Source organism: Staphylococcus gallinarum, assembly GCF_029774255.1.
Lineage (GTDB): Bacteria > Bacillota > Bacilli > Staphylococcales > Staphylococcaceae > Staphylococcus > Staphylococcus gallinarum.
The window spans coordinates 1,672,470-1,730,140 of record NZ_CP069082.1; the positions used below are offsets into that span (position 1 = coordinate 1,672,470).

General features: G+C 33.5%; 45 protein-coding genes, 2 pseudogenes and 1 riboswitch (1 of these 48 only partly in view). Of the genes and pseudogenes, 5 read left to right on the plus strand and 42 right to left on the minus strand.

Annotation, left to right across the window (positions count from 1 at the left end; all coding sequences use genetic code 11):
- Nucleotides 1-3: 3 nt before the first annotated feature.
- The 9 genes and pseudogenes from JN168_RS07860 to rbfA form a co-directional block, all read right to left on the minus strand.
- On the minus strand, nucleotides 4-717 hold the full coding sequence (locus tag JN168_RS07860) for a GntR family transcriptional regulator (protein WP_042738833.1): 714 nt from the start codon (nucleotides 715-717) through the stop codon (nucleotides 4-6).
- 2 nt (nucleotides 718-719) lie between these two features.
- Nucleotides 720-2,174, minus strand: a pseudogene (locus JN168_RS14010) (DNA translocase FtsK); the annotation flags it as partial.
- 105 nt (nucleotides 2,175-2,279) lie between these two features.
- Nucleotides 2,280-3,149, minus strand: a pseudogene (locus JN168_RS14015) (DNA translocase FtsK 4TM domain-containing protein); the annotation flags it as partial.
- Nucleotides 3,150-3,451: 302 nt separating this feature from the next.
- A complete protein-coding gene (gene rnjB, locus JN168_RS07870; protein WP_279525748.1) occupies nucleotides 3,452-5,125 on the minus strand; it encodes a ribonuclease J2 in 1,674 nt (557 codons plus the stop codon).
- A gap of 319 nt (nucleotides 5,126-5,444) precedes the next feature.
- Entirely contained in the window at nucleotides 5,445-7,550 is a 2,106-nt protein-coding gene (pnp, locus tag JN168_RS07875; RefSeq protein ID WP_229367153.1) for a polyribonucleotide nucleotidyltransferase, read from the minus strand.
- 151 nt (nucleotides 7,551-7,701) lie between these two features.
- Nucleotides 7,702-7,971, minus strand: a complete 270-nt coding sequence (gene rpsO / locus JN168_RS07880) for a 30S ribosomal protein S15 (RefSeq protein WP_042738837.1) — start codon at nucleotides 7,969-7,971, stop codon at nucleotides 7,702-7,704.
- 104 nt (nucleotides 7,972-8,075) lie between these two features.
- A complete protein-coding gene (locus JN168_RS07885) occupies nucleotides 8,076-9,047 on the minus strand; it encodes a bifunctional riboflavin kinase/FAD synthetase (protein WP_107512627.1) in 972 nt (323 codons plus the stop codon).
- 12 nt (nucleotides 9,048-9,059) lie between these two features.
- Nucleotides 9,060-9,977 (minus strand): tRNA pseudouridine(55) synthase TruB, encoded by a 918-nt coding sequence (gene truB, locus JN168_RS07890; protein WP_042738839.1) that lies wholly within the window; start codon nucleotides 9,975-9,977, stop codon nucleotides 9,060-9,062.
- A 123-nt stretch (nucleotides 9,978-10,100) separates the two neighbouring features.
- The gene (gene rbfA, locus JN168_RS07895) at nucleotides 10,101-10,448 is read right to left on the minus strand and encodes a 30S ribosome-binding factor RbfA (RefSeq protein ID WP_042738840.1); all 348 of its coding nucleotides are present in this window, start codon (nucleotides 10,446-10,448) and stop codon (nucleotides 10,101-10,103) included.
- Nucleotides 10,449-10,892: 444 nt separating this feature from the next.
- On the opposite strand from rbfA, the gene JN168_RS07900 reads away from it, so the two are divergent.
- Complete coding sequence (locus JN168_RS07900) at nucleotides 10,893-11,762, plus strand: HTH domain-containing protein (protein WP_042738841.1); 870 nt, start codon at nucleotides 10,893-10,895, stop codon at nucleotides 11,760-11,762.
- Nucleotides 11,763-11,875: 113 nt separating this feature from the next.
- Here the strand turns inward: JN168_RS07900 and JN168_RS07905 are convergent, their stop codons facing one another.
- From JN168_RS07905 to ylqF, 26 genes are all read right to left on the minus strand, one after another.
- Nucleotides 11,876-12,868 carry a hypothetical protein gene (locus tag JN168_RS07905; protein WP_042738842.1) on the minus strand — a complete coding sequence of 331 codons (993 nt, stop codon included), beginning with the start codon at nucleotides 12,866-12,868 and terminating at the stop codon, nucleotides 11,876-11,878.
- Nucleotides 12,869-13,859: 991 nt separating this feature from the next.
- Nucleotides 13,860-15,926 (minus strand): translation initiation factor IF-2, encoded by a 2,067-nt coding sequence (gene infB / locus JN168_RS07910; protein WP_042738843.1) that lies wholly within the window; start codon nucleotides 15,924-15,926, stop codon nucleotides 13,860-13,862.
- A gap of 4 nt (nucleotides 15,927-15,930) precedes the next feature.
- Nucleotides 15,931-16,248 (minus strand): L7Ae/L30e/S12e/Gadd45 family ribosomal protein, encoded by a 318-nt coding sequence (locus tag JN168_RS07915; protein ID WP_042738844.1) that lies wholly within the window; start codon nucleotides 16,246-16,248, stop codon nucleotides 15,931-15,933.
- A complete protein-coding gene (gene rnpM / locus JN168_RS07920; RefSeq protein WP_042738845.1) occupies nucleotides 16,245-16,529 on the minus strand; it encodes an RNase P modulator RnpM in 285 nt (94 codons plus the stop codon). Before rnpM ends, JN168_RS07915 begins: the two co-directional genes overlap by 4 nt.
- A gap of 20 nt (nucleotides 16,530-16,549) precedes the next feature.
- Nucleotides 16,550-17,719 carry a transcription termination factor NusA gene (gene nusA, locus JN168_RS07925; RefSeq protein ID WP_107512724.1) on the minus strand — a complete coding sequence of 390 codons (1,170 nt, stop codon included), beginning with the start codon at nucleotides 17,717-17,719 and terminating at the stop codon, nucleotides 16,550-16,552.
- Nucleotides 17,720-17,739: 20 nt separating this feature from the next.
- The gene (rimP, locus tag JN168_RS07930) at nucleotides 17,740-18,207 is read right to left on the minus strand and encodes a ribosome maturation factor RimP (protein WP_042738847.1); all 468 of its coding nucleotides are present in this window, start codon (nucleotides 18,205-18,207) and stop codon (nucleotides 17,740-17,742) included.
- A gap of 254 nt (nucleotides 18,208-18,461) precedes the next feature.
- Nucleotides 18,462-22,778, minus strand: a complete 4,317-nt coding sequence (locus JN168_RS07935) for a PolC-type DNA polymerase III (RefSeq protein WP_042738848.1) — start codon at nucleotides 22,776-22,778, stop codon at nucleotides 18,462-18,464.
- A gap of 439 nt (nucleotides 22,779-23,217) precedes the next feature.
- Nucleotides 23,218-24,918 carry a proline--tRNA ligase gene (locus tag JN168_RS07940; RefSeq protein WP_232138692.1) on the minus strand — a complete coding sequence of 567 codons (1,701 nt, stop codon included), beginning with the start codon at nucleotides 24,916-24,918 and terminating at the stop codon, nucleotides 23,218-23,220.
- Between the two features lie 28 nt (nucleotides 24,919-24,946).
- The gene (gene rseP / locus JN168_RS07945) at nucleotides 24,947-26,233 is read right to left on the minus strand and encodes an RIP metalloprotease RseP (protein ID WP_042738850.1); all 1,287 of its coding nucleotides are present in this window, start codon (nucleotides 26,231-26,233) and stop codon (nucleotides 24,947-24,949) included.
- A gap of 305 nt (nucleotides 26,234-26,538) precedes the next feature.
- On the minus strand, nucleotides 26,539-27,321 hold the full coding sequence (locus JN168_RS07950; RefSeq protein WP_279525749.1) for a phosphatidate cytidylyltransferase: 783 nt from the start codon (nucleotides 27,319-27,321) through the stop codon (nucleotides 26,539-26,541).
- A 9-nt stretch (nucleotides 27,322-27,330) separates the two neighbouring features.
- On the minus strand, nucleotides 27,331-28,104 hold the full coding sequence (locus tag JN168_RS07955; protein ID WP_042738852.1) for an undecaprenyl pyrophosphate synthase: 774 nt from the start codon (nucleotides 28,102-28,104) through the stop codon (nucleotides 27,331-27,333).
- 225 nt (nucleotides 28,105-28,329) lie between these two features.
- Nucleotides 28,330-28,884 carry a ribosome recycling factor gene (gene frr / locus JN168_RS07960; protein ID WP_042738853.1) on the minus strand — a complete coding sequence of 185 codons (555 nt, stop codon included), beginning with the start codon at nucleotides 28,882-28,884 and terminating at the stop codon, nucleotides 28,330-28,332.
- A 16-nt stretch (nucleotides 28,885-28,900) separates the two neighbouring features.
- The gene (gene pyrH / locus JN168_RS07965; protein WP_042738854.1) at nucleotides 28,901-29,623 is read right to left on the minus strand and encodes a UMP kinase; all 723 of its coding nucleotides are present in this window, start codon (nucleotides 29,621-29,623) and stop codon (nucleotides 28,901-28,903) included.
- Nucleotides 29,624-29,756: 133 nt separating this feature from the next.
- Complete coding sequence (gene tsf, locus JN168_RS07970) at nucleotides 29,757-30,635, minus strand: translation elongation factor Ts (RefSeq protein WP_042738855.1); 879 nt, start codon at nucleotides 30,633-30,635, stop codon at nucleotides 29,757-29,759.
- 92 nt (nucleotides 30,636-30,727) lie between these two features.
- Entirely contained in the window at nucleotides 30,728-31,516 is a 789-nt protein-coding gene (gene rpsB / locus JN168_RS07975; protein WP_042738856.1) for a 30S ribosomal protein S2, read from the minus strand.
- Between the two features lie 274 nt (nucleotides 31,517-31,790).
- Nucleotides 31,791-32,564, minus strand: coding sequence for a GTP-sensing pleiotropic transcriptional regulator CodY (codY, locus tag JN168_RS07980; protein ID WP_042738857.1), 774 nt, complete (start codon nucleotides 32,562-32,564; stop codon nucleotides 31,791-31,793).
- 24 nt (nucleotides 32,565-32,588) lie between these two features.
- Complete coding sequence (hslU, locus tag JN168_RS07985) at nucleotides 32,589-33,992, minus strand: ATP-dependent protease ATPase subunit HslU (RefSeq protein WP_042738858.1); 1,404 nt, start codon at nucleotides 33,990-33,992, stop codon at nucleotides 32,589-32,591.
- Between the two features lie 146 nt (nucleotides 33,993-34,138).
- Entirely contained in the window at nucleotides 34,139-34,681 is a 543-nt protein-coding gene (hslV, locus tag JN168_RS07990) for an ATP-dependent protease subunit HslV (protein ID WP_042738859.1), read from the minus strand.
- 3 nt (nucleotides 34,682-34,684) lie between these two features.
- Nucleotides 34,685-35,575, minus strand: coding sequence for a tyrosine recombinase XerC (gene xerC, locus JN168_RS07995; RefSeq protein ID WP_279525750.1), 891 nt, complete (start codon nucleotides 35,573-35,575; stop codon nucleotides 34,685-34,687).
- A gap of 117 nt (nucleotides 35,576-35,692) precedes the next feature.
- Nucleotides 35,693-37,000 (minus strand): FADH(2)-oxidizing methylenetetrahydrofolate--tRNA-(uracil(54)-C(5))-methyltransferase TrmFO, encoded by a 1,308-nt coding sequence (gene trmFO, locus JN168_RS08000; RefSeq protein WP_107513135.1) that lies wholly within the window; start codon nucleotides 36,998-37,000, stop codon nucleotides 35,693-35,695.
- Nucleotides 37,001-37,161: 161 nt separating this feature from the next.
- Complete coding sequence (gene topA, locus JN168_RS08005) at nucleotides 37,162-39,228, minus strand: type I DNA topoisomerase (RefSeq protein ID WP_042738862.1); 2,067 nt, start codon at nucleotides 39,226-39,228, stop codon at nucleotides 37,162-37,164.
- Nucleotides 39,229-39,424: 196 nt separating this feature from the next.
- Nucleotides 39,425-40,297 carry a DNA-processing protein DprA gene (dprA, locus tag JN168_RS08010; RefSeq protein ID WP_042738863.1) on the minus strand — a complete coding sequence of 291 codons (873 nt, stop codon included), beginning with the start codon at nucleotides 40,295-40,297 and terminating at the stop codon, nucleotides 39,425-39,427.
- A gap of 277 nt (nucleotides 40,298-40,574) precedes the next feature.
- The gene (gene sucD / locus JN168_RS08015; protein ID WP_042738864.1) at nucleotides 40,575-41,480 is read right to left on the minus strand and encodes a succinate--CoA ligase subunit alpha; all 906 of its coding nucleotides are present in this window, start codon (nucleotides 41,478-41,480) and stop codon (nucleotides 40,575-40,577) included.
- 21 nt (nucleotides 41,481-41,501) lie between these two features.
- The gene (gene sucC, locus JN168_RS08020) at nucleotides 41,502-42,668 is read right to left on the minus strand and encodes an ADP-forming succinate--CoA ligase subunit beta (protein ID WP_042738865.1); all 1,167 of its coding nucleotides are present in this window, start codon (nucleotides 42,666-42,668) and stop codon (nucleotides 41,502-41,504) included.
- Nucleotides 42,669-42,775: 107 nt separating this feature from the next.
- Nucleotides 42,776-43,549, minus strand: coding sequence for a ribonuclease HII (locus tag JN168_RS08025; protein WP_042738866.1), 774 nt, complete (start codon nucleotides 43,547-43,549; stop codon nucleotides 42,776-42,778).
- Between the two features lie 6 nt (nucleotides 43,550-43,555).
- Nucleotides 43,556-44,416, minus strand: coding sequence for a ribosome biogenesis GTPase YlqF (gene ylqF / locus JN168_RS08030; protein WP_229367150.1), 861 nt, complete (start codon nucleotides 44,414-44,416; stop codon nucleotides 43,556-43,558).
- A 369-nt stretch (nucleotides 44,417-44,785) separates the two neighbouring features.
- On the opposite strand from ylqF, the gene JN168_RS08035 reads away from it, so the two are divergent.
- Complete coding sequence (locus JN168_RS08035) at nucleotides 44,786-47,356, plus strand: YfhO family protein (protein ID WP_229367149.1); 2,571 nt, start codon at nucleotides 44,786-44,788, stop codon at nucleotides 47,354-47,356.
- 44 nt (nucleotides 47,357-47,400) lie between these two features.
- Complete coding sequence (locus JN168_RS08040; RefSeq protein ID WP_229367148.1) at nucleotides 47,401-50,016, plus strand: YfhO family protein; 2,616 nt, start codon at nucleotides 47,401-47,403, stop codon at nucleotides 50,014-50,016.
- Between the two features lie 317 nt (nucleotides 50,017-50,333).
- Here the strand turns inward: JN168_RS08040 and rplS are convergent, their stop codons facing one another.
- The 4 genes from rplS to rpsP all read right to left on the minus strand — a co-directional run bounded on the left by rplS (nucleotide 50,334) and on the right by rpsP (nucleotide 52,690).
- Complete coding sequence (gene rplS, locus JN168_RS08045) at nucleotides 50,334-50,684, minus strand: 50S ribosomal protein L19 (RefSeq protein WP_042738870.1); 351 nt, start codon at nucleotides 50,682-50,684, stop codon at nucleotides 50,334-50,336.
- A 103-nt stretch (nucleotides 50,685-50,787) separates the two neighbouring features.
- Nucleotides 50,788-51,525: a tRNA (guanosine(37)-N1)-methyltransferase TrmD gene (gene trmD / locus JN168_RS08050; protein WP_042738871.1), complete on the minus strand. Its 738-nt coding sequence runs from the start codon at nucleotides 51,523-51,525 to the stop codon at nucleotides 50,788-50,790.
- The gene (gene rimM / locus JN168_RS08055) at nucleotides 51,525-52,031 is read right to left on the minus strand and encodes a ribosome maturation factor RimM (protein WP_042738872.1); all 507 of its coding nucleotides are present in this window, start codon (nucleotides 52,029-52,031) and stop codon (nucleotides 51,525-51,527) included. The genes trmD and rimM overlap by 1 nt, the downstream gene beginning before the upstream one ends.
- Nucleotides 52,032-52,423: 392 nt before the next feature.
- Nucleotides 52,424-52,690, minus strand: coding sequence for a 30S ribosomal protein S16 (rpsP, locus tag JN168_RS08060; RefSeq protein ID WP_042738873.1), 267 nt, complete (start codon nucleotides 52,688-52,690; stop codon nucleotides 52,424-52,426).
- 219 nt (nucleotides 52,691-52,909) lie between these two features.
- Nucleotides 52,910-53,011: riboswitch (TPP riboswitch) on the plus strand.
- Between the two features lie 109 nt (nucleotides 53,012-53,120).
- Between rpsP and JN168_RS08065 the strand changes: the two genes are divergently transcribed.
- Both JN168_RS08065 and JN168_RS08070 read left to right on the plus strand, forming a co-directional pair.
- Nucleotides 53,121-53,873: a 3-oxoacyl-ACP reductase gene (locus JN168_RS08065; protein WP_229367147.1), complete on the plus strand. Its 753-nt coding sequence runs from the start codon at nucleotides 53,121-53,123 to the stop codon at nucleotides 53,871-53,873.
- 22 nt (nucleotides 53,874-53,895) lie between these two features.
- Nucleotides 53,896-55,197, plus strand: a complete 1,302-nt coding sequence (locus tag JN168_RS08070) for an LLM class flavin-dependent oxidoreductase (protein ID WP_279525751.1) — start codon at nucleotides 53,896-53,898, stop codon at nucleotides 55,195-55,197.
- A gap of 373 nt (nucleotides 55,198-55,570) precedes the next feature.
- On the opposite strand, the gene ffh is transcribed toward JN168_RS08070, so the two are convergent.
- The 3 genes in view from ffh to ftsY are tightly spaced (at most 38 nt apart) and all read right to left on the minus strand, a layout consistent with a single transcriptional unit that may run on beyond the window.
- Nucleotides 55,571-56,938: a signal recognition particle protein gene (ffh, locus tag JN168_RS08075; RefSeq protein WP_042738876.1), complete on the minus strand. Its 1,368-nt coding sequence runs from the start codon at nucleotides 56,936-56,938 to the stop codon at nucleotides 55,571-55,573.
- A gap of 38 nt (nucleotides 56,939-56,976) precedes the next feature.
- On the minus strand, nucleotides 56,977-57,312 hold the full coding sequence (locus tag JN168_RS08080) for a putative DNA-binding protein (protein ID WP_042738877.1): 336 nt from the start codon (nucleotides 57,310-57,312) through the stop codon (nucleotides 56,977-56,979).
- A protein-coding gene (gene ftsY / locus JN168_RS08085; protein ID WP_042738878.1) for a signal recognition particle-docking protein FtsY crosses the window boundary here: on the minus strand, nucleotides 57,299-57,671 show its final stretch. It continues 878 nt past the right edge of the window; the window shows 373 of its 1,251 coding nt (coding positions 879-1,251); its start codon lies beyond the right edge, outside the window — the gene reads right to left on this strand; its stop codon occupies nucleotides 57,299-57,301. The genes JN168_RS08080 and ftsY overlap by 14 nt, the downstream gene beginning before the upstream one ends.

The following is a 57,671-nucleotide window of genomic DNA, read 5'->3' on the forward strand; positions in this document are numbered from 1 at the left end:
TTATTATAATCTATTTCTAACCGTTTTGAATTTAACTAAACTACTTTTGAAATAATTAAAAGAATAAAATATTGGTTTTTCATCTTGATCATAGTGCACGAGCTTTAATAACATTAAACCTTCATGTGGTGATGCATCTAATACATCCGAAATATGCGGTTCATAACTTATCGACTCTATTTCTGTTTCAGCATATGCTATCTTTGTCGATGAATTGAGTTCGATGGCTTCTAATAATGACTCATTACTATTTTGATATTGAGCACAAGTTAGTAGTCGTGTCGGTACCTTGTCTAAACAGTAAACAACTGGTTGTTTATCTGCCGTTCGAATACGTTCGATGATTGTGACATAATCTTTTTCAGGTAAATTTAAAGTTGTCGCATCTAACGAAGTTGAAGGCTTTTCATCAAAACTAATGAATTCTGTTCCAGGTTCATAACCCTTTGCTCGAATCATTTTACTGATACTAACTAACTCACCTAATGGATAAAGGAATGGGTGCTGTGATTTAACACTCGCACCTTCCTCTAAATTATTTGATAACACTTGTTCAGTAATGAGTTCATCAATAGCATCATAAACATCGTCTGTTTTCACATTTAGCTTTCTTGCTATAGCAAGGTGACTTGGTAACTGCTCACCATATTGAAAATCACCTGATTTAATTTGCTGTATTAACCATTCTTTGACTTTATAAACTGAAGTAAGTTCCATATTTACACCTCATCACTATCTAAATCCACAAGAATTTGTCTAGGTTTACTACCTTTTTGTGGTCCGATTACTTGATTACGCTCTAAATCATCCATCAATCTAGAAGCTCTGTTATATCCGATTCTAAACTGTCTCTGTAGTAACGATGTACTTGCCTTTTGTTGTTCTAAAACGAATAAATATGCTTCATCGTAAAGTGCATCCTCACTCTTCATATCAGCTTTATCCACTGGCGCATCAGGTTCCATTTCTTTAACATAATTCGCCTTTTGTTGTTCTACAACATAGTTAACGACTTCTTGTACTTCTTGATCACTTAAGAAAGCACCTTGTACACGTGTTCTAGTTGACCCACCATTGGCTACATATAACATATCCCCTTTTCCGAGAAGTTTGTCAGCACCGCCACTATCAATAATCGTTCTTGAATCGGTTTGTGAGCTCACTGCAAATGCAATTCGAGTTGGTATATTATTCTTGATTAACCCTGTGATGACATCAACCGAAGGACGTTGAGTCGCAATAATTAGATGTATACCAGCAGCACGGGCCATCTGTGTGATACGTTGAATTGCATTTTCCACTTCTTTACCTGCTACCATCATTAAATCCGCTAATTCATCTACTATAACGACAATATATGGCAACTCTGACTGCTTTTCATCTAATTCATTATTCTGTTTACGAATCATTTCATTATAGCCTTCAATATTTCTTGTTGAACTGTGCTGGAATAAATCGTAACGACGTTCCATTTCAGCCACAACCTTTTCTAATGCTTGAGATGCCTTATGAGGATTAGTAACTACTGGAATTAATAGATGTGGTATGCCATTATATACATTTAATTCTACCATTTTTGGATCAATTAACATAAGTTTTACTTCGTGGGGTTTCGCGTTAAGTAAGATACTTGTAATAATGCCATTGATACATACTGATTTACCACTACCTGTCGAACCTGCAACTAATAAATGTGGCATTTTATTTAATTCAACTGTTATCGGACTTCCAGAAATATCTCTTCCTAATCCAACTTCCAATTTGTTTTTGGCAGGGAATTTTTCATCTAATACTTCTTTTAGAGATACAAGTGAAATCTTATCATTAGGAACCTCAATACCCACAGCAGAACGTCCAGGTATAGGTGCTTCAATGCGTACATCCTTTGCTGCTAATGCAAGGGCAATATCATTATGCAAATTAACGATTTTACTTACCTTTACACCTTGAGCTGGCTGAATTTCGTATTGTGTTACTGCTGGTCCAATCTTGATTTGAGTGACTCTGGCATCAACTCCAAAGTTTTTCAATGTTGTTTCTAGTAATTGGCCTTTTTTCTGTACTTCCGCTTTTGAAGTTGATTGTTGCTTTGCAGGTTGATTCAACAATGTTAATGGTGGTATTTTATATGCTTCATTTTCTACTTCTCCTGCTTCAGAAATCGAACCGCTATTGTCCGAAGTATTATCATGGTCACTTTCATGATCCGAATGAACATCTTCATGTGATTGATTTTCTGAGTTCTGTACTCCTGATTGATCACTTTGATTATTATCTTGATCAAATACACGTTTTGAGCGTTTCTTCGTTCTGCTCAATGTACTTGTTTCATCACTTTCACTATGACCATAGATTGGAATATCTGCTTGATTCGATGCTGACTCTGAATCTTGTACTTCAGGGAAGTTACTTACGTCTTTCATTGGTTCTTCTAATTCCAACTGTTTTTCTTGCTCAGCTTTTCTTTCTGCTTTCACTCTAGCTTTTGCGTCTTTTTTAATTTTATTTTGTTTTCTTTTTTCATGCATATTGGCAGATGCGTCTTTACTTTTACTTTTCAATTGTTCAAACATCATTTTAGAAACATCTCTGTGCTTTTGCTTTAACAATAAAATAATACTTGAAGCAATAAGTAATAATGTAATGATTATCACGCCGACTATTGAAATTAATGGGTTAAATAATGCTAATAAATAATGACCAATTAACCCTCCCCCAAAATTAGGGAAATGTGTATGTTCATATGATTTATATACAAACGATAATACTGGCTCTCGTTGCGCCTTAGTGTGATTTGTAAAATAAAAAATGATGTGCATTAAGAATAGCAAGGCGAATTGTAACACTACAGCGCCTACTGTTCTTCTAGTTTTAGGTAATGCTTTATAATATGTCATATACACCGTAGCAATTAATACTAATATATAAGTAAGAAATCGACTAGTTCCAAATAAATAATTAAAGAAACTGTCTATCATCGTTCCTACAATACCTAATTGAAAGGCTCCTAATCCTACTAATATAAAGATTGCAATAGCTAAAATATATCTTAACGGACTATCTGTCTGTTTCTTTTTCTGGCGACTTTTATTATTTCTAGTATTTGTTGATTTTTTCTTAGTTGTCGTTCTCTTTTTCGTTTGTGCCAAATTTCACACCTTCTTTTCAACTCTAATTTCGTCTATTTATGTAAGTTTGAATATGATATGTATTACTTTAAAACTCATACATATCTAACAGTACCTTTTCTCCATTCTATAACTCAAAACATTAACTTATTACATCAATATGATAACACAAAAGAGGCAAAGACTTATTCCGCTTCTGCTAGCTTTAAAGGTTGCGTCGTATTAATCATGGATTCATATCAAATCACAACTAATGACAGCAATCGACTTTTAAAATGTTAACCTAAGCGTTTGTCTTAACCTCTTTGTTTTGTTCAATTCTATTAAATTTCAGAAATAACTGGAATAATCATTGGACGACGTTTTGTATTTTCGAATAACAGTTTACTAATTTGGTCTCTCATGTTTTGTTTGATATCAGACCATTCTATTCTTTTCTCTTGTAAACCTAATTCTACAATCTCTCTTACTTTTTCTTCAGCTTCATTCAATAGCGCTTCGCTTTCTCGCACATAAACAAAGCCTCGAGATTGGATTTCAGGACCAGCTGCAATTCGTCTATTCTTAGGATCAAGTGTTACTACAGCGATAAAGATACCATCTTCAGCTAAGAGATGACGGTCACGTAACACGATATTACCTACATCACCGACACCAATTCCGTCAATCAATACATTACCAGAATTGACTTTTTCATTTAGAATCATTTCTTCACCATTGAAGTTAACAACATCGCCTTTTTCAACTAAGAAAATCTTTTCAGGTTGAACGCCTGCCTCATTAGCTAATTTAGCATGTGCAATTTGCATTTTAAACTCGCCATTAACTGGTAAGAAATACTCTGGTTTCATAATGTTAATCATCATTTTTAATTCTTCCATACATCCATGACTTGATGCATGTATCTTTTTATTATTTGGAATAATTTCTGCACCAGCTCGCACTAATTCATTAAGTGTATTTCCTACAATAACTTCCATATTTGCAGATGCCGTAATTGCCAAGAACACTGAATCTCCTGGTTCAATATTCATTATTTTATGCTTCTTCAATGCCATTTGATTTAATGCTTCCACAGGTTCACCTTGCATACCAGTAGCAATTATAATCACTTCGTTTTTAGGGTAGTTTTCAACTTCATTAATAGGTATTAATAAGTCTTTAGGTATATCGAAATAACCCATTTTACGTGCAATATTAAATGAACTTTCTAGAGAACGTCCCAAGAAAGAAACCTTTCTATTTAATTTGCTTGCAATGTTCAACACTTGTTGAATTCTAATAAAGTTTGATGCATAACACGAAACAATTAAACGCCCTTTAACTTTAGTAAATGCATCATACATATGAGATTCAATTACATTTTCAGGCGTATTATAACCTGGCTTCTCAGCTTCAGTAGAATCACTAATCAATGCAAATACACCTGATTCTCCAATTCCCGTCATTTTCTTTAAGTCTGGTGCATAATGTCCGTGTAAACTTTGGTCGAATTTAAATTCACCCGTATAAACAATTGCACCGTATGATGTATGAATACAAACGCCTAAACTATCTGGGATACTGTGTGTCGTGTTGAAAAACGTTATGTTTACACCTTTGAAACGCATGATAGATTCATTGTTTACAGTGTAATATCTAACTTTCTTGTTGACATTTCTTGCCTTCATATTCTCTTTGACTAAGCCGATCGTTAACTTCGAACCGTATACAGGTGCATCAACTTGTTCAAGCACATATGTAACTGCACCAATCGCATGCTCATGTCCATGTGTTAAGAAGATCCCTTTCAACTTGTCTTTATTTTCAATTACGTATTGAATGTCAGGAATTACTATATCTACGCCCAGCATTTCATCCTCTGGGAACATCAATCCTGCATCTAACATAAACATCTCATCGTCTACTTCAACGATATACATATTTTTCGCTATTTCTCCGACTCCGCCAAGAGGAATAATACGAATGTTATTATTATTTTTCTTTATTAAACTCAAAATGTTACCTCCTATTTGAATATCCCCGACCATATATAAACTCATAATTTATTATAAGTTAAAACAAGCTTGATGTACACTATTAAAGTAAGGTTTACATGCTTTAACACTAACTAGAATATATCAACTGATATCATTTTGAGTAACGTGTACCTACAGATTTTATGACATAGTACAATTTAATTAGACATGTTGTGATGTCATTCTTTCGCTAAAAAAAAAGAAACCAGCTTTATTGATTAGAAACTTAATCAAACGGATTTCCCGTCAACTATATTCCTAATCACAACTAGTTTCAAAATCATGCTAATATTTAAGCTTAAGATTCTTCTGATAACAATGCTTTATGTGAAGCATTGACACGACCTTGCTTATCAATTTCTGTTACTTTAATTTTAAATGTGTCTCCAACTTTCAAGACATCTTCCACTTTATCGATACGTTCATTCGCAATTTGAGAAATATGAACTAATGCATCTTTACCAGGGAACAATTCTACAAACGCACCATATTTTTCAATACGCTTAACTTTGCCGTCATAGACTTGGCCAACTTCAGCTTCACGTGTAATATCTTCAATAATACTACGTGCTTTGTCGATTGCTTCCTTATCTACAGCACCGATGACGATTGAGCCATCTTGTTCAATATCAAGTTTTACTCCTGTTGCATCGATGATTTCATTGATCTTCTTACCACCAGGACCGATGACATCTCTGATTTTTTCTGGCTTAATTTGCATTGTAACCACTTTAGGTGCATACATGCTTAACTCATTGCGTGGTGTGTCAATAGTTTGTAGCATATGATCCAAGATTGCTAAGCGACCTTCTTTTGCTTGTGCCAATGCTTCTTGAATAATTTCTTTAGTTAAACCATCAATTTTAATGTCCATTTGAATAGCCGTAATACCTTCAGCAGTTCCTGCAACTTTAAAGTCCATATCGCCTAAAGCATCTTCCATACCTTGGATATCTGTCAAAATAGTATAACTATCTTCACGAGTTACAAGTCCCATAGCAATACCAGCTACCGGCGCTTTGATTGGTACACCAGCATCCATTAATGCAAGCGTTGACCCACAAATTGAAGCTTGTGAAGAAGAACCATTTGATTCTAACACTTCACTTACCACACGTACTGTATATGGGAAATCTTGTGTATCAGGTATAATGTGACTTAATGCACGTTCACCTAATGCGCCGTGACCAATTTCACGACGTCCTGGAGAACGAACAGGACCTGTTTCACCAACTGAATAGTTAGGGAAGTTATAGTGGTGCATAAAGCGTTTTTGTTCTTCTTCTCCTAAACCATCAAGTATTTGATATTCACTTAATGAACCTAATGTAACGACAGATAACGCTTGAGTTTGACCTCTTGTAAATAGACCTGAACCGTGCGTTCTTGGCAATAAACCAACCTCTGAATCAAGCGGTCTAATTTCATCCGTTTTACGACCATCTGGACGAATTTTTTCGTCAGCAATCAAACGTCTTACTTCTTCTTTTACAAGATCATTCAAAATACTGTATACTTCTTTAATTAATGTTTCATTCTCTGGATCTGCTTCATCGATAAATTCACTTGCAACTTTTTCTTTCAATGCATCTAAATTGATGTCACGTTGCTGCTTATCAAAAGTTAACACAGTATCCTTCAATCCGTTAGCCTCAGTTAATTGTTTTACTTGTTCGATGAGTGATTCATCTTTTTCAACAGGTACAAATGTTTTCTTTTCAGGTTGAATATGATTAACGATTTCTTGTTGGAAATCAACTAGACGTTGGATCTCCTTGTGACCAAAGAAGATTGCTTCTAACATTTCTTCTTCAGTTATTTCGCTCGCGCCCGCTTCAACCATGTTTACTGCATCTTTATGACCAGCAACTTCTAAATCTAATCTAGAGATTTCCTTTTGTTCAACTGTTGGATTAATAATGTATTCTCCATCAATATAGCCTACGTTGACACCTGCGATAGGTCCTTGGAAAGGAATGTCAGATACACTTAATGCCATTGATGAACCTATCATTGCAGCCATTTCAGGTGAACAATCTGGATCCGCACTTAATACAGTATTCATAATTTGCACATCATATTTATAACCTTTCGGAAATAATGGACGTATCGGTCTATCGATCAAACGTGCTGTTAGTGTAGCTTCATCACTTGGACGACCCTCACGTTTCTTAAATCCACCTGGTATTTTACCTGCTGCATACATTTTTTCTTCATAATTTACCATAAGTGGGAAGAAGTCACCATCACGTGGTTCCTTTGATGCTACTGCTGTAGAAAGTACTACAGTATCGCCATAACGAACAAGCACTGCGCCATTCGCTTGTTTGGCAAGTTGTCCTGTTTCAATCGTTAAAGAACGATTAGCCCACTCAGTCTTGAAAACTTTTTTCTCTTGAGACATTACGAATCTCCTCTCATATTTCTAATAAGTCTATCATATCATTTCTACTATAAATTTAATATTAGTATCTTATTTTAGATTATCATTATATTAATTATAAAAAAGGGAAAGGACCTTTAAGGTTCTTTCCCTATCAATAAACGTCAAAAGATTAACGACGGATACCTAATGATTTAATTAATTCACGGTAACGTTGAATATCTTTGTTACGTAAATAGTTAAGTAAGTGTCTACGACGACCTACCATTTTTAATAAACCACGACGTGAATGGTGGTCTTTTTTGTGTGTACGTAAGTGATCGTTTAATGCACTAATTTCCGCAGTTAATACAGCGATTTGAACTTCTGGTGAGCCAGTGTCAGCTTCGTGTGTGCGGTATTCTTTAATTAATTCATTTTTTCTTTCTTGTGAAATTGCCATTGTCAATTTCCTCCTTTTATTGTTATACGCCTCAATCCGAGCTAATCGTCGGAGTTTCGAACTAGCCAAGATAAAGGTGCTTTAATGTGCTCTACACATTAGACTTAAATATTATATGATATATCGTCTCCAAAATCAACCGCTAATAAGTATTTCGCTTTTTCTTTATCTTTGTTCATCTGTTCCACAAGAGGATCGATACCATCAAATTTGATCTCAGGGCGTAAAAAATGATGCCAAAATACAGTTACTCTTTCTCCGTATATATCATCGTTGAAATCAAAGATGTTAACTTCAATAACCACTTGTGCTACAGATGGATCATGAAATGTAGGTTTAACGCCTACATTGGCTACACCACGATATACTTTATGATCCGACCCAATTTCCATGCTTACTGCATAGACACCATTTTTAGGCAAGACGTAATCATCACTCGGTTGAACATTAGCAGTAGGGAACCCAATTGTTCTACCACGCTTTTCACCTTGTACGACTGTCCCTTTAATTCGAAAACGATAGCCTAATTCTTCATTTGCTTTTTGTAAATCACCGGATTTTAAAGCCTTGCGAATTGCTGTTGTGGAAATTTTCTCAGATTCAATTTCTTGTTTACTCACAGTGGTTGTATTAAATTCTGACATTTCATCTAAAATTAACATATTCCCTTTTCCAAATTTACCAAAAGTAAAATCAAATCCGGCAACAACTTCTTTAACATGATTTTTGATAATATAATCTTCTATAAAGGATTCGGCAGTAACATCTGCGAATTTTGATGAAAAATTAATTACGATACAGTAATCAATACCAAATGTTTCAAGAATTTCAACTTTATCTTGAATTGGTGTTAAATAATCTGTACGTTTTAACTCTGGATTAAGTACAACTGATGGATGAGGGTCAAATGTCATTACAGCCTTTTTCAAATTTTTCTCTTCAGCTATTTGTGATAATGTATCGAAGACCTTTGCATGTCCCTTATGCATGCCATCAAAAAAGCCAAAAGCCATTGCAACATCTTCTTGTATATATTGTTTTTCTTGAATTGGATGTGCTACTTCAATCACTTTCATGTCTATTCTCCTTTAGTTAAAGACCTTTTTAGGTTTTATTTCATCTTGCTTTTCAGGATGTGGTTCATAAATTGCTAATACCTTTTTATCAGTCGCATTAATCATTGCAACCTGATTCGCTATTTCTACATCAAACAGTCGCTTATTAAATTTTTGACCATTCAAAATCTTCTGTTGCATAGTAGCTTCAGTAATAACAATTTGCTGTAAACCTTTTAACCCATATTCTATAGGAAATAATTTATCTTGTAACGTCTCTTGCTCAACTAATTGAGCAATTTCATGCAATTTATAACTATCTTTTAATGCAAAGCCACCACTATCAACTCTAGTCAATTGAGACATATGTGCTGGTATATTGACTTCCTTTCCAATATCAGTCGCAAGCGTTCTAATATATGTACCTTTCCCACAAGTCACAAAGATATCAAATTGACATCCACCTTGGTCAAAGGTCAAATCCGAAGTACGCTGTATATCCTTAATATTCACTGTACGTTCTGGTCTTTCAACTTCAATATTTTTACGGGCATATTCGTATAACTTCTTACCATTAACTTTGACAGAAGAATACATAGGTGGGATTTGCTTAATTTCACCATGAAATCGCTGTAATACGTCATCTATTATACTTGTATTAATATCAGAAGTTGTAACCTCAGCAACCGCTAATGTTTCACCTGTTTGATCTTCTGTTGTTGTACTTTTACCAAGATACACTGTTGCTTGATATGATTTTCCCATATCCATAATATAGTCACTGACCTTTGTCGCATTGCCGATACATACTGGTAATACCCCAGCTACTTCCGGGTCTAATGTTCCAGTATGACCTACTTTTTTTGTTTTTAATATTTTCCTTAATTTAAATACGACATCGTGACTTGTTAAACCACGCTCTTTATAAACAGGTAAAATACCGTTATACATTTATTTCGCCACCTTCAATATTACATAATACAATCATCATATATTCTAACATGTAACAGCTTTTTGTAGAGCATAAAAAAACTGAAACAAAATTACATTTCAATTTTGCTTCAGTAGTATTTACTATTTATCTTTTTTATGCAAGTCTTGAATCATTCTCTCTATTTTATTACCATAATCAATCGACTCATCGTATTCAAAGTTTAACTCTGGAACAATTCGTAATCGCATTCGTGATCCTAATTCAGATTTTATAAAGCCTTTAGCTTTTTCTAGTCCTTTGAATGTATCGTCGATTTCACGTTTGCTACCAAGCACCGTAAGATATACAGTTGCAATAGATAAATCATTTGTTAATTGCACATCAGTTATAGTTAAAAACCCAATTCTTGGATCTTTGACTTTGTTGTTAGCAATATCCATTATCTCTTGTTTCATTTGCTCTCCAACACGTTCTGCTCTCATATTCATATTCATTTCACCTCACAACGGTTTGTTTATTTTGTAATTGGCGTCATCCTTACTTAGCGATTATATGATAGTTTATTTCATAACGTCAAACAAATATTATCACTTTATAAATTCAGATTGACAAATAACACATATCAATTTAAGTTGCGCGGAATTATAAAGTGCGAAATTATTTTAACAGTTAGGCATGATTTTTATTCCTAACTGTTAATTTTTGAAACGAATATGAAATAAAATGTTATTTGTTACATTTTATATTGCCTGAACGTTTAGTTTTTATGCCTAAGTGTTTATTTTATATCACTTTTTGTTACAGAGTAGCTTGCCTTTTACATAATAAATTTATAATAAAAAAGTGTTACGCATTATATATAACAAATGGTATAATGTAAAACTAATGAACATTTTAAATGCTTATTACAAAAATTATTAGGAGCGTGCAATTTGGAAAAACCTGAACGTTTATTATATATCTACACACGTTTTTTAAATGGCAAAACATTAAATAAAGAAGCGCTAGCAGAGGCATTAAATGTTAATTTACGTACCATCCAACGAGATATCAGTGATTTAAATCACTTTATATATGAAGATGCTGAATGGCAAGGTTTAGGTGGTACGATTATTTATGATAAAAACATCGAACAACACCGTTTAAAAATTGATAAATATAAATTTGAAAGTAATCGATTATTAAATCTAGTGTTTAGAATGAAAACATTGACACCTATCATTCATGAAGATACCTATAACCTAATTAGAGGATTAAATGCCAACATTAATATGGCTGAAAAAATGCTTTCTAATAAATTATTAAATCAATTTAAACTCAACAAAGTAAAAGTTGAATCTCAACTCATTTTCAAAATTCAAATTGCTATTGAAAACTATGAATTTATTTCTTTATCAATCAATAATCAACAGCAAATAAAGGTCATACCCATTTATACACGCTATTATGATAGACATCATTGGTTTACTTATTATTATCACGGAGAAATCACCTGTGTGAATTTAGCTAATGTTAGAGACGTTACTCCTTTAAATGATCAATTCCATTTAGATATTATTAATAAAATAGAACCTGTCAAACTGCACTTTAGTACTTCTATTTGGAATGAGATACATAAACAATTTATAGTGGCACATACACAAAATGTTGAAAATGGCGTCATTGCTAACATTATAATTTCACAACAAGAATGTTTACAACTTGCTTATAAATATGCCAGTGAAATAACTATTTTAAAACCTCAAATTTATGTTGATGCCTTCAAAACTAAATTAAAACAGCTATTCAATAAATACCATTAATTTTCAAGCAATCTGTCCTAATTAACATTCTGACCACTTTTTTATTTTTTTAACAAAAATGAAACCCCTAAGCGTTAGCATTTTCATCCAACATTAGGGGTATATACTTCAAGTTATTGTTGTTGTAGTGTGCGTTGTAAATTGCGAATACGTTTATTAAAATCTGACGCCCCACCTTCACGTGCTTCTTTTTGTTGTCTATTCCATCTATAGTATTCAGGCTTGGTGAGTTCTTCTTTTTTACGTAAGCGCAATTTATGCTCTTTATAGCTTAATAGATTACCTGTCGTTATTCTTCTATTTTGTTTAGATGCCAAAACAAATAAGTTTTCCTTGATATAAGTACAAAGTTTTTCATCAGTAAAGTTTTTGAAAATAGAAATAAATAATTCTTCTTCACTGCAAATATATATTCTCTCTTTACTATCCTCTATCATTTTCAACAGCAAATTAAAATTTTCCCTTTGAGACGGTAATATATGGTTTAATGTTAAAAAATCACGTGGTATACCTGCACTATGGCCAGCTTGATAAGGAAAGAAATTCAATACCATGACTCTGTTCGGGTCAATATTAAATTGCTTCAACATAGACGAATTACTGTATAGAAATTTTACAAACCATCTATGCTTATCAATATAAGGTAGGAATAGTTTTTCATTATTGAACGTTAACTTACCTTGGATATCTAAGACAATACGCTTTCTATATTCTATAGCCGTATCATCAGAAAGATTAGTATTATAACTATTAAAATCTTTTTCAGGATGCTTTTTTAATATAACGATATCTGCTTTCTCAGGATTGCCGAAAAATGGTCTGGCCATCGCCGGATTAATTAAATTTTCATTCGAAATTACTTTTCTTCTATCTTTATTAATTGAAATTATACCATTTGCAAAGTCTATCATCTTTTTGAACCTTGGTATTTCAGCAAAATCTTCACCGAAATGCTGCTTTAAATATAATAAATCTTGTGGATGTATGAAGGCTGTTCGATCATTATTTTCGATAATTTGATTTAACGTATGGTCATCATACACGGCATCATATTGTTCTAAATATTGTTGCCAAAATTCATTGATTTCATTTAAATATCTGCTCATATGGTATAACCTCCTCTTAATAGTATTATAAATAAGTAACTGGACAGTAAGTGTCCGTCTTATAAAAAAAAGTAAATTTTCTATATATAAATTAACTAATCTTTGCCTATTAATACGAAAACGATTAATATTTTATCATATCTTTATTTTTCAATCATCTCTAACTATAATTTTCCTAATCAATATAGTTTATAAATATTCATTATATATATACTTACTTTGCTATAAAAATGGTCTGGTTTATTATTAATATTATTTAGAAAACTTCATATGCATCTCCAGTAACAATGCCGAAATATGATGTGCTAAAAATAATGTGACTTGTATTTTGATTAATTAATATAGGAAGTATAAATGAGTAATATTAATAAAGTGATTCAATATTGTTAAAGATAGAAACTTTTGAAGAATAATACAGATAATAAAATAAATTTAAGAATGATTAAAGAAATTTAAAATGCAGATTCTTTGAAGGTTAACTTATTTGAGATAGAAAAATCGTCTTCCGTAAAACTAATGATTAAATCATTTATTTTTATTCATAGTAATTTTATAAGTGTATTATACCTTTTGTGATATCCATGAAAGGTATAGCTCATATTATTAATTAATAGTTATTACATGAATTCCGAAATAAAAACCGTTAATAAATAAATGATTTTATAATTTTTACTAAATAAATTTTATAATAAATATAATTATATCATCTAGTTATATCTTTAGTACAGTAAAGTGAGTTTTGCAGCTAGAAAAAGATCATTTGACAATGGTAATGGTATCGCCCTTTTATTGCTTAATTTATTGCACTCGTATTGTTGGCGAGACTCCTGAGGGAACAGGACATGCTGAAGACTACAGGCTGAAGCTGGCCCCTAGGAACGCGAGCCAACAATACGATTATAAAACAAAAAAAGTAGTAATCCATTTCTCTTAAATGGATTACTACTTATCTATTTAATCATATATTTTTATAAATCTAAAAATCACTCAATTATCTTTTAATTTCAACCATTTCAAAGGCCTCGATAATATCGCCTTCTTTAAGGTCATTATACTTTTCAATTGTAATACCACATTCGTAACCTTGTGCAACTTCTTTTGCGTCATCTTTAAAACGTTTCAATGTATCCAATTCACCTTCAAATTGTACGATACCGTCTCTAATCACGCGCACACCAGCATTACGAGTTATTTTACCATCTATAACATAACTACCTGCGATAGTACCAACTTTAGACACTTTAAATGTTTGTCTAACTTCTGCTTGTCCGATAACTTGTTCTTCGTATTCAGGATCAAGCATACCTTTCATAGCTGATTCAATTTCTTCGATAACGTTATAAATAACACGGTGTAAACGCATATCTACACCTTCTGCTTCTGCCGCACGTTTTGCACCAGTATCAGGTCTCACATTAAAACCAATGATAATACCATTTGATGCATTAGCCAATGTTACATCTGATTCATTGATTGCACCAACTGCAGTGTGAATTATACGTACATTTACACCTTCAACATCAATCTTCATTAATGACGCTGCCAATGCTTCAACAGAACCTTGAACATCACCTTTAATAATCACATTTAAGTCTTTCATTTCACCTTGTTTCATTTGTTCAAACAAGTTATCTAATGAAACGCTTTTACTCTCTTGACGTTGTTGTAACACATTAGATTCGTGACGTGCTTCGCCTATTCTACGTGCTTGTTTTTCATCTTTAAATACAACGAATCTATCCCCAGCTTGAGGAACATCGTTGATACCAGTAATTTCAACAGGTGTAGATGGACCAGCAGTCTTAATGCGTTGACCTAAGTCATTAACCATTGCACGAATTCTACCATACGTATTACCTACAACGACTGGATCACCAACGTTTAGTGTACCGTTTTGTACTAATAATGACGCAGCTGGACCTCTAGATTTATCTAATTCAGCTTCAATAACTGTACCCACAGCACGTTGACTAGGATTTGCTTTTAATTCTTGTACTTCAGAAGTCAAGACAATCATTTCTAATAAATCATCGATACCTTCTCCACTTAAAGCAGAAAGTGGTACAAAGATTGTATCGCCACCCCAGTCTTCTGGAATTAAACCATATTCAGTTAATTCTTGCATAACGCGGTCTGGGTTTGAAGTTGGTTTGTCAATCTTATTCACAGCTACGATTGTTGGTACATCTGCTTCTTTAGCATGATTAATGGCTTCGATTGTTTGTGGCATAACACCATCATCTGCTGCAACAACTAAGATAGTAATATCTGTAACTTGTGCTCCACGCGCACGCATAGTTGTAAATGCTGCGTGACCAGGTGTGTCTAAGAATGTAATCTTCTTACCGTCATTGACGATTTGATAAGCACCGATATGTTGTGTAATTCCACCTGCTTCACCAGCAGTTACTTTTGTATTTCTTATAGAATCTAATAATGTTGTTTTACCGTGGTCTACGTGACCCATAATAGTGACAACAGCTGGTCTTTCTACTGCTTGTTCATCTTCAGATGGATCATCGAAGTATACAGATAAATCCTCTTCATCTATCACAACTTCTTTTTCAATTTCAACGCCATAATCATCAACGATTAATTCTAATGTTTCATCGTCTAATGATTGGTTGATATTTGCCATGATCCCCAATAAGAATAACTTTTTAATGATACCTGATGAATCAACATTTAATTTGTCTGCTAATTCACCAACTGTAATTCCATCTTGATAAGTAATTTTTGAAGGAGTTTCTTTAGGTTCTTCTTGTTTTGGTTGTTTCTTGTTATTTTTGTTGTTACCTTTATTATTCTTGTTGTTGCCTTTATTATTTTTCTTGTTGTTATTTTTAGGTGCTGGTTTTTGATTTGATTTTGGTTGTGATTTCTTTGAATCAGTTGATTGGCTTGCTTTGAATTTTTTATCTAATTCTTTAATTTGATCAGCTTCCAAAGCTTGCATATGATTTGAAACCTCAACGTTCATTTTCTTTAATTCATCTATAATGTCTTTACTTTTTATATTTAACTCTTTTGCATATTCGTAAATTCTTTGTTTACTCATATAGTCACTCCTTACTATATTCATCTATCATTGACAATAATTTCTTAGCAAAACCTTGATCGGTAATTCCTATGTTGACTCTTTCTGATTTTCCTAATGCTTGTCCTAGTTCAACTCGTGAAGCAAAAATGCGCATAGGCACACGATTGCTGTCGCATTTATTCTTAATCACCTTTGTAGTGTTTTCAGAAGCATCTGATGCGACAATCACGAATTTTAATTTGTTCTTTTTCAAGTCATTTAAAATAACTGATTCACCTGTTTTAACTTTTCCAGCACGCATTGCTAAGCCTAAAAAATTTATTATTTGGTCTTTGTTCATTTAGGAATCTCTTCGCGATATATAAGACGTATAATTTCTTTATAAACTGGATCTAAAGTTTCTGCATCGGCTTTGAAATATTTTTCTAGGATACCTTTTTCTTGTGCTTGTTCAACTGATTTAACATCTTTAGATACATATGCACCGCGACCCTGTTTCTTGCCAGTTGCATCAGCAAATATTTCGCCTTCTTTGTTAATTACTACACGAATCATGTCATTTTTAGGAAACATCTCATTCGAAAGTATACATTTACGCATTGGAATTTTTTTCTTTTTCATAAAGCGATCACTCCAATTAATTATTCAGCGTCTTTATCTGTTTCTGAATTTTCTGGTGCTTCAGTTATTTCAGAAATTGATTCTTCCAATTCAATGTCTTCTGTATCCTCAACTGGTTGTGCTTTTGTTTCAGCTACTGGATAAACACCTGCTTCTCTAGCATCTGATTCTGATTTAATATCGATCTTCCAACCTGTTAATTTTGCAGCTAATCTAGCATTTTGACCACGTTTACCAATTGCTAATGATAATTGGTAATCAGGTACAACAACAACAGTTGATTGATTTTCTTCATCAACGATAACTTGTAATACTTGTGAAGGACTTAAAGCATTTTTCACGAATACTTTCGGGTCTTCATCCCATTGAACGATGTCAATTTTTTCTCCACCAAGTTCTTCTACAACCGCTTCAACACGAGCACCCTTTGAACCCACACATGCGCCAACTGCATCGATGTCTGGATTATCAGAATGCACACTAATTTTAGAACGGTCGCCTGCTTCACGTGCAACTGATTTGACAATAACTGTGCCATCGAAGATTTCTGGTACTTCTTGTTCAAACAAACGTTTTAACAAACCTGGATGACTTCGTGATACATAAATTTGTGGCCCTTTCGTTGTTTGTTCCACTTTATTAACATAAACACGAATTCTTTCATTTGGAATATAACTTTCATTAGGGCTTCTTTCAGCTTCAGATAACACAGCTTCTGTACGTCCTAAATTTACATAAACATAACGATGATCTACTCTATCGATAAGTCCAGTAACAATATCGTCTTCTTTATCGATAAATTCATCGTATAAAATTTCGCGTTCAGCATCACGTAAACGTTGCATTACTGCTTGTTTCGCAGCTTGTGCGCCCACACGGCCAAAGTCACTTGGTGTAACATCCTCTTCATAAATATCACCGACTTCGTAAGCTGGGTTCTTAACCAATGCAGTACTTAAATCGATTTCGTCTCTATCATCAAAGACTTCTTCTACTACATCTTTACGTGCAATCACTTTAAATGTGCCTTGGTCCATATTTAATTCAACACGAACGCTTCTCGCACTATCATAATTTTTCTTATAAGCAGTAATTAAAGCTGCTTCAATTGCGTCGATTAATACTTCTCTAGGGATTTTTTTTTCTTTTTCTAAATATTCAGTAGCTAATAATAGTTCATTACTTGACACGATTTATCCTCCTAATCACGTTAAATCATTACAGCATGACGTGCTTTAGCGATTTTACTTCTTGGAATTTTAACTTGTTTCTTTTTAGATTTTTCCTTTACTTCCATAACAATAGTTTCATCATCAACTGATTGTAAAATACCTAGCCATTCCTTTTCGCCTTCAATAGGTGCATATAAAGAAACAAATACCGGTTTAGAAATAGCGTTTTGATAATCTTTTTCTTTTTTGATTGGTCTTTCAGCACCAGGTGATGCCACATCAAGATAATACATTTCTTGAATAGGATCTTCTTGGTCCATTACTTCACTAATCTTTTCAGATGCTAATGCACAGTCATTCAAGTCCACGCCACCATCTTTATCGATTGAAACTCTTAAGAAATGGTCTTTTCCTTCTTTAGTAAACTCAACTTCAACTAATTCAAAATTTAAGTCGTCAAGCACTGGTTGAATAATTGCTTCAACTTGCTCAGTTATTTTACTCATGCTGACCTCCTTTTTTGGCAAATAGAAAAGAGCGGGTATTATGCCCACTCTTTCTGCCTGAGTCTAATTTTTTAAGCACTATTATTATATCATATGTTATTCATGTAGACAAATAACTACATAATCACAATCCCGTGATGACAATATGACATGGCATTTGTGTTAAATTTAGACGCTTTATTTACTTTTACATAATTATTCAATTCTTTTACTTTTGAAAAAGTGGACACAACATTATGTTAAGTGATTCCTGCTTACATATCAAATATAGATAATTGCGCTTTATCGGGTAAATTTGGTAAAGAACCCAATTCATCTAGGTAATCAATAACTTTTTGTGATAATCCGGCCTTTTTGTTTAAATCTTCTTTAGATAAAAATGGTCCTTCATCTCTAGCTTCCACAATTCTTTGAGCAACGTTTTCACCTAAGCCTGGAACCGAAATGAATGGTGGAATTAATGTGTCACCTTCAATAATAAATTCAAATGCTTTACTTTTCTCTAAACTGATTGGTTGCATTCTATAGCCTCTTTGTGCCATTTCATTCATTATTTCTAATACAGTTAAGGTATCTTTTTCCTTTTTAGCTAAATCCATATAACGTGAATACATATCTTTAACAGTGTTACGGATGCTAACTTTATCTTTAATCATTGTTATTAAATCAAAATCTGACGCTCTCACTGTAAAGTAACTTGCATAATAATACAATGGGTGATGTACTTTAAAGTATGCTATACGAACAGCCATCAAAACATATGCAGCAGCATGTGCTTTCGGGAACATGTATTTAATCTTTCTACATGAATCTAAATACCAATCTGGCACTTCATTATCCACCATAGCTTCAACCATATCATCTGTTAGACCCTTACCTTTTCGGACAAATTCCATAGTCTTGAAGGCAAGCGAAGGCTCTAAGCCGTTATACATTAGATAAACCATAATATCGTCACGACAACAGATAACACTAGATAAATCACATGTGCCTGAGCGTATTAAGTCTTGTGCATTACCTAACCATACATCCGTACCATGGGACAGACCTGAAATTCTTACTAATTCTGAAAAACTAGTCGGCTTCGTGTCCTCAAGCATTTGTCGAACAAATCCAGTACCAAATTCTGGCACCCCGAATGTTCCCGTCTTACACAGAATATCATCAGCAGTTACACCTAAAGGATCTGGTGAGCTAAATATTCCCATCGTTTCTTTATCATCAACTGGAATCGTCTTAGGATCAATACCAGATAAATCTTGAAGCATTCTTATCATTGTAGGATCATCGTGTCCAAGGATATCAAGTTTCAATACATTATCATGAATAGAATGGAAATCAAAGTGCGTCGTCATCCATGATGATGATTGATCATCTGCTGGGAATTGAACCGGTGTAAAGTCATAAATATCCATATAATCTGGTACAACAATAATACCACCTGGATGTTGCCCAGTTGTCCTTTTAACACCTGTACAACCTTTAACTAATCGGTCTACTTCGGCGCCTCGTTTGTGAATTCCTTGGTCGTTTAAATAACCTTTTACAAATCCGAAGGCAGTTTTTTCAGCAACAGTACCAATTGTACCTGCACGGAATACTTTATCTTCACCAAATAATACTTTGGTATAATTGTGTGCTTCTGGTTGATATTCACCACTAAAGTTCAAGTCAATATCAGGTACTTTATCACCTTTAAATCCTAAGAACGTTTCGAAAGGTATGTCTTGTCCCTCTTTAATTAAATCACAATCACAGTGTGGACATTTTTTATCCGGTAAATCAAACCCTGAACCTACAGAACCATCATCAAAGAATTCACTTTCCTTACATTGAGGGCAAATATAGTGTGGCGGCAATGGATTTACTTCTGTAATTTCGGTCATTGTCGCAACAAAACTAGATCCAACCGAACCACGTGAACCAACTAAATAACCGTCATCTAATGATTTTTTTACCAAGCGTTGCGAAATCAAATAAATTACTGCGAAACCATTACCGATAATACTTGCCAATTCTTTTTCGAGCCTATCAATAACAATTTGTGGTAGGTCTTCACCGTAAAGTTTTTTAGCATTAGAATAACTTAGTTCACGTATTTCTTCATTGGCTCCATCCATACGTGGTGTATATAATTCATCTTTAATCGGAACTACACGTTCGATACGATCAGCTAATTCATTCGTATTTTTCACAACAATCTCATATGCTGTCTCTTCACCTAGGAAATGTAGTTCATCGAGCATTTCATCTGTTGTTCTAAAATGTGCTTCAGGTAACGTAGATCGATTTAGTGGATTCCCAGGCTGTGATGCAATCAATATTTTTCGAGCAATACTATCATGTTCAAATAGATAATGCGCATTGCCTGTAGCGATGACTGGAATTTGGTTTGTTTGACCAGCTTGTAATAAACGTTGATAAATTTCGTGTAGCGTTTCGTTGTCTCTAACCAATTCTCTATCAATTAAATCTTGGTACAATGCTGGTGGTTGTACTTCAATAAAATCATAATATTTCGCAATTCTCTCTACTTGAGATTGATCCTTTTGCATTACCGCAGTAAATACTTCACCTTCGTCACAAGCAGAACCAACAAGTATTCCTTCACGATATTCGTCTAGCAACGAACGTGGAATTCTTGGCGTTCTATAGTAATAATGGACCAATGATTCACTAACGATTTTAAAGAGATTTTTCAAACCTTGTTGGTTTTGTACAATAAGTGTTACATGGTTTGGTCGCGCTCTTTTATATGCATCTTCATTGGAGAGTGACTGATTAATATCTTTATGGTTATTAACACCTAATTCCTCTAATTGCTTTAACATTTTAATGAAGATATAAGCCGTTGCTTCTGTATCATAAATGGCTCTATGGTGTTGTGTCAGTTCAACGCCATACTTTTTAGCCAAGAAATTCAAGCCATGTTTACCATATTCTGTATTAATCGTACGTGATAACTCTAAGGTATCAATTACACCATTAGTTGACTCACCTAAACCAACATGTTCATATCCTGTATCAATGAAGCCCATATCAAATGAAGCGTTATGAGCTACAAATATTGCATCTCCAACCCATGCTTTAAATTCTGTGAGTACTTCTTCAATTTCAGGTGCATCTATTAACATATCATCCGTAATATGCGTTAGATTGATAATTGTTTCTGATAATCTTTCATGTGGATTACTGAAACGTTCAAATTTATCAATAATTTCGCCATCTTTGACTTTAACTGCAGCAAGTTCAATGATTTTATCATATTGGTTTGATAGCCCTGTTGTTTCCACGTCAAATACAACATATGTAGCAGATTTCAAGTCACAATCAAATGGTTTATAAGCAATAGGAACACCGTCGTCAACGAGCATGCCTTCCATACCATAAATCATTTTAATGCCGTTTTTTTCTGCGGCATTATGAGCGTCTGGAAATGCTTGAACAACATTATGATCTGTTACAGCAATTGCTTTATGTCCCCATTTTGCAGCTTGCTCTACATATGCAGAGATATTAGGAATACCATCCATTTGGCTCATTGATGTATGTAAATGGAATTCAACTCTTTTATCCTCAGCTTTATCTTGCTTTGGATTCTTTTTAATTTCTTCAATATCCGACATCATCATCACTAGATCACGTACGAATGTATCCTCTTCAATTCTTCCTTGTGCACGAACCCATTTTCCGACACTCAATGCTTTAAAATGATCTAAATCATCTTTATTTTTACGTGTAAACATTTTTAGTACTAATGAATCTGTGTAGTCAGTTACCTTTAGTTCTACGATATGACGACCACTCTTCAATTCTTTTAAGTTAATATCAAAGATAACACCTTCAACAGCTACTTTGAATTCTTCTTCGACTATTGATTCTATAGAACGAACATTTTCAATTTGAATTGGTTTACCAATTTGACATTTCGTTACATTACTTTCATTGTTGTCTTGTTGTTTTGCCTTTTCAGCTTTCATTTTTTCTAATTTTTCTGTTGCTTCACGCGCACTTTGCTCATCTTCTTGTTGAATATGTGCCTCGAGTGAAGCCAAATCATCTTCAGTACCAACACTATCTGTTTCAAAGATAATACCGCTGATATCAAAACCACATTGCTGATACGCTTTAATCAAACTACCGTTACATGCCTTATCAAAATGGTTACGCTCAACATCATTTTGACACATGACCTTCAAGACATCACCAGACATAATCAATTTCTTTTGCTTCAATTGTCCTTTAACTTTTGGTGATAACTTAGTTTGATCAATACAATAACTAAAATATTTAATCGCATACTCATCTTGATTTGCTTTATTTTGAATAGTAAAGTTACAACTTACTTTAGCTATAGATTTAAATTCTTCTTGAATGGCATTAATAAATAATAAATAGTTTTCTATAGATAAAAAGTACGGGAATGTAATTTGAAATATCCAAGAACGATCTGCCGTCGATACATCAACTCGATTTAATTCACTTTGCTCAAGAAATTCTGAATCTAACTGATTCGCAATCTTAATTTGATCAGCTAAGACTTTGAATTTTTCCTGATTTGTCATTGCCATGACGATTACCACCTTACTTTGTATTACACTGTTTTTATTTTTCTCTCAATGACGGTGTATGTATTTTTTATCATTCTCTATATTATAACGCATTTACCTATATTTCTAATATATAAATGCATCACTTTTAAAAATTCCCACAATTCATAAAAGTGGCGCAATGCATAGTATGAAACATAGTAATTCATAGAAAAAAGAGTGGAATCGAAATCTCTGGGTATATCAGATTTCTTAGTCCACTCCCTATTATGCATTTCTTGTGTTGAGCTAATCATAAATTAGCGTCTCAATTCAGATCTGTACGCTCATTTCTATGCCTTATAACAATTTGATTTATTATATGTTTTAAAATCTAATGCTATTTAATCGTGCATATTAATTCTAATTTCTCTATCATATAAACGGTTAAATTGACTTATTAATATGCCAAATAATTTAATTAAAGTTTCGTATATAACTCATTCACATAATTAATTAAATCATTCACATGTATCTCTTCGCTTTCACCATTGTCTCTACGTTTAACTTCAACAATACCTTCGGCAGCATTTTTACCGACAACGACTCTAATTGGTAATCCAATTAAATCTGCGTCGTTAAATTTAACACCTGCGCGTTCTTTACGATCATCATACAACACGTCGAAATGTTCAGCTAATTGTGTATATAAATCATCACCTAATTCACGCTGATCATCTTTCTTTGGATTAATCGTAATCAAATGTAAATCAAATGGAGTAACTGATTTTGGCCAAATAATACCATTTTCGTCGTTATTTTGTTCAACGATAGCACTTAACGTTCTTGATACACCAATACCATAACAACCCATTAATAATGGTTTTGCTTTACCTTGATTATCTAAAAACGTAGCATTCATTGACTCTGAATACTTGGTACCTAATTTAAAGACTTGTCCTACCTCAATACCTTCTGCGAATTTAGCAGCACCAGATCCGTCCGCTAATGCTTCACCTTCTATTATAAACCTGAAATCTCCAAAAGCAGTAACATTAAAGTCACGATCTAAATTTGCATTCAATAGGTGGTAACCATCTTCGTTTGCACCAACAACAATATTATTTAAATCTTGGATATAGTTATCTGCGTAAACTTTAATTTCTTTATCAGTAACTGGTCCTAATGAACCTGGTTTTGCCCCCAATAAATTAACAATTTCAGCTTCTGTAGCTAATTCAATATTGTCTGTCTCAAAATAAGCCTTTAATTTAATATCATTAATTTCATGGTGACCACGTACCAAGACCATGATAAATTCACCATCAACTTTAAATACCATAGATTTAGTAATTTCATCTAATGGTTTCTCAAGAAAGTCTGCCAACTCTTTTGCTGTATGAATGTTTGGCGTTTCAATTTTTGATAACGGTTGAATTTCATCATGTTTTTCATTTGGTACATAAACAACTTCAGCTTTTTCAATATTTGCGGCATAGTCACTTTGTTCACTATAGACAATCGTATCTTCACCGATTTCACTTAATGCCATAAATTCATGTGTATGACTACCACCAATTGCACCAGAGTCAGCCACTACTGGACGTGCATTGATACCAACACGTTTAAATATACGACCATAAGCATCATACATATCATTATATGATTCATCTAAAGATGCTTCATCTGCATGGAATGAATATGCATCTTTCATGATAAATTCTCGTCCACGTAATAAACCAAAGCGTGGGCGCTTTTCGTCTCTAAATTTCGATTGAATTTGGAATAACGTCAATGGTAATTGCTTATAAGATTTCAATTCATCTCTAACAATTGATGTAACAACTTCTTCGTGTGTTGGACCTAATGCAAATCCTCGTCCATTACGATCTTGTAAACGCATAAGTTCAGGACCGTATGCATCCCAGCGTCCAGACTCTTCCCAAAGTTCTGCTTGTTGTAATGCAGGCATTAAGATTTCCACTGCATCGATACGTTCCATTTCTTCTCGAACAATACTTTCTATATTATTTAATACTCTTGCTGCTAGTGGTAAATAGCTATAAATACCACTTGTACTTTGTTTAATTAACCCCGCTTTTAATAATAAACGATGGCTTAATGCTTCAGCACCAGAAGGAACTTCTTTCATCGTTGGTATAAATACTTTTGATTGTCTCATTACTTTGTTTGCTCCTCTCTAATCTACATTATAAGAAATAGCGTTGGATATCATTCCAAGTCACTAAGACCATAATTATCAATACAAATACCGCACCAATTGCAATAATTGTTGTTTCTGCCTTTTTATTAACTGGCTTTCTAAAAATTGCTTCGTAAATTACAAATAAAATTCGGCCACCATCAAGTGCAGGAATAGGTAGTAAATTCATTAAACCTAAGTTAACACTCAATAATGCAGTCCACGAAATTAAATTTATAATACCAGTTTTTACAACTGAATCCACATTGTGATATATACCCACAGGACCATTTAACATATCAAATGAAAATTGACCGGTGAAAATACTGGCAATCATACTTAAAATTGCAGTAAAGATTAATTTACCTGCAAATATTGTTCTTTCAATACCAGAGACAATTGGTTTAAATAGCGAATGTTCGGTTCCAGGTTGATAGCCAAGTATATATTTTGTCTCAGACTGTGTTTTCGTCATTTTTTGTTCTACTTTTTTAGGCTTAACTTCAACCGATTTCTCTTTCCCATCGCGTTCTACCGTAACCTTTGTTTTCTGATCTTTCACATTGGCCATCGCTTTATCTATATCATCTTTATTTTTGATATCATAGTTGGCTATTTTAGTGATTTTATCACCAGATTGTAACCCTGCTTGTTGGGCAGGTGTATGATCAAAAACTTTATCTATACTATTTGTAGGCGTACCTTGATAATAAGCCAGTCCGATAAAAATAACTAAAGTAAGTAAAAAATTAAATAATGGACCTGCAAATAAAGTTAAAAACTTTTGGTAAGGCTTTTTATATGTGAATTGACGATCTTTAGGTGCAATTTGAATCAAGCTACCATTTTCCACAAAGAAAGCTTTTTTAGCGATTTGATAATGGTGACGTTCTTGATCATGAGCTGTGACACCTTCAATGTATAAGCCTTCACTAAAATCACATTGCTTTACTTCAATTGCTTCGATTTGTTGGAATTTATGTTGATCGTCTAATATGATATGCGTTATTTCGTTATTATCATTCACTTTGATTTTAACATGCATTCCAGGTTGTACAGGTGATTCTTCTAAACCATCACCCGCCATTCGAACATAACCACCAACTGGCAATAGTCGAATTGTATATAACGTTTCATTCTTTCTGAAACTAAATATTTTGGGACCCATACCAATAGCAAATTCGGGGCACATAATTCCTGCTCTTTTGGCAAAGAACATATGTCCATATTCATGAACGGAAACCAGTACACCAAATACGATGATAAAAGATATTATTGTTACTAGAAAACTCAATTCAATACACCTCATATTTTTCGATATAAATTAATTATTGTGACGTTGTTACCATCTTTAAACATTTAATTACATATTATTGTTTCTTAAGCATTACTCAAGATTATAAAAGTATAACACAACTCTACTTTACGTTACACATAACTATACCAATTCGATATGATCTAATTTTTAACATAGATTTTCTAACCTTGTGAAAAGGAGTTAAGAAACAATTTCACCTAATTACTTAGAAATTAGGATCCATTATTCATTAACTCCTGTAAAAGATATATCTATTTTACGTGTAAATCTATAATTTAAACTTACATTTGAATAAGGAAAATATTTAATAATGGTAATACAAACATAAAGCTATCAAATCTATCGAGAATACCACCGTGACCAGGTAAAATTCGGCCGGAATCTTTCACACCAAAGTGACGTTTAAATCCAGATTCAACTAAATCACCTAACTGACCAAACATACTTAGTATCACTGTAAGAATTAATAATAACCATGTCGCAATATCAAAGTCCACAAACATAATCATAATTAATGGAACAATTAAACTACAAATCAAACCACCAATAAAACCTTCGATTGTCTTATTAGGACTAATTACAGGCCACAGCTTATGTTTACCCATTAGGCGACCAAAGATATATGCTCCTGTATCAGTTAACCATACCACTAAAAAGGCAAATAATATGTAATGTATACCTTCTGATCGTGTTTCATATAAGTACATAAATCCAATACCAACATATGCAATTGACATTAAACAGAAGGCTGCGTCCATAAAACTAAATCTATTTTTCGACAATACTGTATAACTTAATAGAATGAAACTCATTGCAATTAATGATTTAAGTTGTAAATCATTAACCCATGTACCAGCATCTTGTGGCAACATAATAATAAACACACCTAATGCACTTATTATACCTGGAATTGATAAGAACTTAATCATATTCATATTTAGCAATTCTTTTAAACCGATAAAAGCAAGTAAATATGAAAATAAAATTAAACTAAATCCACCTTTTAATAAAATTGGAAGGAAAATGATCAGCGCAATAATTGCTGTTAAAGTTCTAACTTTCATACTTTTCTCCTAACTATCTATAACCCCGCCAAATCGACGTTGGCGTGATTGATAAATTTTAATACAATTTATTAACTCTTCTTTGTCGAAGTCGGGCCACAATTTTTCATTGAAAATAAATTCACTATATGATGCTTGCCAAATTAGGAAATTACTAATTCTTTGCTCTCCTGAAGTTCTAATTAGCAATTCCGGATCTGGATAACGATGTGTCATTAGGTGTTTTTCTATCATTGCTTCATTAATCGAATCACTTGTAAGTCCCTCATTAGATAATTCATCGAATATTGTTTTCATACTCTGCACAATTTCTGCACGACCGCCATAGTTCAATGCAAAGATTAAACGTAAGCCGGTGTTGTCTTTCGTTTCTTCAATCGCTTTATTGATAGCTTTTAATGTTGAATCTGGCAAGTGTTCCATAAAACCAATTGTTTCAACTTTTACATTTTTTTCAATCAATTCTGGTAAAAATGTTTTCAAGAAATTAACAGGTAAATTCATGATATAGTTAACTTCACTTTTAGGTCTAGACCAATTTTCTGTAGAAAACGCATATAACGTTAAGTATTTAATACCTAAATCACTAGCTTCTCTAGTAATTTCTTTAACTGTTTGCATACCTTGATAATGACCCTTGATGCGAGGTAACTTTCTTTTTTTTGCCCATCGACCATTTCCGTCCATTATGATTGCAACATGTTCTGGTATATTATGTAAGTCTATTTCAGAATTTAATTGCTGTGATTGTTTCTTTTTCTGTTTATTTAACTTTTTAAACATGGTATTTCCTCCGAGCTTGCGTCTCTCTGTTTATTATAATAGGTTCACGATACATTTATCTACCATTTTATCATAATAGATAAGCACGTTGAATAAACAAATAAAAAAACTGTACCAAAGTCCTATTTGATACAGTTCAGATAAAATTATGCATTGCTATAATAATTATGATGACATGCTTACGCAATATGCTCATAACTTAGAATAAATGCATTCTTACCATGTTTATACTGACATTATATCTTTTTCTTTTTCGTCTAATAGTTCATCTACTTGTTTAATAGAATCGTCAGTTAACTTTTGAACATCCTCTGTTTGAGATCTTAAATCATCCTCAGTGATGTCGCCATCTTTTTGTTGTTTTTTAAGTTCGTCATTAGAATCACGGCGAACATTTCTAATTGCAACTTTAGCATTTTCACCGATTTTTTTAACGTCTTTAACTAATTCTTTACGACGCTCCTCAGTTAATGCTGGTACACTAATACGAATTACTTCACCATCACTTGAAGGATTAACACCAAGATTTGCAGCATTAATTGCTTTTTCAATATCAGCAACAGAAGACTTGTCATATGGAGAAATCACTAATAAACGTGCTTCTGGCACATTGATGCTTGCTAATTGTTGAACTGGTGTAGGTGCACCATAATAATCAACTGTTACTCCGTTTAATAAATTAGAATTGGCTCTACCTGCACTGATATTAGCTAATTCTCTTGATAGATTATCAATAGATTTTTTCATTTTTGACTTTGTGTCTTGAAGAATGTCACTCATTGTCATACACTCCTAATTATTTTGTAATTAAAGTTCCTATTTTTTCGCCCATTACAGCACGTTTAATATTACCTTCTTCTGTAATTGAAAATACATTTAATGGAATATTATTATCCATACAGAATGATGATGCTGTTGAGTCCATTACTTGTAAACCTTCTTGTAACATTTGAATATGAGTAAGGTGTTCATATTTGACCGCGCTTGAATCTACTTTAGGATCTGCAGAATAAACGCCATCAACGTTATTTTTACCCATCAAGATAACATCAGCTTCAACTTCCGCTGCACGTAAAGCTGCAGTTGTGTCAGTAGAAAAGTATGGATTACCTATTCCAGCTGCGAAAATTACAACACGTTTTTTCTCTAAATGTCTGATTGCACGGCGTCGAATGTATGGTTCTGCTACTTGTTTCATTTCAATTGAAGTTAAAACGCGCGTATCACATTCTAGTTGCTCTAAACTGTCTTGTAATGCTAATGCATTCATTACAGTAGCTAACATACCCATATAATCCGCTGTACCACGATCCATACCGAGGTCACTACCTGTCTTACCTCTCCAAATATTGCCGCCACCAACGATGACTGCAATTTCGCAATCCATCTTAGCAACTTCTGCCACTTGTTCAGCAACACTTTTTATAATGATTGGATTAATTCCAAAACCATCCTCACCTGCTAGTGCTTCGCCACTTAATTTTAAAACAACACGTTTGTATTTAGAAGTTTGAGCCATTGTCTTATCCTCTCTATTGTAAAAATATGTAATTGATACAAGTAAAGAAGACACAATAGGTCTTCCAATACAAAAGTAAATCTTTCATATGGAGCACAAAAGGTGTCTTCTTTCTTGTTCAAGCTATGAAAAATTATTTCATTTGTCCTTTAACTTCGTCAGCAAAGTTTTCTTCGCGTTTTTCCATTCCTTCGCCTACTTCATAACGTACGAAGTCAACAAGTTTTCCACCTTTAGATTTTAAGAAAGCTTCAACTGTTTGATCAGGATCTTTTACAAAGTTTTGGTCAACTGCACAAATTTCTTGTAAATATTTACGTAAACGACCTTCTACCATTTTTTCAACGATATTTTCTGGTTTACCTTCATTTAATGCTTGTTGTTTTAATACTTCTCTTTCGTGAGCAATTTCATCTTCACTTACTTGTTCAGATGAAACATATTTAGGATTGATTGCTGCAATGTGCATTGCTACATCTTTTGCTGCTTCAGCATCAGTAGAACCTTCTACTACTGTTAATACACCGATACGTCCACCCATGTGTAAGTATGAACCGAATGAATCGTTGTCAGTTTTTGTTCTCACAGCAAAACGACGAATGCTTAATTTCTCACCGATTGTAGAAATTGCTTCTTTCATACGTTGGTCTACTGTTTCACCACTTGGTAAAGTAGTTTCTAATAATGCTTCAACTGAATCAGCTTTAGATTCTAATACTTGGATAGCAATTTCTTTAACTAAGTTTTGGAAACCTTCGTTACGTGCAACGAAGTCAGTTTCTGAGTTGATTTCAACAATTGCTGCTTCGTTTCCTTTCTCCTCAACATGTACTAGACCTTCTGCTGCAATACGATCAGATTTTTTAGCTGCTTTTGCAATACCTTTTTCACGTAGGTAGTCAACTGCTTTATCAATATCTCCATCAGTTTCTGTTAACGCTTTTTTACAGTCCATCATACCAGCGCCAGTTTTTTCACGTAATTCTTTTACAAGTTTAGCTGAAATTGCCATTTCATATTCCTCCATTATTAATGAATTTTAATAAATTTATCTTAAAAAAAGGTGATAAGCCTATTTATCTTATCACCCATTTTACATTATTCTTAGTTTGATTCAACAGAAGTGTCTTCTTCAGTTGTTTCTGCTTCAGTAGCTTCTTTAGATTCTTCTAAATCAATGTTTTGTTCAGCTGCTACTTCTTCATTTGATACACCTTGTTGACCTTCTAAGATTGCATCTGCCATTTTACCAGTTAATAACTTAACGGCACGGATAGCATCATCGTTAGCAGGGATAACGTAATCAATTTCATCAGGATCACAGTTAGTATCCACGATACCTACGATTGGGATGTTTAATTTACGTGCTTCAGCAATTGCGTTGCGCTCTTTACGAGGATCAACAACGAATAATGCTTGAGGCATTGATTTCATATCACGAATTCCGCCTAAGAATTTAATTAAACGGTCATATTCTTTTTTAAGTTCTACAACTTCTTTTTTAGGTAATACTTCGAATAGGCCATCTTCTTCCATTTTTTCAATTTCAGAGATACGTTTAATACGTTTAGAGATTGTTTTATAGTTAGTTAAGATTCCACCCAACCATCTTTGGTTAACGTAGAATTGACCAGAACGCTCAGCTTCAGCTTTAACTGATTCTTGAGCTTGTTTCTTCGTACCAACGAATAAAACTTTACCGCCATCTTCAGAAATTTGTTTGATGAAGTTATAAGCTTCTTCTACTTTTTTCACTGTTTTTTGTAAGTCGATAATGTAAATACCGTTTCTCTCAGTGAAGATATATCTTTTCATTTTTGGGTTCCAACGGCGTGTTTGGTGACCGAAGTGAACACCTGCTTCTAGCAATTGTTTCATTGAAATTACTGCCATGATTAAATTCCTCCTATTGGTTTTCTACCTCCATAAAAAGCTCATACAAACACGATAATGAATTATCGCACCGTTTATACTTTCACTTCTTATGTGTGTATTGGCTTTATAGCCGTGAATAAATATATCACATTTGTATTTATAAAGCAACTATTTCATTAGTTGAATTATGACATAAAAAAAGAACGTGTTATAACAATGAACGAAATTTATAACACGCGTTCAACCTAGTCAATTCTCACGTTCTTTTTTTATATACAACATTAAATTCTTTTTATTTAAAACGATCTAATTCGTCTAAGAACTTATCTTTTTTAACTTTAATGAAAGTACCTTTCATACCGAGTGAACGTGACTCTATAACGCCCGCACTTTCTAATTTACGTAATGCATTAACAATAACTGATCTTGTAATGCCAACACGATCTGCAACTTTAGAAGCAATAAGTAGGCCTTCTTTTCCGCCTAACTCTTCAAAAATATGCTCGATTGCTTCACTTTCAGAATATGATAATGAGTTGATAGCCATGCTAATTGCAGCTTTATCTCGAGCTTCTTTTTCAACTTCATTATGCTTTTCTCTTAAAATTTCCATACCGATTACTGTTGCAGCATATTCACCTAATACTAGGTCATTTTCAGAGAAATCATCTTGAACTCTACCTAATACTAAAGTACCTAAACGTTCCCCACCACCTAGAATTGGGAAGATTGTCGTACGACTATCAGTAAATAGATCTTTATTTTCAGGTGGGAATACTGTGAGTACATTTTCAATGTCAATATTAGATTGTGTTTCCTTTACGTCCATTAATTGGTCTGTATACTCACTTGGGATATGACGATTTTCAAGCATTTGAATAATACGTTCATTTTTTAATAATTCGTTTAAGCTTGATCCTAAAATTTTCCCTTTTCTTGAAACGATAAATACATTTGTTACCGTTACACTACTAATCGTTTGCGCCATATCTTTGAAATCAACGGCAATTCCTTTATGCTTTTGCAAAAGTGTGTTTAATTCTCTAGTTTTCGATAATAAGCTCATATTCTTACTCCTTTGTAATTTATATTATAAAATAAATGCACTTAAATCTTTATTTGTTGAGATTGTTTTCAATTTATCATCGACATATTGTGGTGTAATATCAACCACAGCATTCGGCATATTTGGTGCTTCAAACGATAAATCTTCAAGCATTTTCTCTAAAATCGTGTGTAGTCGACGTGCACCGATATTATCCGTATCTTGATTGACTTGGAATGCAATTTCAGCTAAACGCTGAATCGCTTCGTCAGTAAAGTTCACCGTCACATCTTCTGTTTGTAACAATGCTTCATATTGTTTGATAAGTGATAATTTAGGCTCTGTTAATATGCTAACAAAATCTTCTACTGAAAGACTTTCTAATTCAACACGAATTGGAAAACGACCTTGCAACTCAGGAATTAAATCACTTGGCTTAGCAACATGGAATGCACCAGCACCAATAAACAGCATATGTTCCGTACTTACAGTACCATATTTCGTTTGAATCATGCTACCTTCAAGAATTGGTAAGATATCTCTTTGAACGCCTTGTCTTGACACATCTTGACCAGAATTTTGATTATTTGTGGCAACTTTGTCTATTTCATCAATAAAGATAATGCCCATTTGTTCTGCTAGTTCAATTGCTTCTTGGTTTGCTGATTCTTGATCGATCAATTCATCTGCAAATTCATCTGCTAATATTTTTCTCGCAGTTTTTACTGGCACTTCTCGCTCTACCTTTTTCTTAGGCAATAATTGGTTCATCATATCTTGCATTTGTTGATTTTGGTTTGTACCTAACATACCCATAGCTCCTGGGTCTTGCTCAACTTTAATGCGAACTTTTTCCTCTTCTAGTTGCCCATTTAATAATTGTTGTTTGATTTCAGAGCGTTTAGTTTTAATTTCTTCAGTTGGGGCTTCTTCCTCTTCGTCACTATTCTGTCCGAAGTTAGGCATTGCCCCTCCAAATAATGATTCCAACGGGTTGTTATTTTGGTTCGCTTTTTTCTTCATACTAGGTACTAACAACTTAACCAGTTTTTCGTTTGCTTTCTCTCTAGCTTCATCTTCAACAAGTAATTTTTTTTGTTCCTTTACTAAACGTACTGCTACATCAACTAAATCTCTAACCATGCTTTCAACATCACGACCAACGTAGCCTACTTCTGTAAATTTAGTAGCTTCCACTTTGATGAAAGGCGCACCTACAATTTTTGCCATTCTTCTAGCAATTTCTGTCTTCCCAACACCTGTTGGACCAATCATTAAAATATTTTTAGGTGCAATCTCTTGCTTTTCTTCTTCAGAGAGCAAGCTTCTGCGATATCTATTTCTAAGCGCAACTGCGACTTTACGTTTTGCATCTTCTTGTCCGACAATATATTCATTCAGACTTGAAACGATATCTTTTGGTGTTAGTTTAATACCATTCGTGTCCATATCTGTATAACCTCCATTTATGCATAATAATTAAAAAACAATAATTAAATGCCTTATCGCTATACAAGCAATTGCTTATACTTTATCCGATTTCAAATATTTTATACATTTTTATTACTATATTTAAACTATTCTGTCATTCTAATTTATAATTCCTCGACGATAATATGATCATTGGTAAACACACAAATGTCAGAAGCAACTTTCAGACTTTCATATGCCATTTCCTTTGCAGATAAATGTGTTGCATGGCGTTTCAGTGCTCTCCCTGCGCTCAATGCATAATTACCACCTGAACCAATTGCAATTAAGTCATCATCTGGTGCAATGACTTCCCCTGTTCCACTTACAACTAGTAATGATTCTTGATCCATAACGATAAGCATCGCTTCAAGTTGACGTAATTGTTTATCGCCTCTCCATTCTTGAGCAAGCTCTACAGCAGCTCTTTCCAAATTACCTCCAAATTGTTGAAGCTTTGTTTCAAATTTTTCAAATAAAGTGAAGGCATCCGCAACGCTTCCTGCAAAACCAGCTAACACTTTATCGTTGTATAAACGTCGCACTTTTCTAGCAGTATTTTTCATAATTACTTGTTCCCCAAGTGTTACCTGACCATCACCTGCCATCGCAGAATGACCATTATGTTTCACAGCATATATAGTTGTTGCATGTATAGATGTACTCATAATTTAATTCTCCTTTTTTGCACGTGGATGTGCATTTAAATAAACTTTTCTCAACTGATCATTTGTCACATGTGTATAGCGACCTGTAGTCGAAAGATTTACATGCCCTAACAGTGATTGAACTGTTCTTAAATCGGCGCCTTGATTTAACATATGCGTTGCAAATGTATGCCGCAATTTATGAGGGTGAATTTCTGTCACGCCTGCCGTTCGTTTGACAACATCATTCAACACATAACGAACGCCACGCTCTGTTATAGGCGCACCGCTCATATTTACTAACAAATAATTGTGATTTGCATTTACCTTAGGTTTAAAGCTTTCTAAATATCGTTCAATACTTTGTTTACAAAATTCGCCAAAAGGAATAAATCTTTCCTTACTGCCTTTCCCTAACACCTTAACTCCGGGTAAATTCATATCTAAGTCAGACATTTGAATATTAACTAATTCCGACACCCTTATGCCAGTTGCATATAACAGTTCTAAGATTACACGATCTCGCAATCCTTTTTTGGCATCCCTTTCAACTGTATCAAATAGCGCATCCATTTCCGCTTCATAGAAAAAATGTGGTAAGTATTGTTCCTTTTTTGGATGTACGAGCTGTACGAACGGATTAGTTACTTGATCATCTTGAGTCATCCAATATTCGTAAAAACTTCTCAGCGTAGAAATTTTACGGGAAACTGTCGTTCTTTTCAAGCCTTTTGAATATAAAAAACTCAAATAATTTCTTGCATCCTTATATTCAAAGGTTGCTAAATTTAAATATTCTTGAGATAAAAATGCATTAAACTGTTCTAAGTCATCGTGATATGAATTTAAAGTATGTTCTGAAAATTGTCTCTCAACTTTCAACATATACAGGTATGCTGTTTGGATTTCTTCCAATAAAAACCCCTCCATCAATAAGTATTCTAGCATATTGTGGAAGGGGACTGCGAAAAATAACTATTAAGTTGTGGTAAATTTTCTAAATTTTCGGAAACAAACGTTGTAAATTTATTATTATAAGGTTTGTTTGTAATTATCTAAGAATGATAATGCTCTATTAGCTAACTTTTCGTAACGTTCTTTTTTATCTTTAATTCTATTTTCAAGAGATGGCAATAAACCAAAGTTAGCATTCATAGGTTGGAAATTCTTTTCATTTTTAGCATGAGAAATATAATATGCCATACTACCAATCATAGTTTCTCTTGGGAAAATAACTTCGCCTTTACCTTGTAATTTATGAGCTAAGTTAATACCTGCTACAAGTCCACTTGCAGCACTTTCAACATAACCTTCAACACCTGTCATTTGTCCTGCAAAATAAAGTGATTCTCTTCCTTTTAATTCATAAGTCTCTGTTAAAACGTCAGGTGAATTAATAAAGGTATTTCTATGCATAACACCGTATCTTACGATATCTACATTTTCTAAACCAGGTATAAGACGTATCACGTCTTTTTGGGCACCCCATTTTAAATGCGTTTGAAAACCTACAATATTATATAGCGTACCAGCTGCATCATCTTGACGTAATTGTACTACAGCAAATGGACGTTTCCCTGTCTTTGGATCTTCTAGTCCAACTGGTTTCATCGGTCCGAATAATAACGTTTTTCTACCTCGTTCTGCCATCACTTCAAATGGCATACAACCTTCAAAATATTTTTCCTTTTCAAATTCATTAACTGGAGCAACTTCAGCTGCCAATACCGCTTCATAAAATCTATCAAATTCTTCTTCTGTCATTGGACAATTAAGGTATGCCGCCTCTCCTTTATCATAACGTGATTTTAAATAGACTTTATTCATATCGATACTATCTTTTTCGATTATCGGTGCTGCTGCATCATAGAAATAAAGTTGATCTTTACCAGTAACATCTACAATTTCTTGTGCTAGATTACTCGTAGTTAGTGGTCCAGTAGCAATAATTGTGTAGCCATCAGGTATACCATCAACCTCTTCATTCAATACAGTCACATTAGGATGATTTTTTAAAGTTTCTGTAACATAACCTGCAAAGTCATGTCTATCAACCGCTAATGCACCACCTGCAGGTACTCGCGCTTTATCGGCAGCACTGATGATTAACGAATCTAATCTTCTCATCTCTTCCTTTAAAACGCCCACAGCATTTGTTAAGGCATTACCTCGCAGTGAATTGGAACAAACTAATTCTGCAAATTTATCCGTGTGATGTGCAGGTGTTTGTTTAACCGGTCTCATCTCTATTAAATTCACTTTAATACCTCTTTGTGCGAGTTGGTATGCTGCCTCTGATCCTGCTAACCCTGCTCCAACTACATTTACCGTTTGAGTCATGATAAATCCTCCAATACATTAAAATAGCAACTACGACACGTATATAATATATTATAAAAACTGATTACCACTTTTTAAAATATGTGCCGTAAGTTGCTGTTATTATAATTTTTATTTTGCGCTAATAAGGCGCTATTATGAACATACTAATTTAATTACTTTTACTTTTGTTCTTCTTCTTTGTAATCACAGTTTGAGCAGACAACCTGACTCTTTCTACCTTGTTTCTTCTCAACAAGATAGTGTTCACATTTTGGACATGCACGTCCAACTGGTTTATCCCAACTTATGAAGTCACATTCTGGATATTTAGAACAACCATAAAACAGTCTGTTTTTCTTAGACTTTCTTTCCACGACGTCCCCTTCATTACATTTTGGGCATTTCACGCCGATTGACTTAATGATTGCTTTGGTATTACGACAATCTGGGAAATTTGAACACGCCATAAATTTACCATAACGTCCCATTTTAATTACCATTGGTGAACCGCATACTTCACAATCTTCACCAGCAGGCTCATCTTTAATTTCTATTTTTTCCATTTCTTCTTCTGCACGTTCAACATCTTGTTTAAAGCTATTGTAAAAATCAGATATAACCTTTTTCCATGCAATGTCACCTTCTGCTACTTTATCAAGTAAAGTTTCCATGTTTACAGTGAAATCGACATCAATAATTTCAGGGAAATAATCTTTGACTTGTTCATGCACAATTTCACCTAATTCAGTTGGTACAAATCGCTTACTTTCATTTTTGACGTAATTTCTTTTTTGAATTGTGTCAATTGTTGGTGCATATGTGGATGGTCTACCTATTTTTAATTCTTCTAATGTTTTAACAAGACGTGCTTCAGTATAACGTGGTGGTGGTTGGGTAAAATGTTGAGAAGGTTCAATATTTGTTGCTGTTACTTTCTCACCTTCATCAATATTCGGCAATTTATTTTCTTTACCATTCTCTTCGTCATCTTTAGCTTCGACATATAATGTCATAAAACCTTTGAACTTAATCGTCTGTCCATTAGCTCTGAACTTAATATTATTTTGTGTTAAATCCAAAGCTACTGTATCTAAAATGGCAGGTGCCATTTGACTAGCTACAAACCTTTCCCATATCAATTTATATAATCTGTGTTGATCACGCGTTAAATAATCTTTCATATCTGCTGGCGTTCTCAAAGTGCTCGAAGGTCTGATTGCCTCATGGGCATCTTGGTCGCCTTGACCTTTAGCTTTTCTATTAGATGTGTAATCATTTCCATATTTTTCTTGAATGTAACCTTTTGCTTCAGCTTTGGCTTGGTCTGAAATTCTTGTGGAGTCTGTTCTCATATATGTGATTAAACCAACAGTACCCTGTCTCTTCAGATCGATACCTTCATATAGTTGTTGTGCTAACATCATTGTTTTACGAGCTTTAAAGTTTAATTTACGCGCGGCTTCTTGTTGTAGCGTCGATGTTGTAAATGGATTTGCTGGATATCTCGTTTTTTCCTTTTTCGTGACTTTTGTAACCTCAAATTGATCACCATCTAATTCCTTAGTAATCACTTCTACGTCATCTTTGTTAGTCAATTTATAAGGTTTATTTTTATAATGTAAGAATTTCGCATTGAATTTAGATTTCTTATATCTGAACTCACCTTCAATTTTCCAGTATTCTTCTGGTTTGAAGTTTCGAATTTCATTTTCACGATCAATAACAAGTCTTAATGCAACTGATTGTACACGACCAGCTGACAAACCTTTTTTCACCTTTTTCCATAATACCGGCGAAATATTATATCCTACTAATCTATCTAATACACGTCTAGCTTGTTGTGCATCAACTAAATCCATTTCTATGCCTCTTGGATGTTTAAAACTATCTTTCACAGCATCTTTTGTTATTTCATTAAATACTACTCTATTTTCTTTTGAATCTTCTAAATTTAAAATGTTCGCTAAATGCCAAGCAATTGCTTCACCCTCACGGTCAGGGTCACTCGCTAAAAAGACTTTCTTTGCTTTTTTAGCATGCTTTTTTAATTCCTTTACAACAGGACCTTTGCCGCGTATCGTTATATATTTTGGTTCATAATCATTATCATAATCTACACCCATTTGGCTTCGTGGCAAGTCTCTAACATGCCCCATTGATGCGATTACTTTGTATTTTTTACCTAAATATTTTTCAATGGTTTTAGCTTTTGCAGGCGATTCAACTATGACTAAATTTTCTGCCAAAGTAGTTACCCCCTTGCATTTCTTAATTACAAAGATAAATGATAAACGGTGTATTTTGTTTTTGTCAATGTTTTTAATTATAGAGTTACAATTTTAAAACCTTGACCTGTTCAAATTACATCATCTATACACTCTTTTTGTGATTGAATTATTTACTCAGGTTAAACTGTACTACACTTTTACTGTTTTGAGAAATTTAAATATAATCTTCTATAATATCCATTGCATTAATCACAATTTTTGCGCCTTCCTGTGCACTTAATAAATTCCCTTTAACCATTGGATCAAATATACTTCCAGGTAAGATATAGACATTTCTATTTTGCTCTAATGCAAATTGTGTTGTAATTAATGTGCCACTTCGCTCCATAGACTCTGTAATCAAGACACCTTTAGATATACCGCTAATAATTCTGTTACGTTGAGGAAAGTAATATTTTTTTGGTGGATCATCAGGTAAATATTCGCTTATGACAATGCCATTTTGTTCTATGTATTGACGGACTTGTGCAGTTTCCTTTGGATAATGATGATTATGACCAAACCCTAAAACAGCAATAGTTGGCATTTGCCAATACATCGCACATTGATGCGCATAACAATCAGCACCCTTTGCTAACCCAGAAACAATACAAAAACGATGAGCTTGTAATGACTGAAATAACATATCTAGTGCTTGATAGGAGTATTGAGTTGCATGTCTTGAACCAATTACGGCTAATGTATGTGGAAGAGATAGTAAGTCCGTACGTCCTCTGTAGAATAATATTAATGGAGGTTGATAAATTTCGCGAAGTATAGAAGGATAGTGACATTGGTCAATACTAACAAAATGCGTTTGACTATTGTTCAAAGTTGTTAGTATTTGTGTAATTGTTTCAGTCTGAAATTTCTGCGAGATAGTCGCTGAATGAGTGATCTTTGACATAGATAAGAATCGGGATAGTAATTGATGTTGATCATTGAACGGAGCAGTTAGAAAATGAGGAAATAATTTACATAAATTGTAGATTTGTATTGTCGATAAACCTGCAAACCTTAGCTTTAAGTATAGATAACTACGTTTCATAGTTCCCTCCTTATACTTAAAATTATATACCAAGAATGTACAAATTTAATTTACAGTTTTATGTCTTATAAGTTGAAAATTTAATCTGATTTTAAAAAGTAATTTTAAATCATTTGTAAATCGACTAATCATTTACAAACAACAATTATCTCAGAGAAAACATAGTAAAAAAATCAGTTTCTACTATTATAATAGGAGAATTGTAAATTTTAGGCACTTAAAATAGCACAAACCCCGACATACTTCGGAATTTGTGCTTATTTAGTGCATTATTAAATTATTTAACTGTTAATAATTCATCATAAATGCCAGCTTCTTTTGCTGCTTCGATTAAAGTCGTACCAATTTCAGATGGTGTGTCTGCTGTTTTAACACCACAGCTATTGAGTGTTTTAATCTTTTCATCGGCAGTACCTTTACCACCAGAAATGATAGCACCAGCATGACCCATACGCTTACCTGGAGGCGCAGTTTGTCCACCTACGAAACCAACAACAGGTTTAGTCATATTAGCTTTAATCCACTCTGCAGCTTCTTCTTCCGCAGTACCACCGATTTCACCAATCATAACTACAGCTTTAGTTTCATCGTCTTCATTGAACGCTTTTAGGACATCGATAAAGTTTGTGCCATTAACAGGGTCACCACCGATACCTACTGCAGTTGTTTGGCCAATACCCTCTTCAGTTAATTGGTGTACAGCTTCATAAGTTAGTGTACCTGAACGTGATACCACACCTACATGACCTTTTTTGTGAATGTAACCTGGCATGATACCAATTTTACACTCATCAGCAGTAATAACACCTGGGCAGTTAGGACCTACAACACGTGTTTTCTTGCCTTCAGAATAACGTTTCACTTTAATCATATCCACAACTGGAATATGCTCTGTAATACAAATAGCTAAGTCTAGCTCCGCTTCGATACATTCTAAAATAGCATCTGCAGCAAATGGTGCTGGTACATAAATTACAGAAACGTTCGCACCTGTTTCTGCTTTTGCTTCTTCAACTGTATTAAATACTGGTACACCTTCTACAACTTGTCCACCTTTACCTGGCGTTACCCCTGCAACAATTTGTGTACCATATTCAAGCATTTGTTTTGTATGGAAAAGGGCAGTTGACCCTGTAATACCTTGTACAATTACTTTTGTATTTTTATCAATAAATACGCTCATCTTAGTGCTCCCATCCTTTCCTTACGCTTCTTTTACAAGTTTTACGATTTTTTGTGCGCCTTCTGCCATAGTTGCAGCTGGTTCAATTGCTAAACCTGAATCTTTAAGAATTTGTTTACCTCTTTCAACGTTTGTACCTTCTAAACGTACTACAAGTGGTAATGTAAGTTCTACTTCTTTAACTGCTGCAACAATACCTTCGGCAATAATGTCACATTTCATAATGCCACCGAAGATGTTTACAAAGATACCTTTAACATTTTCATCACCTAAGATGATTTTAAATGCTTCAGTAACCTTTTCTTTAGTTGCGCCGCCTCCTACGTCTAAGAAGTTAGCAGGATTTCCTCCAAAATGATTAATTGTATCCATAGTAGCCATTGCTAAACCAGCACCATTTACCATACAACCGATATCTCCATCTAAAGCGATGTAAGATAAATCATATTTAGAAGCTTCGATTTCTTTTGGATCTTCCTCTTCTAAGTCACGTAATTCTTGGATGTCTTTATGTCTAAATAATGCATTATCGTCAAAGTTGATTTTCGCATCCAATGCTAAGACTTCACCGTCACCAGTTGTTACTAATGGGTTGATTTCAACAATAGAACAGTCTTTTTCAATAAATACATTATAAAGCGAGATTAAAAACTTAGCTGCTTTATTAATTGATTCTTTAGGAATATTAATGTTAAATGCAATTCTTCTTGCTTGATATGGTGCTAAACCAACAACTGGATCAATTGTTTCTTTGAAAATCTTTTCAGGTGTTTTAGCAGCCACTTCTTCAATTTCAGTACCGCCTTCTTCAGAAGCCATCAAAGTGACCCTATCAGTTGCGCGGTCAATTACAAAACCTACATAATATTCTTTTTGAATATCGCAGCCTTCTTCTATGTAAAGGCGTTTAATTTCTTTCCCTTCTGGGCCAGTTTGATGCGTTACTAAAGTTTTACCTAGCAATTCATTTGCATAAGTTTCAACTTCAGAAAGTGATTTTGCAATTTTTACTCCGCCTGCTTTACCTCTACCCCCGGCGTGAATTTGTGCTTTAACCACATACACATCAGATTGTAATTCTTTTGCCTTTTCTACTGCCTCTTCAGCAGTAAATGCTACACGTCCTTCTGGGACAGCAACGCCCATAGAACGAAAAATTGCTTTACCTTGATACTCGTGGATATTCATTCTCCATCCTCCTGTTTCTTAGGTTAAGTTCATAATCAATTATAAGAAATGAAAGCGCTATTGTAAACTGATTTAGCACACTTCTTTTAATTAATTTATAAAATTGATTAATTGAAATGTGATTTAATTGGTTCAAATGATTTTCTGTGTTCACTGATAATGCCGTACTTCTTAATTCCATCAAGATGTTGTTGTGTACCATAACCTGCATTTTTTTCAAAACCGTAAACATTATATTTTTTTGAAAGTTGTTTCATATATTGATCTCTATGTTCTTTGGCCAACACACTAGCAGCAGCGATTGAAATACTTTTAGCATCTCCTTTAATAATAGAGGTTTGTGGGATATCAATGTCTAATGCCATGGCATCAATCAATAAATGGTCAGGTCGTACATCAAGTGCAGCAATAGCTCTTAGCATAGCCAATTTAGTAGCCTCGTAAATATTAAATGTGTCGATCTCTTCAACAGAAGCAGAGCCATATGCATAAGCATATACTTTAGACTTTAATTCTGTTTCTAACTCATTGCGTTTTTTGGCAGAAAGTTGCTTTGAATCATTTAAACCCGTAAATTGATGGTCTTTATTTAAGATAACAGCACAGGCAACAACTGGTCCCGCTAAAGGTCCCCTGCCTACCTCATCAATACCACAAATGAGTGCTTCACTATTCTGTTTTAAAATATCATTTTCATAGCTAGACATTTCAACATATTTATCTAACAGTGCTTGTTCTTTTTCTAATTGTTTAATTCTTCGTTTTATAGCATTTTGAACACCTTTACGCTCATCTTGATAATAAGATTGTTCTTGTATAGACGTAATAGATTGTTGATTTTTAAGTAAATTGGTAATTTCAGCAATAGTTTGTTTTATCATAATGACCTATACATCCATTTCTTTAAATATATCAAATGTATAGGTTCCAATTTTAGCGTTACGTACTTCATGTATAATCAAATCGATTACAGCTTCATAATCTATTTCATTACCACGTCTTAGTAATCCTCTTCTTCTACCAATTGCATCAAACCATTCTAATATTTCAGCATCTTTATCTACATCTACATTATAATGTTTAGTTAGCCCTTCAAAATCATGTTCCTTTAGAAATTCAAGACCATATATTGCTACTTCATCTAAATGGACAATACTATCCTTTATCGCACCTGTTATACTTAATTTTTTTCCTACAAGTTGATCTTCAAACTTCGGCCAAAGAATACCCGGTGTATCTAGCAATTGTAATGCATTTCCTACTTTAATCCATTGTTGTTGTTTAGTAACACCTGGTGTGTTACCCGTTTTAGCAATAGATTTATTAGCTAATTTATTGATTAGTGTCGATTTTCCTACGTTTGGTATGCCGACTATCATTGCTCTGATAGCTCGTGGTTTTAGTCCCTTTGCTTTTTCTCTTTCAAACTTTTCTTTTGTCGCTTTGATGGCTGCCTGCTCTACTAATTTCAAGCCTTTACCATGTTTAGCATCAATTGCTATAGGATAATATCCTTTCGATTTAAAATACGACTCCCATTTTTCTAATTCTTTAAGGTTTGCCATATCTTTCTTATTTAAGATAACAACACGTGGTTTTTGTTGAATGACTTCATCTATCATAGGATTTCTTGAACTATATGGAATTCGAGCATCAACAAGTTCGAATACAACATCCACTTTTTTAAGTTGTTCTGATACCTCTCTTTTAGCCTTAGCCATATGTCCTGGATACCATTGAATTACCATAATTATCACCTTTCTCAATTTGAAAACTTCATTAATTTCAAACATATCATTTAATGTTCATACTTTAGCTTATATTTATTTTTAAATAGACTATAAAATAATAACATGTACATGCACGCTTTAAAATGAATGACAGTATCTAAATTCATTATTAATCTTAATTTTACAATATAATTGAGTTATATACCTTATAAATCTATAAATACATAAGTTATTGAGATTTACTTACGAATTGATTGGGGTATAGCTAAAAATATATAGTATTATTAATTAAACAGTAAAATATATTTTATGTATTCAATGCTTATTATCATCGAGATTTACTTGAATCATAAATTACTTACTAAACATCGCTATAGGAGATAAAAAATGCGGCGCAAATTGTTATACATCATTTTGTTTATTAGCTTGGCTTTGATCGGTCATAGTTACATATTATATAGATTCATCGTCAATGGAGTCTTATTTACAGGCCCAAATGATGGCATGGAACAAATGGTACCGATACAGATGTTTTTATATGAAAACTGGAGCAACGGTAACTGGTTTTATTCTTCAAAATTCGGCTTAGGCGGAGATTTTTTCACAGATTTAAGTTATTACTTTTCAACCAATATTATATTTATACTTAATACTTTGGTCGTAGCACTGATTAAACTCGTTATTCCACTGCAGACAGAATCTGTTATGTTTTGGATAACCAATGATTTAATTGTATCTATTCTTAAATCGAGTTTAGCCATGTTAGCAACGTTTCTGTTTATGAAATATATTGCGCTTAATCGTAACATAGCAGTATTAACAGCGTTTGTATTTGTCATTTCTCCTTTATATTTTCGTTTCACGGTTTACTGGCCATTTTTTAGTGATATCTTCATTTTGTTACCACTGTTATTATGGTCTATTGAACGTATCTTAAAAAGGAAACAGTTTGGCTGGTTTATCGTCATTGTGACATTATCCTTAGTTAATAATTTCTATTTTGCTTACTATCAGTTACTTACTGGTTTAATTTATTTTTCTATTAGAATTATTTTTCGTCATCAACACGATATTTTATCAAGAAAAAGTACAATCAAATGTATTATCATTGCCGCATTATTGGCATTAGGAAACAGTTTATTCTTCTTTTTTCATGGAGTTCAAAGTTATTTAAATAATAGACGTATACCTTTTACAGGTACAGTCGACTGGTTTGAACATTTTGATCAAAACACGAATGTATTGTTTGATAATTATCTCATTGTAATTCTTTTTGTAACATTACAAGCTTTACTTACTTTCAAACTGTATAAACATTATTACTTTAAGTTATTTGCTTGTCTTACCATCGTATGTATCGCAGCTAATTTTTTACCATTTGTCGACCAATTATTTAATGGTTTTTCTGCACCACAAAAACGTTGGCATTACTTATTAGCATTTAATTCTGCAACAATAATTGGTTTATATGTTAAGTATTTTCGAACTTTAACAATTAAAAGCTATATTTTTCCATCAATTATAGCGTTAGCATGTATTTTTATAAGTAGTTGGTATTATCAAGAAGTCGTAGCATGGCTTTATTTTACACCTGTCGTAACGATAATTGGTCTACTTATTTTATTAGTGAAAGAGCCAGCAATCCGTGTTAAATTTACAAATTTCTATATCATCGCAGTAATGATTTTAGCTGTTTTAGTCAGCTTTGTATTTACTAGAAATCAAATATATTTTGAAGATCACGTTAACAGAGCTAACCGTTTTTATGCTACTTCTAGTCTCTATGATTCTCAGTTGCAACAACAACTTGTTAAAGCAATGAACGCGAGTAAAAAGGCAGATGAACGTATAGATTGGCGTGTAAACGAACAAGATAATACACCGATGTATCAACATTTTAAAGGTATGAGTGTGTACTCTAGTATTTTTGATCATAATATTCTAGATTACTATTACGACGATTTACAAATCAATCTAAAGAACGAATCTGTTAGTCGTTATCAATCAACGAATGGACGACAAAATATTGCGAGTTTATTTTCAGAACGATTTTTAATGTTAAAATCATATCAATCTAATGTGCCGTATTATTTTAAAAAGATAAAATCACGAGGCCAATATCAAATATATGAAAACACCTTAAACTTACCGACCGTTAGAGTGACAAACAAAGTATATCGAGCTGAAGGTTTATACAACCCTATTGATCGAGAACACGCAATGTTAGATGGTATTGTAATATCTCATAAAGGTGAAAACTATCCTCAAAAAGCTAAAAACCTTTTGAATTCAACGACAATGAGTCATAAAAACATAAAATTAAGGCAAAATCATAGGATACAACTTACTAAAGCAACTGGTTCGCTACAATTAAAAATACCTAAAAATATCAGACAACAATATAAAGATTTTTACTTATCATTAATAGTTAAACGCGGCAATCCAGACAGTAATTATCTCGTAAATGTAAATGATTATATCAATAACCGCTTGTACAATAATTCTACATATCGTACAGGTGTCGATCATCAATTATACAGAGCGACACCCGACAAAAATGGAAATATTAATATCACCTTGAGTCCAAGGGGGAATTATCAATTTCAATTAAAAGGATTGTATGGAGAGAATTATCAACATCTTAAAAAAGCATATAATGTTAAAAAAAATCATGGTTCATATAAAGATATTAAAAATGGTGTAAAGGTTAAATTACAGCCTCACAAAAAGGGTATTGCAACTATAAACATTCCATATAGAGAAGGCATGTCTGCTTATATCAATGGACACAAAGTAACACCCTTTAAAGTGAATTACATGATGACAGGCGTTAAAGTGCCTAAACATTGTGATGAAATCATTATTAAATATCGCCCAAAATGGTGGTATAGTATGATTTTTATTTCTATAATAACAATTGTTATGAGCTTTATTTGGGTGAAAAAGATTAAAAAATGATTATATTTTTGGCAGAAGGAGTTAGTTGGAGATGAGGTTTATCCATGTTTAGCAAGCTTTGGAACAAAAAACATACCAGATTTGCATGTATATTTGCTATGGGGTTGATTGTTGCATTATTTACGTTCGCCCCTTACATCTATCGTTTTTTCTCACAAGGCATTGTGTTTAGTGGTTCAGGCGATGGTTATAGACAAATGATGCCATTTCAAATGTATTTATATGAACATTTTACAAAATTCAAAAGTTTCTATGACCATTCATTTGGTTTAGGTGGTGACTATGTTAAAGGGTTATCTTACTATTACGCTACATCACCCTTTACCTTAATTAATTTCATAATCATTTGGTTATGCGATTTTGTCTTTAAAATTAATCCACATCACATTGAATTTTGGGCATATAATCAGTTGATTGTTTCGTATTTTAAAGCTGCAATTACATTTGTTTGTGCGTTTTATTTTTTTAGATACTTAAAATTTAAATTTAATCATACATTAGTTGCTGCCTTTTTATATGCAGCTTCTACAGTTGTCATTCACTTTAATTTCACTTGGTCATATTATGGAGATTTATTAATTTTTTTACCCTTATCATTATTAGCAATTGAAAGATTCTTTAAAGAAAAGAAAATAGGTTTATTTATTATTGCAATTAGCCTAACGTTATTTTCTAATTTTTACTTTAGTTATTATGAAGCAATCATTTTAATGAGTTATTATATTTATCGATGTCTATTTCCACATCCTTTAGATAAAGTGACCATCAAACAAAAGCTATGGATTATACCAATTGCAGTAATACTTAGCACTTTAGTAGGTATATGGGGATTTTATACTGGTGTTTCATCATTTCTTGCTAATGACCGAGTCAGTAACCCATATTTTAAAATACCTCTATTTACTGATTTTGCACGACAAAAACATTTTTTCTCATATGGTTTTTACATAACTGTATCACTACTTGCACTTATAGCATTGTTATCATTCAAATTATATAAGCATTATTATTATAGGTTATTTGCAATCGCGACTTGGATTATGTTGTTAGGTTCATTAACACCCTACTTTGACAGTATGTTCAATGGATTCTCAACACCAGAACGTCGTTGGATTTATATTTTCGCACTAACAACCGCAGGATTAATTGCCTTATTTATCCGTTATCTGAATGAAGTAACATTTAAATCTTTCGTTACCTCTAGCATTGTACCGTTGCTGATAATGACGACTAGCTTATATTTCAAACAAAATTTACATATCACTTGGATGTTGATATGTTTAATATTAATTGTACTAATCGCTATACTTTTAAAGTATAGACATTTACTACACAACAAGTATAGTTTTTGGATAATTGCCATATTATTAGTAATTCAGCAAGCTGTTATCTTAACTAACGATCATCATAATAATGTTAAAAGTTATGAATCAACCTTGGACGCCATGTCTGCATCTAAATACAAGAGTCCTACCTTAACTAAAAAAATAAATAAAATTAATAAAAATCACCAAGATGATCCACTTAGTAGAATAGATTATATGTCTAAATATGGATTAAATTCACCTATGTTATACCACTATAATGGTATCTCACTATACTCAAGTATCTTTGATGGATCAATATTGAACTACTATGATAAAACGATGCAAATTAATATGCCTATAGATAAAAACAGTACTTACCGTTTATTGTCCAACCGAGCAAATTTAATGGCACTTTGGAACGTTAACGATCGCATACGTCGTCCTAATGATTTAAACATTCCGTATGGGTTTAAGATACAAGATACAATTTACCATTCGAAAAATGAGCCTTTTATTCATTCAACAAATCAGATTAACTATCCAAGTGCACATTTCACTGATAAAATCTATCGCAATTCAGAGCTAAAGACACCCATCGACAAGGAACACGCTATGTTAAATGGAGTCGTGTTCTCAGATTCTAATCAAAAAGCAAACAGTCATATTACACCAAGTAAAAACCTATTGCCAGAAACAACTCATAATTTACGGAATGCCTATCGAAGTGGACATAATAAAATAACTGTCACTGAAAATAATGGCGGTATGACATACCAATTTCCAAAAGAAATCAGCGACAAATATCAAGATATGTATTTAGAAATGGATGTAGAACTATTAACACCAAGCAAAAGACATTATGTAGGTGTAAATGAATATGCACAACAACGTAACGAACTAAACTATAAATATCGTCGCTTTGTAACACCTGTAACTATGCGAGTTAAAGCCGATCAAGACTTGAAAATAAGAATGCCTAAAGGTACATATCGACTCAATGTAAAGGGCATATATGGTGAAGATTATCGTACCTTAAAGCGTGCGACGCGTTCATTAGATAAAGTGGCTGTAAAACAAACACGAAACGGCTACACGATACGACATAACACAAATAAAGATGGATATGTAGTACTACCTATTGCATATAGTAAAGGCATGCAGGCCAAATCAGGATCACAAGCGTTACCAGTCAAAAAAGGTAATGGGATTATGACCGTTATACCAGTTAATAAAGGTCAATCAACTATTAAATTAACCTATACGCCTCCACACACAATCCTATTAATAATACTTAGTATACTTGGCATTATACTTAGCATCATTTTTACTAAAATAGTATCAAAATTGAAATAAACATTTTTTGATAATTATATCGAAACAGATTAAGAGATACTTTATATTTTTTATTTAACAGACATCATCATGTAATTTAGTGCTTTTGCTTAAATTACATGATGATGTCTTTGATTTTATAGTATTTTAGCGAGACGCAGTGGAAGAACAGGTCAAATTGAAAACTATAGGCGTAATCTGCTCCCTAGGTGAACAAACTGACCATACAAAGTATTAAATAAAAATAGAGGAATCTTATACAATAACTTGTACAAGATTCCTCTATATTTTCAAGTGATACCCAATTTGGCACACCTTTTTTATTTCTTATTTGCTGATTAACGAATTTCTTTAATTCTAGCAGCTTTACCACGTAATTCACGTAAGTAGTATAATTTAGCACGACGTACTTTACCGCGACGTTTAACTTCGATTTTTTCAATCTTTGGAGTGTGTAATGGGAATGTACGTTCCACACCAACACCTGAAGAAATTTTACGTACAGTGAAAGTTTCTGAGATACCTCCACCACGGCGCTTAATTACAACACCTTCGAATACTTGGATACGCTCACGAGTACCTTCAATGATACGTACGTGTACACGTAAAGTGTCACCTGGACGGAACGTTGGTAAATCTGTGCGTAATTGTGATTGTGTTACTGCTTCGATTAATTTGTGATTACTCATTATTTATTCTCTCCTTCAACCTATGTTCTTGCCTCGACAAAATATAGCAGCGGATCATAGTGATTTTTCGTGTATTGCACACTTAAAATATATTAGCATATCGCTAATCATTTTTCAATTGCTTTTTATATCTTTCAATAATCTCGCGGTCTTTATCTGTTAACTGATAGCTTTCAAGTAAATCCGGTCGTTTTTCGTAGGTTCTAATTAGTTTTTGTTCATGACGCCACGCATCAATATGCGCATGATTTCCAGAAACTAACACGTCAGGTACGCCTAATCCTTTATAGTCTCGAGGTCGTGTGTATTGTGGAAACTCTAATAAGCCATCTTGAAATGAATCATCCTCATGTGATTGTTGATTTCCTAACACGCCTGGTATCAATCGTACAATAGCATCAGTCATGACCATTGCTGGCAATTCACCACCAGTAAGCACATAGTCACCCATAGAAATTTCATCCGTCACTAAATGTTGCCGTATACGTTCATCATACCCTTCATAGTGACCACAAATAAATACAAGATGCTCCGCTTCGCTTAATTCTTGCGCGATATCTTGGTTAAACGGACGACCTTGAGGACACATTAAAACCACACGTGTGTCTGGGGTCTTATCAATACTTTCCATTGCATTGAATACAGGTTCAGGTTTCAATACCATGCCTTGACCACCACCAAATGGATAGTCATCAACTTGACCATGTTTATTTTCAGCAAAATTTCTAAAGTTTACAGTATTTACCTGTAACACTGATTTCTCTTGAGCACGTTTTAAAATCGAATGACTCAAAACGCCCTCAAACATTTCTGGAAAAAGTGTTAAAAAATCTATTTTCATTAATCTAACAATCCTTCCATTGGTGTTATTGTGATACTTCTACCTTCCACATCGACATCTTTAACCACATCAGCAATATACGGAATAAGATATTCTTTATTACCTTTAACAACCCAAACATCGTTAGCACCAGTTTCAAATATTTCTGTCACACGTCCAATTGCAGTTCCTTCATCATCAAATACAGTACAACCTATTATATCTGAATAGAAATATTCATGTTCGGCTAATTCTATCTCATCATGATCACGTTCTTGTAATAATGTTGCACCCTTTAAATATTCTATATCATTAATATTATTAATTCCTTCAAACTTAAGCATATGCAAGCCTTTATGCATTCTGTGGCTACTAATCTTAAACGTTTCTGCTTCTTTACCCTCAGCTTGAATTATTACAGATTCTCCCGGTTGGAATCGAGTATCTGTAAAATCAGAATGTGATTTAATCTTAATTTCACCTTTAACACCATGTGTGTTTACAAATTTACCAATTTCAACTTTCATTATTTTTCCTCCGTCATCATTACAACTATCTTCATAGGTAATGAAACTAAATAAAATTCGTAATCCATTATAACATGGATTGAGATAGCTGTAATACGTTATCGTATAGAAGTAGTGTTTACTAAAATAAATAAAAATTATTCAAGTAACTCGAACAACTAATACAGTATTTCTTATTAGCAAGCCGCTAATTTCAGGCAATAAGTATTTTATTTCTAAGCTTAATATTACGGCTTAAATCACCCTATTTACCGTTTAGCCTTCAAATTCAATATTGACCAATAAAAAAAGATGATTTCTACTTTAGATAAAAGTAAAAATCATCTTCTAGACTATGTTATAACCTTCTAGTTCTAACATATTTAAAATAAATCAATACGTTCGATTTATTATTATTTTTGTTCGTCGAATTTTTTCAAGATACCTTCTCTTGATAAGATGTTACGTACAGTATCAGTTGGTTTTGCACCTTGTGATAACCATTTTAATGCTAATTCTTCGTCGATTTTAACTTCTGGTGCATTTACATTGTTAGGGTTGTAAGTACCGATTTGTTCGATGTTACGACCGTCACGTGGCGCACGAGCATCAGCTGCTACAATACGATAGAATGGATTTCTTTTTGAACCTAAACGTGTTAAACGTAATTTAACTGCCATTTATATTCTCTCCTTTATGTTCTTAATATTTTTATTTTCTACAAGAAATAATATTAACAGTTCTGTAGTACTTTGTAAAGAGTTTTTTCTTTACCAATATTGAATCTATATTTTTAAACTGTGACTTTTAGTCATACACCTGATTTGTATTTAAATTTAAACTTTTGCACAACTTGACATGGTTTATTAAAAGCTATACATTGAAGTTAAATTAAATAACGCATGCACTAGGGGTGTTTTTTAAAACTGAGATGAGCAAAACTCAAACCCTTCGAACCTGATCTAGCTAAGACTAGCGTAGGAAAGTGTTACCAATATGATAATGAAACTGATAGTCTTTTTTGACGTATTCATATACTTTTTGATACACAACTTTCCTAGAGAGGGTTGTGTATTTTTTTATTTAATAAATCAATGATGAGGTGAATATATGACTAAAACAATTTTAATCACAGGTAGTAGCAGAGGGTTAGGTGCAACGATAGCAAGAACATTAGCTACACAAGGTCATAATGTAATTATAAATTATTTTAAAAGTAAAGACTTAGCTAAACAACTCGTACGTGAAATTGGTGAATCACAGGCTATCGCTTTACCAGCAGATATTACTGATAGAAACCAAGTTGATGAAATGATTGCACATGCAACAGAACATTTTGGGCAAATAGATGCGGTGGTAAATAATGCGCTTGTAGGATTTAAATTTGATCCCACTGCACAAAAAGCATTTATAGACTTAAGTTGGGATGACTATCAACAACAACTCGACGGCACGTTAAAAGGAGCATTCAATGTGACTCAAGCAGTCATTAAACAATTTATCACAAGAGAAACAGGAACAATTGTTTCGATTGGTACAAACCTTTATCAAAATCCAGTCGTACCTTACCATGAATATACCACTGCAAAAGCAGGTTTAATAGGATTCACACGAAATATCGCCGCTGAATTAGGTCAATATGGTATTAATGCAAATGTTGTATCTGGTGGTTTACTAAAGACGACTGACGCAAGTGCAGTGACGACACAAGAAGTATTTGATCTTATTGCTCAAACCACGCCATTAAGACAAGTCACATCACCTCAAGATGTAGCAAATATGGTAAGCTACCTCATTTCTGATCAAGCTAAAGGGATAACCGGTCAGAACTTTACAGTTGATGGTGGATTAACAATGAATTAAGAAATGGAGGATGAATCATCTTATGACACAAACTCGTCAACTTAACATCGGTGTACTAATTTATGGATGCGGTCATCATCAAGCGGCTTGGCGTATGAGCAATTCAAGTGTTGAACGTATAGGAGATATCTCGTATTATCAATCATTAGCTCAAATTGCAGAACGTGGATTATTTGATGCGATATTTTTTGCAGATAATCAATCTTTTCCAGCACAATCACCAAGTGATATGCCCGCATTTTGGTTTGACCCTTTGGTCAATTTAGCTGCAATAGCCCAAGTTACGCAACACGTTGGCTTAGTTGCAACGATTTCCAGTACCTTTGCTAATCCATATACAGCAGCTAGACAACTCTTAAGTATTGATCATATGAGTAACGGACGTGCAGGTTGGAACTTAGTAACATCTATGACTGATTTAGAAGCAGCAAACCACAGTATGGAGCGTCTACCAGATCATGATACGCGCTATGAAAAAGCAGACGAATTCGCTCAAGTCATGAATCTGTTATTAGATTCGTGGACAACGGCAGATTTCTTACATAATAAAGCAGAAAATACTTTAATCAACGCTGATGCAATTCAGCCAATTCATTTTAAAGGTCATTATTTCGATGTCCAAGGACCACTAACGACACCTGGAAGTCCTCAAGGCAAACCCATTGCAATGCAAGCTGGTGCCTCAGATCAAGGTATCACACTAGCAACTAAGTATGCAGATGCTGTCTATGCAGTCGCTTGGAACCTAAAGCAAGCTACAGCATTTCGCCAAAAATTAAATAACAAATTAACATCGGTTGGAAAACCAACGAACAGCTTAAAGGTGTATCCAGGTTTAGTTACCTATGTCGGAGAAACTTATGCTGAAGCTTACGCCAAAAAACGTCAATTGGACGAGTCCTTAGCCATTGATACAGCATTAAATCAATTAAAGTTCTTTATTCGCCAAGATTGTCATAGTTGGGATTTAGACGAACCTATTCCACCATTACCACCTGTAGAGAACTTTACAGGACCCAAAGGTCGTTACCAAACTGTACTAGAAATTATCAATGATAAAAATCCTACACTGCGTGAATTATTGGGTTACCTTAGCGCTGGTGGCGGACATTTAACGTTGATAGGTACACCTACTCAAATCGTTGACGAAATGGAAAAATGGTTTAATGCTGGTGTTGCAGACGGTTTTAACTTAATGCCACCGGTGTTCCCTAATAGTTTAGAAGATTTCGTTGATTATATCGTACCTGAATTACAAAAACGAGGACTTTATCGCATTGAATATGAAGGGACTACATTTAGAGAAAATCTTGGACTTTTGTAAAAATATTTCTGTAACTTTAACACATTGAAATACAATGCATTCAATTAGTATAATTAACTATGATTACATGTAGTAGCATTACAATAACAAGTGTACTATTGTTCTTGATAACCATTAGTTTATTACTCACATTAATAGTAATAATTCCATAGATAAATCAGCAATATGAATACAAAACATAAATAAAAAACCCCTTCAAAGTTATCAAATCATTGATTACCTTGAAGGGATTTCTCTTTTTCAAATTAATAGTAATATTGCAGAATTAGGTTAGTGGATTCAACTATCATCAAGCACTAACATTGTTTATCGCACTTTATTGATTGTTAAACGGTTAAATATCTTCTAGGACTAAACTACTAAGCAAATTGAATTAGAATGGTAAGTTCATACCATTTAACATATTCTCCATTTGCTTACGTTTACCTTTTTTACCTTTTCCGCCACCAGAAAATTGTTTCATCATTTTCTTCATATCATTAAATTGTTTCATCAATCTGTTCACTTCTTGTACTGAACGTCCTGAACCTTTAGCAATACGTTTCTTACGTGATACATTTAAACTATCTGGATCATTACGTTCAGCCGGTGTCATAGATTGAATAATCGCTTTAATATGGTCGATCTGTTTCTCATCCATATTTAAGTTATTGATACCTTTCATCTTGTTCATTCCAGGAATCATTTTCATAATATCATCAAGCGGACCCAGGTTTTTGACTTGGTCTAATTGTTCCAAGAAATCCTCAAGCGTAAATGATGAAGTGCGCATTTTCTTCTCAAGATCCTTAGCTTTATCAGCATCGACATCTTGTTGAGCCTTTTCAATTAAACTTAGCACATCACCCATACCAAGTATTCTTGAAGCCATTCTTTCCGGATGGAATGGTTCCAATCCATCTAATTTTTCACTCATACCCACAAATTTAATAGGTTTTTGAGTTACAGAACGAATTGAGAGTGCTGCCCCACCACGTGTATCACCATCTAATTTAGTCAGTGTTACGCCTGTTAATTCAAGTTGCTCATCAAATGATTGCGCTACATTTACTGCGTCTTGACCTGTCATGGCATCCACAACTAACATAATTTCATTCGGTTTCGTAATTTCTTTAACATCTGTTAATTCTTGCATTAACGCTTCATCAACGTGTAAACGTCCAGCTGTATCAATAATTACAAAATCTAAATGCTCTGCTTTAGCATGTTGAATTGCATTTTCGACAATTTGTTGTGGTTTAACTTGATCTCCTTCACTATAAACAGGAATATCAATTTGCTTACCAACGGTTTGCAATTGGTCAATTGCTGCAGGTCTATAGATATCAGCTGCTACGAGCAATGGTTTTTTATTATATTTCTTTCGCATTAATAACGCTAACTTACCAGCTGTAGTTGTTTTCCCTGCACCTTGTAAACCTACCATCATAACTACTGTTGGTGGTTTATTTGCCATTGTTATCGTTGAGTTTTCCCCACCCATCAATTGAGTCAGTTCCTCTTGTACGATTTTGATTACTTGTTGACCAGGTGTTAATGACTTCATTACATCTGATCCTAAAGCTCTATCTGATACAGTTTTGATAAATTCCTTAACAACTTTAAAGTTAACATCGGCTTCTAATAACGCCAATCGCACTTCTCGCATCATAACCTTAATATCGGCTTCAGTTACTTTACCTTTGCCTCGAATCTTTTGCATTGTGTCTTGCAAGCGATCGGATAATCCTTCAAATGCCATATCAAATACCCTCCTTTTTGCTTTATATTAATTTATACTTATTCTAAATCTTCCAAAGCTTGTATATATTGTTTAATCTTCTCAGAATCATTTACATTTAATTTCATCTGTTCGTATATTTCTTGTCTTAATTCAAAATTTTTATATAAACCTAACTTTGTCTCATAATCTTCAACTAGGTCGCCAGTTCTTCTAATATTATCATACACTGCTTGTCGACTCACATCAAACGTATCAGCAATTTCACTCAACGAATAATCTTGCAAATAAAATAATTCGAGATAATTGCGTTGTTTCTTTGTTAATAGTGCTTGATAAAAATCAAACAAGTAATTCATTCTAATCGTTTTAATTAAATCATTATTTTGGCTCATCTGATCGACCTTCTACTGAACCAGTGTTAAGTTGATCAGACGTCAACTCACTATCCCCATCTTCAGACACTTCTACATTTTGTTCAATCATGTCTGCAAATAAGCCGTAAACATAACTTTCTGGGTTAAATGGTTGTAAATCATCTAATTTTTCACCTAATCCAACATATTTAACAGGTATGTGGAGCTCATTTCTAATCGCTAAGACAATACCACCTTTAGCAGTTCCGTCAAGTTTCGTTAGCACAATACCTGTCACGTTTGTAACTTCTTTGAATGATTTAGCTTGTGAAAGTGCGTTTTGACCTGTCGTTGCATCTAAGCACAACAAGACTTCATGAGGAGCATCAGGTACTGCA

Excerpts from the sequence above, each read along its gene's own strand:
- trmFO (WP_107513135.1), bottom strand. The coding sequence starts at position 37,000 with ATGACTCAAACGGTAAATGTAGTTGGAGCAGGGTTAGCAGGATCAGAG.
- ffh (WP_042738876.1), bottom strand. The coding sequence starts at position 56,938 with ATGGCATTTGAAGGATTATCCGATCGCTTGCAAGACACAATGCAAAAG.
- truB (WP_042738839.1), bottom strand. The coding sequence starts at position 9,977 with ATGTATAACGGTATTTTACCTGTTTATAAAGAGCGTGGTTTAACAAGT.
- sucC (WP_042738865.1), bottom strand. The coding sequence starts at position 42,668 with ATGAATATCCACGAGTATCAAGGTAAAGCAATTTTTCGTTCTATGGGC.
- hslV (WP_042738859.1), bottom strand. The coding sequence starts at position 34,681 with ATGAGTACATCTATACATGCAACAACTATATATGCTGTGAAACATAAT.
- tsf (WP_042738855.1), bottom strand. The coding sequence starts at position 30,635 with ATGGCAATTTCAGCTAAACTTGTAAAAGAATTACGTGAAAAAACTGGC.
- rbfA (WP_042738840.1), bottom strand. The coding sequence starts at position 10,448 with ATGAATATGAGAGCAGAACGTGTTGGAGAGCAAATGAAACAAGAGATA.
- pnp (WP_229367153.1), bottom strand. The coding sequence starts at position 7,550 with ATGTCTCAAGAGAAAAAAGTTTTCAAGACTGAGTGGGCTAATCGTTCT.
- JN168_RS08070 (WP_279525751.1), top strand. The coding sequence starts at position 53,896 with ATGACACAAACTCGTCAACTTAACATCGGTGTACTAATTTATGGATGC.
- rnpM (WP_042738845.1), bottom strand. The coding sequence starts at position 16,529 with ATGAAAAAGAAAAAAATTCCAATGCGTAAATGTATACTTTCGAATGAG.
- JN168_RS07955 (WP_042738852.1), bottom strand. The coding sequence starts at position 28,104 with ATGTTTAAAAAGTTAAATAAACAGAAAAAGAAACAATCACAGCAATTA.
- JN168_RS07935 (WP_042738848.1), bottom strand. The coding sequence starts at position 22,778 with ATGGCAATGACAAATCAGGAAAAATTCAAAGTCTTAGCTGATCAAATT.
- JN168_RS08025 (WP_042738866.1), bottom strand. The coding sequence starts at position 43,549 with ATGATAAAACAAACTATTGCTGAAATTACCAATTTACTTAAAAATCAA.
- JN168_RS07885 (WP_107512627.1), bottom strand. The coding sequence starts at position 9,047 with ATGAAAGTGATTGAAGTAGCACATCCAATTCAAGAAAAACAATATATA.
- JN168_RS08080 (WP_042738877.1), bottom strand. The coding sequence starts at position 57,312 with ATGAGCCAAAATAATGATTTAATTAAAACGATTAGAATGAATTACTTG.
- JN168_RS07860 (WP_042738833.1), bottom strand. The coding sequence starts at position 717 with ATGGAACTTACTTCAGTTTATAAAGTCAAAGAATGGTTAATACAGCAA.
- ylqF (WP_229367150.1), bottom strand. The coding sequence starts at position 44,416 with ATGGTAATTCAATGGTATCCAGGACATATGGCTAAGGCTAAAAGAGAG.
- JN168_RS07905 (WP_042738842.1), bottom strand. The coding sequence starts at position 12,868 with ATGAGCAGATATTTAAATGAAATCAATGAATTTTGGCAACAATATTTA.
- dprA (WP_042738863.1), bottom strand. The coding sequence starts at position 40,297 with ATGAAACGTAGTTATCTATACTTAAAGCTAAGGTTTGCAGGTTTATCG.
- frr (WP_042738853.1), bottom strand. The coding sequence starts at position 28,884 with ATGAGTGACATTCTTCAAGACACAAAGTCAAAAATGAAAAAATCTATT.
- rimM (WP_042738872.1), bottom strand. The coding sequence starts at position 52,031 with ATGAAAGTTGAAATTGGTAAATTTGTAAACACACATGGTGTTAAAGGT.
- rpsO (WP_042738837.1), bottom strand. The coding sequence starts at position 7,971 with ATGGCAATTTCACAAGAAAGAAAAAATGAATTAATTAAAGAATACCGC.
- sucD (WP_042738864.1), bottom strand. The coding sequence starts at position 41,480 with ATGAGCGTATTTATTGATAAAAATACAAAAGTAATTGTACAAGGTATT.
- codY (WP_042738857.1), bottom strand. The coding sequence starts at position 32,564 with ATGAGCTTATTATCGAAAACTAGAGAATTAAACACACTTTTGCAAAAG.
- JN168_RS07915 (WP_042738844.1), bottom strand. The coding sequence starts at position 16,248 with ATGAACAAAGACCAAATAATAAATTTTTTAGGCTTAGCAATGCGTGCT.
- JN168_RS08040 (WP_229367148.1), top strand. The coding sequence starts at position 47,401 with ATGTTTAGCAAGCTTTGGAACAAAAAACATACCAGATTTGCATGTATA.
- trmD (WP_042738871.1), bottom strand. The coding sequence starts at position 51,525 with ATGAAAATAGATTTTTTAACACTTTTTCCAGAAATGTTTGAGGGCGTT.
- infB (WP_042738843.1), bottom strand. The coding sequence starts at position 15,926 with ATGAGTAAACAAAGAATTTACGAATATGCAAAAGAGTTAAATATAAAA.
- JN168_RS08065 (WP_229367147.1), top strand. The coding sequence starts at position 53,121 with ATGACTAAAACAATTTTAATCACAGGTAGTAGCAGAGGGTTAGGTGCA.
- pyrH (WP_042738854.1), bottom strand. The coding sequence starts at position 29,623 with ATGGCTCAAACTTCTAAATACAAACGTGTTGTTTTAAAATTAAGTGGC.
- rpsB (WP_042738856.1), bottom strand. The coding sequence starts at position 31,516 with ATGGCAGTAATTTCAATGAAACAATTGCTAGAAGCAGGTGTTCACTTC.
- rpsP (WP_042738873.1), bottom strand. The coding sequence starts at position 52,690 with ATGGCAGTTAAATTACGTTTAACACGTTTAGGTTCAAAAAGAAATCCA.
- JN168_RS08035 (WP_229367149.1), top strand. The coding sequence starts at position 44,786 with ATGCGGCGCAAATTGTTATACATCATTTTGTTTATTAGCTTGGCTTTG.
- JN168_RS07940 (WP_232138692.1), bottom strand. The coding sequence starts at position 24,918 with ATGAGACAATCAAAAGTATTTATACCAACGATGAAAGAAGTTCCTTCT.
- hslU (WP_042738858.1), bottom strand. The coding sequence starts at position 33,992 with ATGGACACGAATGGTATTAAACTAACACCAAAAGATATCGTTTCAAGT.
- JN168_RS07950 (WP_279525749.1), bottom strand. The coding sequence starts at position 27,321 with ATGAAAGTTAGAACTTTAACAGCAATTATTGCGCTGATCATTTTCCTT.
- rplS (WP_042738870.1), bottom strand. The coding sequence starts at position 50,684 with ATGAGTAATCACAAATTAATCGAAGCAGTAACACAATCACAATTACGC.
- rimP (WP_042738847.1), bottom strand. The coding sequence starts at position 18,207 with ATGAGTAAAATAACTGAGCAAGTTGAAGCAATTATTCAACCAGTGCTT.